The following is a 57,408-nucleotide window of genomic DNA, read 5'->3' on the forward strand; positions in this document are numbered from 1 at the left end:
CTGGTCGCGGTCGTCGGTGACCTGGTCGACGGCTCGGTCGCCGAGCTGGGCGAGGCCGCCGAGCCGCTGCGTGACCTGCGTTCCCGCTACGGCAGTTTCTTCGTCACCGGCAACCACGAGTACTACTCCGGGGTCGAGGAATGGGTGGCCGAGGTCGACCGGCTCGGCCTGCGGGTGCTCCAGAACGAGCGACAGGAGATCCAGGCCCGGGGCGGGGTGCTCGACCTGGCCGGGATCAACGACGTCACCGCCGACGGCACCGGCGTCGCCGGCCCTGCCGACTTCACCGCCGCGCTCGGCGGCCGGGACCTCAACCGCCCGGTGGTGCTGCTCGCCCACCAGCCGATCGCCGTGCACGAGGCGGCGAAGTTCGGCGTCGACCTGCAACTGTCCGGGCACACCCACGGCGGTCAGCTCGCCCCGTTCAACCTGGCCGTCAAGCTCCAACAGCCGGTGGTCTCCGGGCTCGGTGAAATCGACGGCACCAAGGTCTACGTCACCAACGGGGCCGGTTTCTGGGGTCCCCCGGTCCGGGTCGGCGCACCACCGCAGGTGACCCTGGTCGAACTGCGCGCCCCGTGACCTGCCCGGATGGACGGAAAGCCCGGCTCATACCGCGTCCGGCCGCAGTAGTCCAGCACCGGATTGCCCTCCTCACGCGTACGCGTGGCGGCAGGCGGGTAGTGGACCGGCCGTGACAGGATGCGGCGTGCCTCCGTTCAGCGCCGCTCCCCCTGGTGGCGTCCCGCCGTTCGTCGCGGACCTGCACATCCACTCGAAGTACTCCCGCGCGTGCAGCCGCGATCTCACCCTGCCCAACCTCGGTTGGTGGGCCCGACGCAAGGGCATCGGGGTGCTCGGCACCGGCGACTTCACCCACCCCGCCTGGTACGACCACCTGCGGGAAACCCTGCAACCGGCCGAGCCCGGCCTGTACCGGCTCGGCCCGGACGCCGAGGCGGACATCGCCCGGCGGCTGCCACCCCGGCTGGCCGACGCGGCGGAGGCCGACCCGGTCCGGTTCATGCTGAGCGTGGAGATCTCCACCATCTACAAGCGGGACGACCGGACCCGCAAGGTGCACCACCTGATCTACCTGCCCGACCTGGACGCGGTGGCCCGGTTCAACACGGCGCTGGGCCGGATCGGCAACCTCGGCTCGGACGGCCGGCCGATCCTCGGCCTGGACTCCCGGGACCTGCTGGAGATCACCCTCGACGCCAGTGAAGACGGCTACCTGGTGCCGGCGCACATCTGGACGCCGTGGTTCTCGGCGCTCGGCTCGAAGTCCGGCTTCGACGCGATCGCCGACTGCTACGCCGACCTGGCCGAGCACGTCTTCGCGGTGGAGACCGGGCTCTCCTCCGACCCGGCGATGAACTGGCGGGTCGGCAGCCTGGACCGTTACCGGCTGGTCTCCAACTCCGACGCGCACTCCCCGCCGGCCCTGGCCCGGGAGGCCACCGTCTTCTCGTCGGCCCGTGACTACTTCGCCATCCGGGACGCGCTGCGGACCGGTGACGGGCTGGCCGGGACGATCGAGTTCTTCCCCGAGGAGGGCAAGTACCACGCCGACGGGCACCGGCTCTGCGGCGTCAACTGGTCGCCGGAGCGGACCCGGGCGGCCGGCGGGCGCTGCCCGGAGTGCGGCAAGCCGCTGACCGTGGGGGTGCTCAGCCGGATCGAGGAGCTGGCCGACCGGCCGGACGGGCACCGCCCCGAGCACGCCCGCGAGGTGACCCACCTGGTGCCGCTGGCCGAGATCCTCGGTGAGCTCAACAAGGTGGGGCCCCGGTCCAAGAAGGTCGAGGGGAAGCTCAACGAGCTGGTCGCCGCGCTCGGCCCGGAGTTGGAGATCCTCACCCGTACCCCGGTCGACGAGATCGGCCGGGTCGGCGGGGAGTTGCTCGCCGAGGGCATCGGCCGGTTGCGCCGGGGCGACGTGCGCCGGGTCCCCGGCTACGACGGCGAGTACGGCGTGATCACCCTCTTCGACCCGGCCGAGTTGGGCGGGGCCGCCGGCTCGGGGCAGGAGACGCTGTTCGACGTACCGGTGCCGGCGCAGCGCAGGCCGACGGAGCCGGCGGCGAAACCGAAGGCCAAGCGGCCGACGGCGGCGAAGGCCGAGCCGAAGCCGAAGCCCGCGCCGACCCCGCCGCCACCGATCGCCTCGACACCGTCGCCGCACGAGCCGTTCGAGCCGATGCTCGCCGGGATGGAGGAGGTCGGCACCGGCCTGCTCGACCGGTTGGACGCGATGCAGCGGGTGGCCGCCTCCGCGCCCGGTGGCCCGCTGCTGATCGTGGCCGGGCCGGGCACCGGCAAGACCCGCACGCTGACCCACCGGATCGCCTACCTCTGCGCCGAGCTGAACGTCTTCCCCGAACAATGCCTGGCGATCACGTTCACCCGGCGGGCCGCCGAGGAGCTGCGGCACCGGCTCGACGGGCTGCTCGGCCCGGTCGCCGAGGACGTCACCGTCGGCACCTTCCACTCGCTCGGGCTGGCCATCCTGCGGGACAACGCCGCCGCGGCCGGCCTGCCGGAGGGGTTCCGGATCGCCGACGACGCCGAGCGGTCGGCGGCGCGGGCGGAGGCTGGCGACGACCCGGCCCGTTACACGGCGTTGCTGCGCAAGCAGGACCTGGTCGACCTGGACGAGTTGCTGACCCTGCCGGTCGCACTGCTCAAGGGCGACAAGAAACTGGTCCGGGACTACCGGGAACGCTGGCGGTGGATCTTCGTCGACGAGTACCAGGACGTCGACCCCGTCCAGTACGACCTGCTGCGCCTGCTCAGCCCCGCCGACGGCAACATCTGCGCGATCGGCGACCCGGACCAGGCGATCTACTCGTTCCGGGGTGCCGACGTCGGCTACTTCCTGCGGTTCTCCGAGGACTTCACCGACGCCCGGCTGGTCCGGCTCAACCGCAACTACCGCTCGTCCGCGCCGATCCTCGCCGCCGCCGTCCAGGCCATCGCCCCGTCGTCGCTGGTCCGGGGCCGCCGGCTCGACCCGGCCCGGCTCGACCCGGAGGCCCCGCTGGTCGGCCGCTACCCGGCGGCGTCCGTCGCCGACGAGGCCGATTTCGTGGCACGCACCGTCGACGACCTGGTCGGCGGCCTCTCCCACCGGTCGTTGGACTCGGGGCGCATCGACGGCCGGTCCACCACCCTGTCCTTCTCCGACATCGCGGTGCTCTACCGCACCGACGCGCAGGCCGCCCCGATCGTGGACGCGCTGGCCAGGGCCAACATCCCGGTGCAGAAGCGGTCCCACGACCGGCTCCGGGACCGGCCCGGTGTCCTCGCGATCGCCCGGGAACTGCGGCACGCCGACGGTCTCGCCGGTGGGCTGCCCGCCCGGGTCCGGCTCGCCGGTCAGGTGCTCGCCGAACGGTTCGCCGCCCCCACCCTGGACGCCGCCGGCACCGTCCGCCCCGAGGACGTCCGGACCGCCGTCGACCTGCTCACCCCGCTGGCCCGACGCTGCGGCGACGACCTGGAACTCTTCCTCTCCCAGCTCGCCACCGGAGCCGAGGTGGACGCGCTGGACCCGCGCGCCGAAGCCGTCACCCTGCTCACCCTGCACGCCGCGAAGGGGCTGGAGTTCCCGGTGGTCTTCCTGGTCGGCGTGGAGGACGGTCTGCTGCCGTTGCGCTGGCCCGGCTCGGCACCGGACGACGACGCGATCGCCGAGGAACGTCGGCTGTTCTTCGTCGGGTTGACCCGCGCCCAGGACCGGCTCTACGTCAGCCACGCCGCCCGCCGGGTGCGCCACGGCACCGAACGCGACTGCCGACCGTCGCCGTTCCTGGACGTCGTCGACCCGGGGCTGTTCGAACGGTTCGGCGAGGCCGAGCCACGCCGACCCAAGGACCGGCAGCTCCGCCTGATCTGACTGTCCGTCGACCGACCTACGGGGTCGCCGCAGCGGTATCCGCCCGCGCTGATACCGCTTGATGCGTGACGTTGCTGCCCGCCCTCCCCGGCCCGCCCGACGGGCCGGTCAGGCAAGGAGGACGGCCAACCAGGCACCGCTGAGCAGGGCCGGGCCGAACGGCAGGGCGGTGTCCCGGCGTACCCGGCGGGTGGCCAGCAGTGCCAGCACCAGCAGCCCCTGGAGCAGGTGCGGCAGGAGCAGGCCGAGCCAGAGGGTGGGCCAGCCCAGCCAGGCCAGCGGCAGCCCGAGCACCGCCGCCAGCTTCACGTCACCGAAGCCGAGCCGGGAGCGGGGCAGCAGCGCCAGCACGACGTACAGGAGAAAGGAGAGGGCGGCCCCGGCGAGCGCGAGCGCCAGACGACCGGGCGTGCCGGCGACGACGGCCGCGACGGTCAACGCGGTGCCGCCGCCGAGCGCGGCCGCGCCGACCAGCGGGTCGGGCAGGCGGAGGCTGGTCAGGTCCGCCACCGCCAGCACCAGACCCACGGCCGCGACCAGCAGGAACGCCGGCAGTGCCGGCTCCGGCCACCGTGCGGCGGCCAACCCACCGAACACCACCGCCCCCACCACCGCGATCCCCACCGGCGCCGGAGCCGAGGCCACGGCCGGCGGGGTGTGGGGTGGGAAGGAGCGGGCGATCCGGGGTGCGGCGAGGCCGGACAGGACGCCGAGCATCGCGGCTACGGTCACCGGGCCGACGGGCACGGCCCTCGACGTTACCGCCGGGACGGTACGGCGGCTGCCCCGTCACCGGCCGGCCGGCGGGCCCGCTCGGTGGTCACCACCAGCGCCACGCCGGCCACGATCACCGCACCGCCGAGCAGCACCTGACCGGTGATCGGCTCGGCCACCAGCAACGCGCCGAGCGCCACCGCCACCACCGGGTTCACGTAGGCGTAGGTGGAGACCAGCGAGATGGGCGCATGGGCCAGCAACCAGACGTACGCGGTGAAGGCGACCAACGACCCGGCCACCAGCAGGTACGCCAGGGCGAACCAGGAACGGGTCGTCACCTGCGCCGGGGAGAACCCGCGCAGTTCACCCCGGGTCACGGACAGCACGACGAGCGCCACCGCCCCGGCGACCATCTCGTAGACGGTGGCGACGAACGGGTCAGCGGGCATCCGCAACCGGTTGGACAGGAACGACCCCACCGACCAGCAGGTGGCCGCCGCGACCACTGTCAACGCACCGACCAGCGGCACCGTCCCCGTCCCGCCCCGGGGGAGCACCAGCAGCACCAGCCCGAGAAAGCCCACCGTCACCCCGGCGAACGTCCACCCCGGCGGGCGGTCCCCGGTGACCGTACGCAGCAGCACCACCAGCAGCGGGACGGTGGCCACCAACAGCGCGGCGATGCCCGACGGCACCGCCACGCCGGCCGGGCCGGACTCGGCGAGCACCACCAGGCCGTTGCCGCCGGCCAGCAGCAGCACCCCGACCAGCGCGGCCGAGCCGAGTTGCCGCCGGTCGACCCGCAACGCACCCGCGCCCCGCCGCAGCCGCAGGACCACCGCCAGCACCAACGCGGCACCACCGAAGCGGGCGGCAGCAGAACCGAGCGGCGGCATCGACTCCACCACGACCCGGATACCGAGGTAGGTGGAACCCCACAGCACGTAGACCAGGATGAGTGCGGTCCAGATCAGCGCTGGTCGGGCGGGTGTCGCGGCCGAGGAAGGTGAGGTCATCGCGGGACCACGCTACGGTGACCACGTCGGTGGCGTCCTTCCGGACGACCGGCATCTCGGCACGCGGGAGGACGGGCATGGCGAACTACGGACCACCGGGCGGTTCCCCGGACCCGTGGGGTGGGCGACGCCCGGACGACCGTTGGGGCCAGCCCGCCCCGGACCAGCCCCACCCCGCGACCGTGCCGACCCAGCCGACGGGTGGACAGCAGCCCCACCATCCGGCGTACGACCAGTTCCAGTCGGAGCCGTACGGGCCGGCGGGGCAGTTTCCGGCGGGCGGACCGGTGGCCTACCCGGGCAACCCCGGATCGGGGCGCGGCCGGGGTCCGCTGATCGCGGTGCTGGTTGTGCTCGCCGTGCTGACCGTCAGCGGTGGCACCCTGTGGTACCTGCTGAGCGACGACGAGCCGACGAACACCGGTGCGGCGCTGCCGACGGCACCGGCGGTGCCGGACGCGGCCACTGCCGAACCGGGAGGGTCGACCACCGCCACCCCCGCACCCGCCGCCTCGGCCGACCCGCGCTTCGTCAAGGCGGGGCAGTGCGTCCGCAACGAGGGTCCGGCCGGCGGCAAGCCCAAGCTGCTGATCACCGAGTGCGCCCCGAGAACATACGAGGTCTTACGTCGTTTCGACGGGGCGACCAGTGGTGAAAGGGACGCCGAGGCGAAGTGCGGCAAGGTGGAGGGCTACACCAACTGGTACTTCTTCGACAGCGAGCTGGACACCCTCGACTTCGTCCTCTGCCTGAAGCAGCGCTGAGCCCACCCCTGGGGGAGAGATTGTCAACCTTCGGCCCACCCGACTCCGGCCGCCCCGACGAGGAACAACGTCCCTCGAACAGCGACCCGGAGCCACCCACCGCGCCCCTCGCGCACCCCGACCCCGAACCAGCGACGAAGCCCATCGTCCGCGCCGAGCCGGAGCCACCCACCGTGGGAATTCCGTCGGAGACGGAACCACCGACGGCACCGATCCCGGGCGGATCGGACGAGCAGCCGACGGCACCCCTCACCCGCAACCAGGACGAGCAGCCGACGGCACCGATCTCCCCGGCAGTTCCACACGCCGCCGAGGAACCGGTGACCGCCGTCAACTCGCCGGCTGCCCCGCATCCGGCTGACGAGACGCCGACCGCGCCGATCTCCGCGCCTGCCCCGGGCGCTACCGAGGAACCGGTGACCGCACCCCTGCGGGGTGACGCGGACGACCAACCGACCGCCCCGCTCTCCACCGGGCCGACCGGACCCGATGCCGGCCCGGACGAGTCGCCGACCGCGCCGATCCGCCCGGAAGACGTCGAGCCACCGACCGCACCGATCCGCCGGGAGGACGTCGAGCCACCGACCGTGCCGGTGTCACGGGAGGCGGGCGAGCCGGCCACGGCACCCGTTCCGAGTGCGGAAGAGCCGCCCACCGCACCAATGGCCGCGTCCCCGCCGGAGCCGCCGACGGCACCGATCTCGGCCACCACGCCCGAACCACCGACCGCACCGATCTCGGCCACCACGCCCGAACCGCCGACGGCACCCTTCGCCGCCGAACCGCCGACCACACCGATCACGGCCACCACGCCGGAACCCCCGACGGCACCCTTCGCCGCCGAACCCCCGACCGCCCCGATCTCCACGCCACCTGAGCCGCCGACCACCCGGCTGCCGGTGTCGGGAGCCGGGCAGCCGGCCACCACGCCAATGCCCGCAGCGGGCGGCGGGTACTCGCCGACCTCCCAGATGCCGGCAGCGGGCGGGTACTCGCCGACCTCCCAGATGCCGGCAGCGGGGGCTGACTACCCGACGCCGTCTTCCGGAGCGGGCTACCCACCTCCGTCCTCGGGGGCGGGTTATCCTCCGCCGGACACCTATCTCCCGCCGACCGGCACGCCGGTGCCGTCCTCGGGGGCCGGCTACCCGCCGCCGGGGCCCTTCCCGCCCGCCGGGCCGACCGCCGCACCGGCGGCCGGCGCGTTCAGCGCACCGGCATCACCACCACCGGCCAGCTACCCGGCCCAGTCCCCACCGCCCCCGGCACCCAGCTACCCGGGGCCGGCCGCACCGTCATCCGGCTTCCCTGGCGCAGCCGCACCATCGTCCGGCTTCCCAGGGGCAGCCGCACCATCGTCCGGCTTCCCAGGGGCAGCCGCACCATCGTCCGGCTTCCCAGGGGCAGCCGCACCATCGTCCGGCTTCCCGGGCGCAGCCGCACCGTCATCCGGCTTCCCAGGGGCAGCCGCACCGCCGTCCGGCTTCCCGGGGCAGCCCACGCCACCGGGATATCCGGGGCAGGGTTTCCCACCTCCGGCGGCACCGCCGGCAAAGGGCCGGGGCGGTCGGATCGCGCTCATCATCGGGCTGGTGGTGGTCCTGCTGCTGTGCCCGTGCCTCGTGGGGGGCGGCTGGTTCCTCCTGGCGTCGCGGGACGGCGACGATCCGGCTCCGAGGGCGGTCGCGTCCGCCTCGCCGACGGAGAACGGGCCGACCGGGAACGCACCGACGGAGCCGACCGTCGAACCGACCACGGACGAGCCGACCCCGACGCCGACCCGGGCGGAGCAGATCGTCCGGGGCGACTGCGTGGTCAACGACGGTACGGCCAGTGACGCCGACCTGCGCAAGGTGCCGTGCGGTCCGAACACCTACGAGGTGCTGCTGCGGATTCCAGCGTCCACCAACGGGGACCGGTGTAAGTCGCTGGCCCCGGAGTCGAACGCCAACTATGTGCACGACAACTCGGTGGACCTCTTCGACTACGTGCTCTGCCTGCGCAAACGCAGCTGAACAGGGAAATATGGGGCTGTCTAGCATCAACGCTAGACAGCCCCATATTCGTGTCGAGAGGGTCGCCGGCACCCCCGTCGCCTCCACCACGGGACCTGCCCGGGCCCGGTGGGCGACACGCCGGTAGCCCCGTCTACGCATCTCTAGTCCGCAGGCTAGACCGCCCGATACTGTGCGATGCGTGGATCCGGTCCGCAACCCGTACGCCCCGGGCGCCGGTCAGCGCCCGCCCGAGCTCGCCGGGCGGGGGCGGGAGCTGGACGTCTTCGACGTGGTGCTGGAACGGATCGCCCGGGGACGCCCCGAGCGCAGCCTGATGCTCACCGGCCTGCGCGGCGTCGGCAAGACCGTCCTGCTCAACACCCTGCGCTCCCAGGCGATCAACCAGCTCTGGGGCACCGGCAAGATCGAGGCCCGACCGGAGCAGTCGCTGCGTCGACCGATCGCCGCCGCGCTGCACATGGCGGTCCGCGAACTCGCCCCCCGGCACCGGGCACCGGAGCGGATCGACGCCTTCCTCGGCGTACTCAAGGCGTTTGCGCAGCGCAGCGCACCGACCACCGGGCGGGCCGGTGCGGCCCCCCGGCTGCGTGACCGGTGGCAGCCCGGCATCGACGTGCCGGCCAGCAGCGGCCGGGCCGACTCCGGGGACATCGAGATCGACCTGGTGGAGTTGCTCACCGACGCGGCGGCGGTCGCCGGGGACGTGGGCACCGGTATCGCCGTCTTCATCGACGAGATGCAGGATCTCGGTGCGGAGGACGTGTCGGCGCTCTGTGCGGCCTGCCACGAGTTGTCCCAGCTCGGCGCACCCTTGATCGTGGTCGGCGCGGGCCTGCCGCACCTGCCGGCGGTGCTCAGCGCCGCCAAGTCGTACTCGGAGCGGCTCTTCCGTTACCTGCGGATCGACCGGCTGGACCGGATCGCCGCCGACCAGGCACTGTGCGCGCCGGCCGGGCGGGAACAGGTGGAGTACGAGCAGAAGGCCCTCGACCTGCTCTACGAGTCGTCCGGCGGCTACCCGTACTTCGTCCAGGCGTACGGGAAGGCGACCTGGGACCATGCGCCCCGTTCCCCGATCACCGACGCGGACGTCCGGGTCGCCGCCCCGGAGGCGGAGGCGGAGCTGGCGGTCGGTTTCTTCGGTTCCCGGTTCGAGCGGGCCACCCCTGCCGAGCGCGAGTACATGCGGGCGATGGCGACCCTGTCCCAGGTGGCGGGCGAGGCCGACGGCGGTGGTCGGGACGACATGGACGCCGCCGTGCCGACCGCCGAGATCGCCCGTGCGCTGGGGCGCAAGCCGGCGAGTCTCTCCCCGGCCAGGGACGCGCTGATCAAGAAGGGTCTGATCTATTCGGGGGAACGCGGCACGGTCGCCTTCACCGTCCCGCACTTCGGCCGCTACCTGCGTACCCAGCCGACCTGATCGGCACCGGCCACGGGGCGACCGGACCCGCCGGACGGCCGGCACCGGCCACGGGGGTCGGGGGTCAGACCCGGGACCAGGGGGGTGGGAAGACCACCTCGCCGCGCGGGGGTGGTGGCGCGTCGCTGGTCTCCGGCGGCAGCACCAGCGCCTGCCACGGCTCTCCCAGCCCCGACCAGGGGCTGACCAGCCCCATCCGGTCGGCCCGGGTGAAGCCGAACCGCCGGTAGTACGCCGGGTCGCCGAGGACCACCACCAGCCGCTCGCCCAGCTCGGTGGCGGCCTCCAGCGCGGCCTGCACCACCGCCGTGCCGTGCCCGACCCGTTGCCGGTGCGGGGCCACCGCCACCGGCCCGAGCACCAGCGCCGGGGCGCGTTCCCGGTCGGCCTCGACCCGGACCCGGGTGAGCAGCGCGTACCCGACCACCTCGCCGCCGTACTCGGCGACCATCGCCAGCTCCGGCAGCCACGCCGCACTGCCGCGCAGCTCGTCGACGAGCGCGACCTCACCGGGGGTGGTGCGGTCGGGGCGGGCGAAGGCGGCAGCCAGCACCCGACGGATCGGGCCGGCGTCGGCCGGGCCCTCAGGACGCAACCGCAGGGTCGTCACCGGCGCGACGTTACCGGTCGTGGCAGGTCCATCAGCGACGGTCGCCCGGTTCGGCGTGGCGTGTCATCGGTGCGGTACGGCCCGGAACAGCGGCGCGACCCGCTTCGGGCGACGGCACGCAGAGCGCTCCGGATCGGCCGTTGCCCGGATAGCAGGGGTCCAAACGGGGTATGACTGAGCAATGAAACCCGTGCGCTCCCTCGCCCGTGTCATGTTGAGCGGCATCTTCGTGGTCAGCGGCGCCCGCAACTTCCAAAACCCCCAGCGGCTCGTGCCGGCTGCCCGGCCGGTCACCGACCGGGTCGCTCCGCTGATCCAGCGGGCCGCGCCGCAGCTCCCCACGGACCCCGAGACGCTGATCCGCGCCAACGCCGCCGTGCAGCTCGCCGCCGGCCTGATGCTGGCCACCGGGAAGTTCACCCGGCCGGCCGCACTGGTCCTGGCCGGCACGCTGGTGCCCACCACCGCCGCCGGTCACCCGTTCTGGGACAACGACGATCCGACGACGCGGAACAACAACCAGGTGCACTTCCTGAAGAACCTCGGGCTCTTCGGTGGTCTGCTGCTCGCCGCAGCCGACACCGAGGGCAAGCCGGGCCTACGCTGGCGGGCCGGTCACCGCATCGGCCACTCTCGACGGTCGGTCGGTCGCGCGGTGCGCACCGCCCGGCGGGAGGCCCGGATCGCCGTCCGGTCGGCCGCCGCCGCCCGCCGGCTTCCCGGCTGACCTGCATCGATTCGGCCACCACCCCCCGTAAGGCCGCGAATTACCTGAACCACCCGACACCCGTTAACGCGGTGGAAATGTCAAAAACTGGTGTGGGATCGGACACGGTCGGATAACGCGGGAGGCAGCAACGTGAGGCGCCGTTCTAGGCTCCCTACCGGACCTGGACGGGTAGGACGACCTTGGTATGGGGGTGGCCACGCCATGCCGACGACCGTCGGTAGACGGGCGGACCGCCTCGCCCCAGTCCGTCGCGCAACGCGTGGGATCGATCGTAGGACAGTCGTACGGGTCGGCATCGTGGCCGCCGTCGCCTATGCCGCATGGCTCGCCATCGGTGCTTTCGGGCGGCCGTACAACTTCTTCGACATGAAGATCTACCACGGCGCGGTGGTGTGGTGGGCGAGCGGGCACGAGTTGTACGAGTTCATCGCGCCCACCACCACGCTGGGTTTCACCTACCCGCCCTTCGCCGCGCTGGCCATGCTGCCGATGGCGATGCTGCCGATCGAGGCGGCCGGCTGGATCAACGCGGCCGGCAGCATCGCCGCGCTGGCGGTGATCCTCGCCGCGCTGCTGCGCCCGATCGTCGACCGGCTCGGCTGGCCGCTCTGGTACTCCGTGGCCATCGCCACCCCGATGGCCACCGCCCTCGAACCGGTCCGGGAGACCCTGGGGTACGGGCAGGTCAACCTGCTCCTTTTCGCGTTGATCATGGCGGACCTGGTGGGTCTACGCTGGCGTTCCCGGCGGGGCACCCACGGACGCGGCACCGACGGCCCGTTCCTGCGGCTGCTCTACAGCGGGTCCTGGGCGGGCATGGGCATCGGCCTGGCCACCGCCGTCAAGCTCACCCCGGCGCTGTTCATCGTCTACCTGCTGGTCACCCGGCAGTGGCGGGTCGCCGCCACCGCCGTCGGCACCATCATCGGCGTCACCCTGGGCAGCTTCGCGCTGGTCGGCACCGAGTCGCGGGCCTACTTCGGCGGGGTGCTGTGGCAGACCGAGCGGGTCGGGGCCGCCGACATGACGCCCAACCAGTCGCTGGCCGGCCTGCTGGCCCGGCTCTACGACTCGATCGAGACGCCCGGTCTGCTCTGGTTGGCGTTCTCGGTGCTGATCCTGGCCGTCGGGTTGTCCCGGGCCGCCAACGCCCGCGCCGACGGCGACGAGCTGACCGCGTTCACCCTGGTCGGGCTGACCGCCAACGTGATCAGCCCGATCTCCTGGTCGCACCACCTGGTCTGGGTCATCCCGGCGGTCGTCGTGCTCGCCGACGCCGCCGTACGCCGCCGTGAGGCGAGTCGGGGGCTGTCGGTGCGTACCGGCCCGCAGTCGTTCGGCGGGCCACCCGGGGTGAGTGGGCTGCGCCCGCCGATCTGGTACCCGACGCTGACCGGGTTGCGGCACGGGGTCGCGGCGCTCGGGTTGTACCTGCTCTTCGTGATCTCGCCGATCTGGCCGTACGAGCACAAGCTGCCCGAGGTGTCCCACTACCAGAACGGCCTGTTCGGCGCGCTCATGGAGAACTCGCTCGCGTTGGCGCTGATCGTGCTGGTCGCCGCCCTGCCGTGGCGGCCCGGTGCCGAGCCCGCCTTCTATCCCGACCGGTCGGCCCGTGTCACCACGGCCGGTCGCCGCTGACCCCGCCCGGCCCGCGCCACCACGGTCGGCCGACCCCGGCCGGCCCGGTGGGGCACGACGCCACGGTCAGGGGCAGTTGACCCACTCCTCGGTGCCGTCGGCGAAGACCTGCCGTTTCCAGATCGGCAGCCGCGCCTTCACCTCGTCGACCAGCCGGGCGCAGGCCGCGAAGGCCGCCGCCCGGTGTGCCGTGCTGACCGCCGCCACCAGCGCCACGTCCCCGATGTCGAGCCGACCGATGCGGTGCGACACGGCCACCGCGTAGACGTCGGGGTCGGCGGCGATCTCGGCGGCCACCGCGCGCAGCGTCTCGACGGCGCTCGGGTGGCCCTCGTATTCCAGCAGGGTGACCGGTCGGCCGTGGTCGTGGTCGCGGACCACGCCCTGGAAGGAGACGACCGCGCCGGCCCGGCGGTCGGCGACCGCCGCCTCGTGCGCGGCCAGGTCCAGCGGCTGGTCGGTGACCGCGAGCAGGGCCGTGGTGGGGTCGGCCGTCACCACGTGCGCTCCCCGGGCAGCAACGGCAGCGGTACGACGGGCACCCGGGCCCCGACCTCGCCGGAGGTGCCCGGCCGGATCACCGCGAACCCGTCCGCGCCGGCCAGCCCCCGCAGCATCGCCGAGCCGACGTGCCGGACCGGGTGGGCGGTGCCGGCGGCCCGGTCCAGCCGGACCAGGGCCAGGTGGGTGTAGTCGCCCCGGCCGGGCACCGGCCCGGCGAGGGTGGCGTACGGCAGTGCCGGCAGCACCCGGCCCTGGAGCCCGGCGAGCAGCGGCGCGACCAGCGACACCAGGGCGACGATCGCGGACTGCGGATTGCCGGGCAACCCGGCCACGAAACGGACCCGTCCGTCGTCGTCGACCAGCCGGGCCAGCAGCATCGGGAAGCCGGGCCGGACGGCGACGGTGTTGACCACGTGGTCGGCGCCGAGCGCCTCCAACGTGGGGTGCAGGTGGTCGACCGGGCCGTGCATGGTGCCGCCGGTGGTGCAGACCAGGTCGGCCACGGCCAGCGCCCCGCGCAGGGCGGCCACGTGGGCGGGCAGGGTGTCCGCCACCGGGCCGACCACGTCGGAGGGCCGCACCTGGCAGCCGTAGCGGCGCAACCAGGACGGCACGGCGGGACCGAGCGCGTCGCGGACCCGGCCCGACCCGGGCGGACCGGCGGTGAGCAGTTCGTCGCCGAAGACCAGCAGCGCGGCCCGGGGCTGACGGCGGACCCGGAGCTGGTCGTGCCCGCAGGAGGCGGCCAGCCCGATCAGCGCGGGGTCGACCGGGGTGCCGGCCGGCAGCAGCTCCTCACCGGCCACCGCCTCCTCGCCCGGCTCCCGCCACTCCGGGTTCGGGCGCGGCGTGCCGGTCACCCGCCCGTCCGGGGTACGACCCGAGTCCTCGATGCGCAGGATGGCGGTCGTGCCGGCGGGGACCATCGCGCCGGTGGCGATCTCGACGGTGGTGCCGTCGGCGGTCAACCCGGCCGGGGTGTGCCCGGCGAGTACCCGCCCCACGACGTCCCACGGGCCGGTGCCGCGCACCGCCCAGCCGTCGACGCTGGAGGTGGGGAAGGCCGGCAGGTCGGTCCGGGTGGTCAACGGTTCGGCCAGGGTGTGCCCGTCGGCGTCGGCCAGCGCCCGGTTGACGGCGGGCAGGGCGGCGGCCAGGCCGACCGCGTAGACCCGGGAGCGGGCCTCCTCCCATCCGGCCGGCGGCGGCGCGGCGACCTGGGCCGCGGTGGCGGCGGTTTCCGTGCTCACCGGGGGCCTCCGTTCGGACGGGACGCGGGGCTCCGCGTTCACCCCCGCGAGCCTATCGCCGCCGGGGCGGCCGTGCGGTCAGTGGTCGCCGCCGCGCAACTGGTCGACCGCGTGGGCGAGGATCGGCCCCAGCACGGCCAGACCGTCCTTCGCACCGCCCCGCGAGCCGGGCAGGTTGACCACCAGCATCCGGCCCAGCACCCCGGCCAACCCCCGGGACAGCGCCGAGGTGGGCACCCGGTCCCGGCTGTGTGCGCGGATCGCCTCGGCGATGCCGGGGATCTCGTGGTCGAGCAGCGCCCGGGTCACCTCCGGGGTCCGGTCGGTGGGGGTGATGCCGGTGCCGCCGCTGGTCAGCACGACGTCGATCCCGTCGGTGTGGGCGGCACGCAGTGCCTCGCCGACCGGTTCGCCGTCGGGCACCACCACCGGTTCGTCGACCTGGCAGCCCAGCTCGCGCAGGCCGGTGACGAGCAGCGGGCCGCTGGTGTCGGCGTACACCCCGGCGGCGGCCCGGTTGGACGCCACGATCACCCGGGCCCGGATCACGGCCGGTCCTGGGGGCGGACCCACTCGCCGGTCTTGCCGCCGGTCTTGCGCAGCACCCGGACGGCGTCCACGGTGGCGGCCGGGTCGACCGCCTTGACCATGTCGATCAGGGCCAGCCCGGCGACGGCGACCGCGGTCAGCGCCTCCATCTCCACCCCGGTCCGGTCGGCGGTGCGGGCGGTGGCGGTGATCTCGACGGTGTCGTCGGTGAGGCGCAGGTCGACGTCGACGCCGTGCAGGGCGATCGGGTGGCAGAGCGGGATCAGGTCGGGGGTGCGTTTGGCGCCCATGATGCCGGCGAGCCGGCCGACGGCCAGCGCGTCACCCTTGGGCAGCCCGTCGCGCCGCAGCAGGTCCACCACCTCGGCGGTGGTGTGCAGCCGGCCGGCGGCCACGGCGACCCGGCCGGACACCGGCTTGGCGGAGACGTCGACCATGCGGGCCGCGCCCGCGGCGTCGACGTGGCTGAGCTGCGCGGGATCGGTCACGTCCGCGAGCCTAGCGGGCGGGTCCGACCGGGGGGTACGTCCCATTCACCCCGGGCGGTGGGGATCAAGCGGGTCGACGCCGTACGGGATGATTCGTGATCGATAGTTCACCGTCGATTTCATCGGTCGCCACTAATACGTTCTCGGGTCGGCGGGAGAGCGGGAAACGTCATCGCACGAGAGATCGGACACCCCGTCGTCACGGGCGAGAAACCCAACGTCGCGTCGCGACCGCGAATCGCCACCGGGCCACTTCGTCGGCACTGGCACCAGCGCGCCCACACGACTACGCTGCGTTCCGCAATCGGGTGATCCGTCGCACTCACCCGCCGGTCACCGCACAGTTGCTCCAACCAGCGACCCTCACCCGATGTCGCAAACCCCGCCGCTGCACCATTATCTAGCGTTAACGAGAACGGTCAGGAGCACTCAGCACTCCGTTTCCCCTTGGAAACGGAAAGTCACCAACCTGCACTCAATTCTCACCTATCGCTCATAGTTACATTTATACCTCCAAAATCGTCCTAACCGCCCTTAGGCTGTCCCCTGTCAGATCCCGACCGGAAGGTCGGACACGGCGACCAGGGGAGGCGAAAGCGATGTCCGCACACGAGTGGCTCTGAACGATTGTGGTGGTGGCGTGACCCCACGTAGCCTTGGCCTCTGCTCAGCGACACGGAGTGGTTGTCGAGGACACGATGGCACGACCGGACGAAGGCAAGACGGAGGCCGAGCGGCAGCTGACGCTGCACGTCGGCCTCGTCTGCGTGGTGGCCACCGCAGCAGCGGCCGTCGCCCTGTACCAACTGGTCCACCTGGACCTCACCGGCGGCGACCTCACCAGATCCGTCGCCCTGGCTTTCATGGCCGCACTCGGCGTCCGGATCAACTGGCGAATTCGAATTTGGGCAACGGTCCACGCAATATCCTGGAGCGAGACCGCGATCGTCCTCGGCCTGGCCGTCGCCCCCGCACCCCTGGTCGTGCTGACCACCGGCACGGGCGTCGCGATCGCCCTGCTCTCCATGAAGCCCTCACCCCTCAAGACCGCCTTCGGCATCGCCAAGAGCATGCTGCTGGCGGCCGGCGGTGGCATCGCCCTGCACACCCTCGGCTGGTCACCACAGGACACCGACCTCCGACACGTCATCGGCATGATCGGGCTCGCCTACCTCGTCGCGGTCGTCCTCGACGAACTGCTCACCCTGCCGGTCATCGCGATGGCCACCGGCACCGCGCTGCGCAGACTGTTCTGGGACGACCTCGGGCTCCGCCTGACCAGCGTGCTGGCCCGGTTCGTCCTCATCGCCGTCACCCTGGCCATCCTCCAGGCCGACCCCCGGCTCCTGCTGGCCGTGCCGCCCCTGGTGCTCAGCCTCCACCTGCTCTACTCCAACCAGGTCAAGTCCCGCACCGAGCAGCAGGCCTGGCAGCGCCTCGCCCGCACCACCGACGCGCTCAACGTGGTCGACCTGGACAAGGTCCTCACCACCGCCGTCACCCAGGCCGCCGAACTCTTCTCCGCCGACGAGGTCGAGATCGAGCTGCGCGACGCCGGCCGCACCGTACGAGGAGCCAGCGGCACCATCACCTACGACGGCCCCGCCGGCACCCCCAGCGACATCGAGGGCACCGTCCTGCCCGCCCGGCTCGAAGGCCACGACCGGACGGCCGACGTCGGGATGCTCCGACTCCGGTTCCGTGGCCCGGTACGCCTCAACGAACGCGAGCAGTACACCCTGCGCACCTTCGCCTCCGCCCTGTGCACCGCCGTCCGCAACGCCCAGGCGTACGCCGAACTGGCCCGGGTCGCCGCCGAACACGCCCACGCCGCCAGCCACGACGCGCTCACCGGCCTGGCCAACCGCCGGCAACTGCTCGACCGGGGCACCGAGCAGCTCGGCACCCGGCACGCCGAGGGGGTGACCGCCCTCGTCCTGATCGACCTCAACCACTTCAAGGAGGTCAACGACACCCTCGGCCACGCCGCCGGTGACCAGGTGCTGATGCAGGTCGCCGACCGGCTGCGCGCCGCCGCCCGCGACGAGGACCTGGTCGCCCGCCTCGGCGGGGACGAGTTCGCCGTGCTGATGCGCAACCTGCCCGCCCCCGCCGTCGCCGCCCACCGGGCCGAGACCCTGCTCGGTGCCCTGCACGAACCGCTCGACGTGGACGGCATGCGGATCAGCGTGGAGGCCAGCGGCGGCATCGCGGCGGCCCCCGCCACCGGCGGCATGCCGGAGCTGCTGCGCCGCGCCGACGTCGCCATGTACCAGGCCAAACGGGCCGGCCAGCGGATCGCCACGTACGCCCCGACCCGGGACACCGCCGACCTGCGCCGGCTCACCCTCGGCGGTGAACTGCCCCGCGCGGTGGCCGACCACGAGTTCACCGTCAACTTCCAACCGCTCGTCGACCTCGGCACCGGCGAGGTGACCGGGGCCGAGGCCCTCGCCCGCTGGCACCACCCCCGGCACGGGGTGATCGACCCGCTGCGCTTCATCGAGGCGGTGGAACGCTCCGGCATGCTCCCCGCGTTCGCCGAGGCCATCCTCGACCAGGCACTCGTCGCCGCCGTCACCTGGCGGACGGCCGGCTTCGACCTCCCGGTCTCGGTCAACGTCTCCCCCCGCAGCCTGCTCGACGCCCGATTCCCCAGCGCGGTGCTGGCCCGCCTCCAGGCCCACGACTTCCCCCCCGACCGGTTGGTCCTGGAGCTGACCGAGACGCTCACCCTCAGCCAACTCGACGTGGTCGACCGGGTGCTGAGCCGGCTGCGCGACTCCGGCATCCGGCTCGCCCTGGACGACTTCGGCACCGGTTACTCCTCCCTCTCCCTGCTCTCCCGCATCCCGGTCCACGAGCTGAAGATCGACCGCAGCTTCGTCACCGCGATGGAGAGTTCCGCGGAGGCGGCGGCCGTCATCCGCTCCACCCTCGACCTCGGCCGCAGCCTCGACCTCGCGGTCGTCGCCGAGGGCGTGGAGAGCGAACCGCAACGCCGCGCCCTGTGGTCACTCGGCTGCGCCGCCGGCCAGGGGCACCTGTTCGCCCGCCCACTGCCGGCCGGCGCGCTCCTCGCCGCCCTCCAACGCGGCTCCGGCGGCCGGCCCGGCACCCTCGCCACCCCGCTGCACGACACCGGCGCGGTCATCCGCCTCAGCACCCCCGGCCGCCGCCAGCCCGCCCGGAACCGCGCGACCGGTCTGCCACACTTGCCGGCGTGACCGTCGCCGACCGAGCCGCCCGCCGCTGGCGGACCGTCGACACCGCAGCCGGCGGACTCGCCCTCGACCTCGGCCTCTACACCGTCTCCGCAGCCTTTGCCGCCGTCACCGCCGCCACCTCCACCCTGCCGCCGCACCGGGGCTGGGGGAGCGTCGCCGCCGTCGGCTACCTCGCCGCGACCCTCCTGGTCGCCGCCCAGTTCCTGCTGCGACGCCACCGCCCCGGGCTGGCCGGCACCACCGCCCGCGCGATCGTCACCGGCCTCGCCTGGGTCGGCACCGCCCTGCTCCCGCTGCTCGTGCAGGCCGGGCAGCGGGCCGCCGGGCGGACCGACCGGGCCCAGGAGGAGGTGGTGGTCGTCGAGCAGGCCGGCATCCGGCTCGCCGAGCACGGCACCCCCTACCTCGGGCCGGACGCCATCGCCGCGTTGCCCGCCGACGAACGGCTGCTCGGCTACACCCCGTACCAGCCGGGGATGGCGTTGTTCGGGCTGCCCCGGGCCGCCGCCGACGCCTGGTGGACCGACTCCCGCGTCTGGTTCGCGCTGGTCACCGCCGCAGCACTGGTGCTCGCCGTGGTCGCCCTGCGACGGACCGCCAGCCCCGGCGGAGGCCGGGCCGACGAGGGATGGGTCGGGGCGGCGGCGGTGCTGCGCGGCGTGCAGGCGGCGACCGTCCTGCCGATCTGCGCGCTCACCCTGGCCACCGGCGGCGACGACCTGCCCGTACTCGCGCTCTGCCTGCTGGCCCTGGCCCTCGCCGCCGCCGGACGGCCCGGCGGGGCCGGGGTGGCGGTCGGGCTGGCCGGCGCGTTGAAACTCTTCGCCTGGCCGGTCGCGCTGGCCCTGATCTTCTGGGGGACCACCCGGCGGGCCGGGCTGCGGGTCGCCGTCGGTGCGCTCGGCCTACCCGCCCTCGCCCTGCTCCCCGCCCTGCTGGTCGACCGGGACGCGCTGGTGGAGAACGTGTTCCGCTTCCCGCTGGGCCACGGCCAGGTCACCAGCCCCGCCCAGTCCCCCTTCCCTGGCCACCTGATCGCCACCGCCCTGCCCGGTGGTCGGCTCGTCGCCGCCGCGCTGCTCGTCGCCGCCGGTGCCGCCATCGCCGTCCGGCTCGTCCGCCGCCCACCGCGCAGCGCCGCCACCACCACGCTGATCTGCGGGTACGGCCTGCTCGCCGCCATCCTGCTGATGCCCACCACCCGCTTCGGCTACCTGCTCTACCCCATCGCCCTGCTGAGCTGGGCACCCGCCCTGACCACCCACCGGACCCCGGTTCCGCCGAGTCCCCGGCACGCCCCGCCCGCAGGGCGTAAACCTGAGCACATGAGCAGCTACCACGATCGGGACGACGCCGGTCGCCAACTCGCCGCACGACTCACCGCGCTGGCCGGTCGACCCGACGTCGTCGTGCTGGGCCTGGTCCGCGGCGGGGTGCCGGTCGCCAGGGTGGTCGCCGACCGGCTCGGCGTACCGCTCGACGTGCTGGTGGTCCGCAAGCTCGGCCTGCCCTGGGCCCCCGAGGTGGCCTTCGGCGCGCTCGGCCCCGGTGGCGTGCGGGTCCTCAACGACCAGGTCGCCGCCCAACTCGATCCGACCGACAGCGCCGACGTGCAACGCCGTGAGCAGGCCGAACTCGACCGTCGGGAGGCCCGCTACCGGTCCGGTCGCCCACCACTGGACCTGACCGGACGCACCGCCCTGATCGTCGACGACGGGCTGGCCACCGGTGCGACCGCCCGCGCCGCCGTACAGGTCGCCCGGCGACTCGGTGCCCACCGGGTCGTCGTCGCCGTGCCGGTCGGCGCGCAGCAGGCGTACGAGATGCTCACCGCCGAGGCGGACGAGGTGGTCTGCGCCCGGCGTCCCGCCGACTTCGGCGCGGTCAGCGCCTACTACGACGACTTCCACGAGGTCGACGACGACGAGGTGACCGGGGCGCTGATCGCCACCGCCTGAATACTGCGCCGACCGGGTACCGTCGAGCGATGCAGCTCACCTGTCCCAAGTGTCGCGGAGAAATGCGCCAGTACGAGCGCAGCGGAGTCGTCATCGACCAGTGCGGCGAGTGCCGGGGGATCTTCCTGGACCGTGGCGAACTCGAAAAGCTGTTCGAGGCCGAGGCGAACTGGAACCAGCAGCGCGGTGCGCCCGCGCCCGGTCAGCCGGGGCCCGTCCCCGGTCAGCAGCACGTCCAGACGCCCGGCGGATACCCACCGCCGCCTCCGCCGCCACCCGCCCCGAGCCACCAGCCGGGTTACGGCGCCATGCCGCCGCCCCCGCCCCCGCCGGGTTACCCGCCGCAGCCCGCGTACGGCACCCACGGTGGTTACGGTCACCCGCAGCAGCACCACGGCTACCACGGCCACTACAAGCGCAAGAAGCACAAGGGTTTCCTCGACGAGATGTTCGGCTGAGCGATCCCGTCGACGACCGGGCCGGGCCCTCCCGTGCCCGGCCCGGTCCCGCCGGGCGGCACTGCCGGGTGGCCACGGTAGGTGGCCCGTCAACCGCCGTGCCGGGGCACGCCGCTCGTGCGACGCTGCACGGCATGACGTTCGTCCGGCAGCACACCGCGTTGGCGCAGGTCTACGACGGGATCACCCGGGTGGTCACCGGCCTCGACGACGCGGCGCTGCAACGACCCACCCGGTGTCGCGGCTGGGTCGTCGCCGACCTGCTCTTCCACCTGCTCGGCGACGCCCAACGGGCGCTGGTCACCCTGGCCAGCCCCGCCGACGGGCCGGCCGACACCGACGACGTCAGCTACTGGCGGTCCTTCCCGGCGGGTGACGACCCCGACGCCGCAGCCCGGCACGCGTGGTGGGTCCGCCGCTCGGCGGCCGCCTTCGACCGGCCCACCGGCGTGGTCCGAATCTGGGCGGACACCGCACCGGCTGCCGTCCGCGCGGCGGGTGCCGCCGACCCGCAGGGGCACGTCACCACCCAGGGGCACGTGCTGCGGGTGCCCGACTTCCTGGCCACGCTGACCACCGAGGCCGTCGTACACCACCTCGATCTGGTGCACCACCTGCCCGAGGGGCCGCCGCCCGGTCCGCTGGCCGTCGAGGTCGCGGTCGCCACCATGGACGGCCTGCTCAGCGACGACGCCGTCCGGCCCGCCGACTGGGACGATCTGACCTACCTGGGCAAGGCCACCGGTCGGGAGCCGTTGACCGACCGGGACCGGGTGGCGCTGGGCGAGGCCGCCGGCTGGTTCCCGCTGCTCGGCTGATCTCGACGGGCACGGAACTAATGTGCTATCGCTGACGGACGATCATCTGTGCGGCAATCTCCGCCTTCCGGGCCAGCGCCGGCTCGGCATTGAGGTAGAGAAGGGCGGCTATCCTCTCAGCCGGCCCACAGGTGGTTCCGACTGTGCAGATGCTCTTGTGCGGACGCACCGACAGACCACTGATGCCGCTACTTTCGAGGAAAGAAACGAATGCGGTCAAGACATGGCGTCTCCCGACCACTCTGAACTGAGCAAAGGTTCGACCGCTCGGGGCTGCCCTCTTGTAGATCCCCAGCGAGCCGTCACCATCGACGACACCACGCCAGAAGTCGCGCGAGACGACCAACCGCTCGTCGATGGAATCATCGTATCTGCCCAATTCGATGAGCCGGTCCGCCAAGCTCCGCGACCGCACCGAGAACTGACACGAGCCCTGGGTCGGATTTGTTTGGGAGATGCTGTTACCGCAGCCCAGATAATCCCGCAGCGCGACCAACTGGCCTCGGTCCCGCTCAGCCAGCCCTATCGATATCTGCGGCAGGTGACCTGGCCGGTAACTGACACACCCGTCAGCGAACAGGAACCCGATCCAGTAGCAGGCATCAGGCGTCAGGCTGTCGAAGGCATCGTGCCGCAAACCCTCCGAGACTGATGGGATATTGATTCCTCGGCGGGAGACCAGGCCGCGAACAGACGGAACCGTGACGCTGAACTCGGTGGCGATCTGCCCGAGGCTAACTCCGTCGAGAAATCGATTTATCACTTCCCCCCGCTGCGCATCCGTCAGCTTGCCGGTCCGACGCGCAGGTACGCCACAACGACGGAGCACCCCTCGGATCGCCTGCCTTGTCACCCCGTAACGCAGGGCGATACTCGTGATGCTCTCCCCGCTCTCCGCACGTACGACCACGTCTCGTCGCCGCTCAGCGGCGAGTTGCGTCCCGACCTCGGTCATCCGATGGCCATATCGACGAATCGAGAGAGATGAAGCTGGGCCGCGACCGTTATACTGTCGGTCGGACCATTCCTGTGCTTGGCGATTATGAAATCCGCCTCTCCGGCACGCGGCGACTCCTTGTCGTAGTAGTCGTCGCGGTGCAACAGGATGACGACGTCAGCATCTTGTTCGATCGAGCCAGATTCGCGCAAATCGGACAATTGGGGTCGCTTGTCGGTGCGTTGCTCGGGGCCACGGTTGAGCTGGCTGACCGCGATCACCGGGCACTCGACCTCCTTGGCCAGCAGCTTGAGGCCACGGGACAGGTCCGCGACCTCCTGCTGACGGCTCTCGGTGCGCTTCGGTGAGGTCATCAGCTGGAGATAGTCGACGACGATCATTTTGAGATCGTGCTTCTGCTTGAGCCGCCGCGCCTTCGCCCGGATCTCCATCAGGTTCATGCTCGGCGTGTCGTCCACGAACAGCGGCGCCTCGCTGATCTCACCCATGCAGCGGGCCAGCTTGGTCCAGTCGTCGTCGGAGAGCTGCCCGCTGCGCAGCACGTGCAGCGGGACCCGTGCCTCGGCCGAGAGCAGCCGCATGACGATCTCGACCTTGCTCATTTCCAGCGAGAAGATGGCGGCGGCCTGGTTGGCCCGGATCGCCGCGTTGCGGGCGAAGTCCATGCTGGCCGTGCTGTTGTGGGTGGGGATCATCGACCGGCCGGCCAGGTAGAGATGGTCCGGGTTGTCGACGGTCACGCACCGCACCGGCACGCTGGCCACCGGCCGCACGTCCACCACGTACCGGACACCCGGGTCGGTGCGTGGGCGGACGGCCTCGGCGGACGCCCTGGGCTCGCGGCGGAAGACGGCGTCCTGGGTGGCGAAGGCGACCGTGTACGTCGTCCCGGTCCGACCGGGTGCCGGCCGCTCGGTGACCGTGCAGCGGTACCCGAGACCCACCACGAGTTCCCGTACGTCACCGGTCAGCCGACGTGAGGTCGAGGTGTACCGGAGGTCGCCGGTCGGGGTGAGGGTGCCGGCGGTGTCCATCAACCCGGCGAGCAGCGCCCGACGTTGCGCCTCGGAGCCGCGCAGGTAGTCCCGGGGGATGTGCTTGTCCGCGAGGACGCCGATCTCCCGCAGCGTCGCCAGGAAGGACCCGGCGAGATGACCCGGGTCGGCCCGGCCGTCGCCGAGCCAGCCACCCAGGCCGTACGGGGGGATGGGCACCGCCCGCTCGGGCAGTTGCAGGGGGGCGCAGGTGGCGACGGCGTGGCGGGGGCTTCCCTCCGGGCCGGTACGCAGCGTCGCCGCGATCTGCGCCGTGGTGAGTACGCCGTCGCCGGCCTCGGCGGGGCCCTGAGCTGCGGCTGCCGGTATGCCGCCCGCCGGCGCGAGGGCCCACCTCCGGGTGCTGGTCTGCCACAGGTGCTCGGCGTCGGCGACGATCACGCTGCCGTCGGAGAACTCGACCTCGTAGCAGGGACGCCCGCGCATCACGGCGAACGCGGCGGTGACCGTGGTCGGCGTACCGTCGGCGGCGAGCAACCGGTCGCCGACCTCGACCTCACCCATCGTGGTCCAGCCGTCGGGGGTGGGCAGCGGCGTGTCCAGGGCGAGCGCCTTGCCGAGACCGGGCCGGCCGGCCACGATGATGAGCTGCCCCGGGTGCAGGCCGTTGAGCAGCCGGTCCAGGTCGGTGAAGCCGGTCGGCACCCCGGTCATCACGCCGCCCTGCGCGCCGACCGCCTCGATCTCGTCGAGGGTGGGCTGGAGCATGTCGGCGAGGATCGCGAAGTCCTCGCTCACCCGCCGTTCGGTGATCTCGTAGACCGCCTGCTGGGCCAGGTCGACGACGTCGTCGACGTCGCGGCTGCCACCGGCGGCGGTGCCGTAGCCGAGCTGCACGATCCGGGTGCCCGCCTCGACGAGGCGGCGCAGCACCGCGCGTTCGCCGACGATCCGGGCGTAGTAGGAGGCGTTCGCCGCCGTCGGGACGGCCGCCATGCAGGTGTGCAGGTAGGGGGCGCCACCGACCCGGGCGAGGTCCCCCGAGTCGGCGAGGGCCGCCGCGACGGTGATGCCGTCGGCCGGCTCACCGCGCCCGTAGATGTCGAGGATCGCGTCGAAGATGGTGGCGTGGACGGGCCGGTAGAAGTCGGTCGACTTGAGGATCTCGACGACGTCGGCGATCGCGTCCTTGGAGAGCAGCATGCCGCCGAGGACGCACTGCTCGGCGGCCACGTCCTGGGGTGGGGTCTTGTCGAACTGGCCGTCGCGGGGCGGCGGGGCGGACGACTGCCCCGCTGCCCGGGGCTCCGCCCGCATGTCGTCGGTGACCGACACGGTTCCCCCTCCACAGCGTCGAGCTGGCCCCAGCGGTACGCCGGTGGTGTGCCACCTGCCGGTCGGGTCGATCGGGGGGCCATCGCGCGACCGGTCGGTGCCCCACGATACGGACCCCGAGGTCAGACCCTCAACCGGCGCGGTGGATGAGCCTCGGGACAACCTGTGGACGCGAGTGGACAACCATGTGCGCAGCGTGTGCACAGCCTGTGGAAAACTGTGGAGGAAATCCGGGCCCAACGGCTCTGACCTGCTGTTTCTTTGTCCCCACCCTGTGGACGAATAATTTCTGGTAAGGCTCTTGGGTCGGTCTTCCCGTACTATCTCTGCGAAACGGCTACACCTGGACAGCGGATTGCACTTTCGGTTGAGAAGGGTCACGCTCCGGCCGTGAGTTACCGGGACTGGGAGCGCGGGGAGGGCAACCCGCGCGAGCGTCAGCCGATCGCCCCGTGGGACGACCTCGGCGACCCGGTCCTGTCAGCTTCACACTCCTCGACGGACCGCTACCGCACGCCGAGCCGCCGCCGGGCGGTCGAGCGTGGCCAGGAGGAGCCCGTCGACGCCTACCTGCCCCGGTGGGCGGTCGAGTCGGGGATCGCCCACGCCGACGGCCGTGGCCGGCACGCCGCCCCGGACGACGAGGACGACGACGCCCCTCCGGTCTCCGGGGTGGGTCGTCGTGCCGCCAGACGGCGGCGGGAGAGCGAACGGCGGGAAACCCGCGCCATCGCCGCGGCCCCCGAGTCCGACCACACCCGGGAGTGGACTTTCGACCGCCCACAGGATCAGGGGTACGTCGGCAGCCGGCGGGCGGACACCGATGAGGGTGCGCCGGTCTCCGGGGCCGCCCCGACGGCCCGCCCTCGGCGGTCGCCGTCCCGCCGGCCCGAGGTGATCTGGTCCGGCGGTGACGACTCCGACCTGCCGGTGGAGGCCGTACCCGAGCAACCGCCCCGGCGACGGCGGCGCAACACCGACGATTCGTGGGCCCGGCCGTTGACCGACCCGGGAAGCCGTCCGGCGAGCGACCCGTGGAGCCGTTCCGCCGAGCCGGAGCCGGAGTACCGGCCTGCGGTGGACCCGTGGGACGCGTCCGGCGTGCACAGCTGGCAGAGTCCGGTGGCCGACGACCGCTGGGAGCGTCCCGGCGGGGCGTCGCGGTGGGAGCAGAGCGACGACACCGGCCAGTGGGACCGGTTCACCGACACCGCGCAGTGGGACCGGACGGACATCGGCCGGTGGGGGTCGGTGACCGCGGATCGTGACGAGGTCGGCCGCCGGGACACGGGCGGTGTCGGCCGGTGGGGGTCGGTGACCGCGGATCGTGACGAGGTCGACCGCCGGGACACGGGCGGGATCGGCCGCCGGGACACGAGCGGGATCCGCCGCCGGGACACCGGCGGTGACGACCGGTGGGGCCGGGACGACGCCGACCGGTGGGACACCGACGGTGTCGGCCGCCGGGCCCGGGACGACGTCGACCGGTGGGAACGGTCGGTGCCTCCCCGGTCCTCGCAGCCGGTGACGGGTGGCGAGGGCTGGCCGTGGGGTGAGCAGCCGGAGGGGTTCTGGTCGGGCACCCGGCTGGCCGGCGACGATCCCCGGTGGATGGACCCACCGACCTCGGCACCCCGCTCTCCGGTGGTGGGTTACACGGCACCGAGGCCCCGGCCGGTGCCCCGGCGTCGGGCCGAGCCGGCGTCGGGCCGGTCGGTGGCGACGGCCGCACTGCGGGACCGGATCGGATCGGTGGGTGCCGGTTCGTGGAACCGCCGCCTGGAGGACGACCTGCTCGACCCGGACCCGGGTGGCCCGCTGCGCCCGCTGGTCTACACCGCCGCCTGCTACCTGGTGCCGGCGGTGCTGGTGTTTCTGTGGCTGTTGACCCTGGACGGTCAGCCGCCGGCCGGCTGTGTCACGGACATCAGCGGCGGCGGGTGTGAACCGCCCCGGGCGCACGCCTTCGGTTCCCTGGTCGCGGGGGCACCCCGGTTCGGGCTGTCGCTGCTGAGCAGTCTGGTGGTGGCGGTCCTGCTGCGCCGGGTGGGGACGACCTGGCGGCCGGCGACGGTGGCGTTGGCGGCGGCGGTGGTGGGTGGTGGCCTGTCCACCGTGTTGATCAGCGCGATCACCGGTCAGCCGATCGGCTGACCTGCGCGGCGTTCCCGGCGTCGGTGGCGCCGCGCGGTGCCGCCGAGCCTGGCTCCGGGTGATGTGCGGTCGACGGTTGCCGGGGTGATGGGACGCCGCCGCAGAGCCCCGGGCCGTCGGTGGACATGACTTGGCCCGCACCGGGTGCCGGTGCGGGCCATGTCGGGTGATGCTGTGCGGTGAGGTCAGCCCTGGACGACGTTGAGGTCGAACTTGGCGGACACCTCGGGGTGCAGCTTGACCCGCACCGGGTAGGCGCCGGTCGACTTGATGTGACCGGGCATCTCCAGCCGACGACGGTCGAGGACCGGGCCGCCGGCCGCCTTGACGGCGTCGACGACCTCGGCCGGGGTGACCGAGCCGAAGAGCCGGCCACCGTCGCCGGCGCGGACCTTCAGGTTGACCTTCAGGCCCTCAAGCTGGTCCTTGACCTCGGTGGCGTGGCCCAGGTCGCGGATCTCCCGGGCCGAGCGGGCCCGCTTGATGACCGTGACCTGCTTCTCCGCACCCTTGGTCCAGCTGATCGCGAAGCCCTGCGGCAGCAGGTAGTTACGGCCGTAGCCGTTCTTGACCTCGACGATGTCGCCGGGGGCACCGAGACCGGAAACTTCCTGGGTCAGGATGATCTTCATGTCGGTGCCTCCTCTCAGCGGGCCGTGGCGGTGTACGGCAGGAGCGCCATCTCACGGGCGTTCTTGACCGCACGGGCGATCTGCCGCTGCTGCTGGGAGGTGACCCCGGTCACCCGCCGAGCGCGGATCTTGCCGCGGTCGGAGATGAACTTACGCAGCAGCGCGGTGTCCTTGTAATCGATATAGGTGATCCCGTCCTTGTCGAGCGGGTTCACCTTCTTCTTCGGCTTGCGAAGTGCCGCAGCCTTGGCCATTGCACGTGCTCCTGGTTTACGATCGCGGGCGCTCGGCGCCATTAGAACGGTGGCTCCTCATCAAAATTGGCGCCCGAACCACCGCGCGAGGAGGGAGCCGGAGCAGCAGAGGCCCAGGGGTCGTCGAAGTTGCCTCCGCCGCCGCCCTGATTGCCACCGCCACCGGAACCGAAGCCACCGCCGCCACCACCGGAACGCGACATCTTCTGCACCTTCGCCGTGGCGTAGCGCAGCGACGGGCCGATCTCGTCGACCTCGAGCTCGATGACGGTGCGCTTCTCACCCTCGCGGGTCTCGTACGACCGCTGACGCAGCCGACCCGAGACGATCACGCGGGCGCCCCGCTGGAGCGACTCGGCGACGTGTTCCGCCGCCTGCCGCCACACGGTGCAGGCCAGGAAGAGCGGCTCGCCGTCCTTCCATTCGTTGGTGGTCTTGTCCATGAACCGGGGCGTCGAAGCGACCCGGAACTTGGCGACCGCCGCACCCGACGGGGTGAACCGCAACTCGGGGTCATCGGTCAGATTGCCGATGACCGTGATGGTGGTGTCTCCTGCCATGACCAACTCCTCGCGCACTCATCGTTGCGTCGTACAGACTCGCAGAGCCGTACGACAGCACCGACGAGGCTGATCCGGGCGAACCGGGGTTGAATGCTTAGCGCATCTCCGGCCGGATGACCTTGGTGCGCAGCACGGACTCGTTGAGCCGCAGCTGGCGGTCGAGTTCGGCCACCGCCTCCGGCGTCGCCTGAAGGTCGATGACGGCGTAGATGCCCTCGGCCTTCTTGTTGATCTCGTACGCGAGGCGCCGGCGGCCCCACACGTCGGTCTTCTCGACCGAGCCACCCGCGGTCCGGATCACGTTCAGGTACGTGTCGAGCGAGGGTGCGACGGTGCGTTCCTCGAGGCTGGAGTCGAGGATCACCATTACTTCGTAATGACGCAAGACGTGCTCACCTCCTGTGGGCTAGGCGGCCACGGTCCTTCCGTGGCAGGAGGTCGTGCGTCGTGCCCGTCCCGGAGCGGGGGAACCCGACCGGACGCGGACAACCGGACCAGAATACCCGGCCCCGACGATCATGCCCGGGCAGGTCGACCCGACGGGGTGACCCGGCCGGGCAGGAAGGGCGACAGGGGCCCACCGCGACACCCGAAGGCCGGCGGTGGACCCCTGTCCACGGGGCCGCGGGGCGTCCCGTCCGCATTCCTTGGGTGGGACCTGGGGAGGAACGACCACACCGATGAGGTTGGATCGAGGACACCCCGCGGAGCTTCATCCTGTTGTTATCTGACGGTACAACGGCAATCGTCACGTGATAGCCGAATTGCAACTATTCGTCCCACTGCCCTATCTCGGTCAACGATCGCCGCGGTCACCGGGTGACGCCACGCACCCTGCGGCGCGACGCACCGGGGCGGCGGGACGGGGCGGCGGGACGGCGCGACTTGCCCGCGACCGTCACCACCCGGCGTCGGGGACGGGACGTAGGCTCGCCTGCATGCGTATCGGAGCCCACGTCGACCAGGCCGACCCGCTGGCGGAGGCGGCCACCCGTACCGCCGAGGCGGTGCAGTTCTTCCTCTCCGACCCGCAGGGCTGGAAGGCCCCGAAACCCCGGGAGGACGCCGACCGGCTGCGCGCCGCCGACGTGGACCTCTGGGTGCACGCCCCGTACGTCATCAACGTGGCCACCCTCAACAACCGCATCCGCATCCCCAGCCGCAAGCTCCTGCTGGCCCACGCCACTGCGGCGGCGCAGCTCGACGCCCGGGGGTTGATCGTGCACGGCGGCCACGTCAACGCCGGTGACGACCTCGCCGTCGGCTTCGACAACTGGCGCAAGACCTTCGCGTACGCGGCCGACTCCGGTGGCTTCCCCGTGCCGGTCCTGATCGAGAACACCGCCGGCGGCGACAACGCCTGCGCCAGGCGGCTCGACGCGCTGGCCCGGCTCTGGGACGCCCTCGGTGACTACGAGGTGGGCTTCTGCCTCGACACCTGCCACGCGTACGCCGGTGGCGAGGAGCTGCTCGACCTGGTCGACCGGGTGAAGGCGATCACCGGCCGGATCGACCTGGTGCACGCGAACAACTCCAAGGGCGGATTCAACTCCGGGCAGGACCGGCACGACAACCTCGACGGCGGCACCATCGACCCGGAGCTGCTGGTGGCGGTGATCCGGGCGGCGGACGCCCCGGTCATCGTGGAGACCCCCGGCGGGGCGACCGGTCAGGGTGCCGACATCGCCTTCCTCCGTGGGCAGCTCGGCACGGGGGCCTGAGCGCCGATGACCACCAACGCGACGGGCGGCAGCCCACCCCCACGGCAGACCGGCGGCACGGACCCCACCCCCGGGTCGCCGCAGGACCGGCCGGCACCCGACGCGCGGGACAGTTCGGAGCCGGGCAGGAACGACCCGCCCCCGGCCACCGGACCCGACCCGCAGCCGGCCGGACCGGGCGCAGAGCCGGCTGGGTCGGACGCAGAGCCAGCCGGATCGGGCGGCGAGCCAGGCGGATCCGGCGGCGAGCCAGGCGGATCGGGCGGCGAGCCAGGCGGATCGGGCGGCGAGCCAGGCGGGTGGGGCGGTGAGCCGGGCGGACCCGACTTGCAGGCCGACGGAGCCGGCGTGGAGCCCGCCGAGGGCGGCCCGGTGACCGACGAGAGCCGGGCCGAGGGTGGGATGGCCGGCGGCGGGAAGGCCGGGGCCGACCCCGGGCCGACCGGGGCGAAGGCCCAGCCGGCCGGGACGACCACGGAGAAGGCCGCAGCGCCGACCACGGTGGCGACCGACCGGGCCGGCACGCCGACCGCAGTGGCAGCCGACCAGGGCACGACGATCGCGGTGGCAGCCGACCAGGCCGGCACGACGATCGACCCGGCTGCGAAGCCCAGGACCTGGAAAGACCGGCTCAGGAGAAGCAGGGCCGGGAAAGACGAGGCCGGGAAGAGCCGGGGTGACGGGCCGGCCGGGGGCGAAGCGGAGCAGCAGGAGCCGGCGGCCGAGGCCGATCCGTGGACCTCGTTCGCGCCCGCGCCCGAACCGGTGCCCGGCCGCCCCGTCCGGGCGGCCCACGCCACCGGCCGGTTCCTGGTGCACGAGTGGACGCTCGCCGTCCTCGGCTCGCTCACGCTGGCCGTGGGGATGACCTGGCCGACCCTGCGCTACCCGCTCTACACGCTCCCCCAGGACTACTGGGACCCGAGCCTCCAGGCCTGGCAGATGGCCTGGTCCGGGCATGCCCTGCGGACCGACCCGGGGCAGCTGTTCCAGTCCAACACGTTCTTCCCGGAGCCGTGGAGCTTCGCCTTCTCCGACATGCTGCTCGGGTACGCCCCGGTCGGTCTGCTCGGCACCGGCCCGGACGCCGCCGTGCTCCGCTACAACATCATGTTCGTGCTGGCGCACGCGATGGCCACCTTCGGGGCGTACGTGCTGGCCCGGCAGTTGGGCGCGGGACGGATCGGGTCGGCGGTCGCCGGGGTCAGCTACACGTACGCGCCGTGGCTGCTCGCCCAGGCCGGTCACCTGCACATCGTCTCCAACGGCGGTATCCCGTTGGCGCTGGCCATGCTGGCCCGGGGCCACGGCTGGTCGCTGCGGCACGGCTACCGCCCCGAACGCCGCCGGCTCGGCTGGGCGTACGCCGGGTGGGCGGTCGCGGCCTGGCAGCTCAGCCTGGGCTTCGGCATCGGCCTGGTCTTCGCGTACGTCCTCGCGGTCATCCTGCTGGTCTCGGCGGTGGTGTGGTTCTGGCGGCGGCGGCAGGGGCGGCGGCCCTTCGGGCGGCGGCTGTTCGTGGCCGACCTGGTCGGTGGGCTCCTCTTCGCCGCCGTCGGCGCGCTGCTGGCGGTGCCGTACTTCAAGGTCGCCGAGCTGCACCCCAACGCGGAACGGACGATCGGCGACATCGGTGTCTACTCACCACCGGCGAGCGGCTTCTTCACCGCACCCGGCGAGTCGTGGATCTGGGGTGGGCTGCACGAGGGGGCGCGGGCGGCGCTGCCCTGGCATCCGGAGATGACCCTGCTGCCGGGCTTCGTGCTGTACGCGCTGGCGGCCGGCGGGCTGTTCTTCTCGGTGTGGCGGCTGCGGCACCGGCTGTTCATGCTGGCCGGGGTGCTGGTCACCATGGTGCTGGCGATGGGCACCCGGTTCTTCGACGGCACCTTCACCTATGCGCCGCTCTTCGACCACCTGCCGGGCTTCAACGGTCTGCGTACGCCAGGTCGGATGATGCTCTGGACGACGCTGCTGCTCGGCCTGCTGGCCGCCGGTGCGGTGAGTGCCTTCGCCCAGCGGGTCCGCGAGCTGAGCACCGAGCGGGTGTCCTCCCGGCCGTCGCCGTGGCTGCGCGTGGCCACCCTGCTGCCGCTGCTGCTGGTGGTCGTGGAGGGGTTGAACACCACACCGCACCCGGTGGTGCCGGAGCAGCCGGCGGCGATGCGCACGGTGGACGGTCCGCTGCTGGTGCTGCCCAGCAGCCAGAACCAGGACCAGCCGGTGATGCTCTGGTCGACCAGCCGCTTCCAGCAGGTGGTCAACGGCGGCAGCGGCTTCACCCCGAAGCAGCTCGACGACGTCCGTCGGGTGACGGCGGCCTTCCCCGACCAGACCAGCGTCGACTACCTGCGCACCCTCGGCGTACGCAATGTGGTGGTGCTGCGGGACCAGATCGTCGGTACGCCGTGGGAGGTGACCGTGGACGCGCCGGTCGAGCAGTTGGGCATCACCCGCCAACAGGTCGGCAATGCCGTGGTGTTCCGTCTCTGAGGTCGGGTTGCGGTGGGGGTCTGCGGGGGAGCCCAGCCGGCTCCGGGCGGTCAGGCTTGATCCATGCGCCGGCCGGGCTCCCCCGCAAACCTGACGGGCGCACGGCCGTCTTGGACTTGCGCGTCTGGGTGGGGGTTGGGGTGCGTGGTGTCAGGCGGGGGTGGGGGCTGGTTCGGGTTCGGGGGCGGGGGTTTTGCGACGGAGTTTGGTCAGCCAGGGGGCGTCGGGGGCGCCGTCGAGCACGCCGCCGTCCGGGTCGTCGAGGTAGGTCTGGCGGACCGCGTCGCGCTCCGGGTGCAGGATGTCCTTGACGATCAGGACGCAGAGCACCACCACCGTGCCGAGCCGCAGCGACGAGGCCAGCACGAAGACCCCCTCGGGGAAGACCGGGCGGCTGGTGGCCGAGCCGAGCAGCTCGCCGTAGAAGGCGACGAAGTAGCACACCTCGGCGAACTGCCAGGCGAGGAAGGCCCCCCAGCGGGGCCGGGCGAGCACCGCCAGCGGCAGCAGCCAGAGCACGAACTGCTGCGACCAGACCTTGCTGAAGATCAGGAAGGCGGCCACCACCAGGAACGCGAGCTGGGCCAGCCGGGGGCGGCGGGGTGCCCGCAGGGTCAGTACGGCCACGCCGATGCAGGCCAGCCCGAACAGGGCGTACGACAGGTTGTTGAGGGTCGGGATGTTGCCGTTCAGCCACTGGAACGGGCCCTGGTCGCCGGGGGCGCCGGTGTTCACCTTGCCGTCGAGGTACCGCCCGATGTACCACAGCGTGCCCCAGTCGATGGGCCGGGTGGTGTTCAGGTCGAAGAACCGCCCCCAGTTGTCCGGGTAGCGGATCGCCGTCGGCAGGTTCACCGCGACCAGCGCGGCCAGGCCGGTGGCGACGGCGGTGAACGCGGCCCGCAGCCGATTCGCGCGCAGGCCGAGGATCAGGATCGGTCCGAGCAGGAACAGCGGCCACATCTTCGCCGCACCGCCCAGGCCGAGCAGGATGCCGGCCAGTACGGGTTGTCGTTTCGCCCAGGCGGCCAACCCGAGGGCGGCCAACCCGATGGCAAGGAAGTCCCAGTTGACGGTGGCGGTGAGGAACAGCGCCGGGGCCAACGCGAAGAGTGCCGCGTCCCAGGGTCGTCGGCGGCGCAGGGCGAGGATCACCGCGGCGGTGGCGACGGCGAGCGCGCTGAGGGCCAACGCGTTGGCGTTGTAGAACCACCGGCCCTGGTTGATCGTCGGGTCGTCGACGCCGACGGCGTGCACCGGCAGGCCGAGCGCGCCCATCATGTAGCCGGTGAGCACCGGGTATTCCACCGGGTGGTCCCGGTAGGGGACCTTGCCCTCGTGCAGGCCCTCGGCGTAATAGAGGGCCAGCACGTCGGTGTAGCACATCCGGGTGTACTGGATGTTGTTCTGCCAGGCACCGTTCTGGCAGGGCGCCTTCTGCACCCAGTGCAGGGCCAGGGTCAGGCAGGCCAGGGCCAGCACGATCCGGGCCGCCGTCCAGAACCGGCTCTCCCGGCCGGCGGGCCGGTCGACAGCGACGGCATGGTCGCCGAGCGGCCCGCCGATCGCCTCCGAAACGCCTCGGACGAAGCCGTCCGATCGGGACGGGTGGTCGCTGCTCCCGGCGTCGTCGATGCCGGCCGTCGGCTGGGTGCTCATGAGAATGCATCCTGCCCTATGAATGGCTCCCGGACGAGCAGCATGTTCCGCCGGCGGCCCGCTTCACCCCGCGCGGACCGCCCCGGTGGGGGCCTGCCGAAAGACGCCGCTGCCGGCGATCCGCAGGTCTGCGGGTCGCCGGCAGCGGCATAGACGCTCGTCGGTGTACTGGTCAGCTCACTCCCGGGTACGCGGGGTCGGCAGCAGTCCGCCGCCGTTCCCGCCGTTCTGGCCGGGAAGGTTCTGGTTGGGTGGGGTCGGCGGACCGCCGCCCTGGTTCCCTCCCTGATTACCGCCCTGGTTCCCACCTTGGTTCCCGCCCTGGTTGTTGCCGCCCGGGTTGTTGCCGTTCTGGTTACCGCCGCCGAGGAGGCACTGCAGGTCGGTCGGGGCGCAGTTCTGGCCGTTCTGGTTCGGCGGCGGCGGCGGGGGCGGCGGCGGGGTGCCGTTGCCGGACTCCGGGTCGCCGACCTTCGCCGCCGGCGGGAAGTCCAGCTTCTCCTCGCCCTTGAGCGCGCCGTTCATCACCCGTTCCCAGATCTCGCCGGGCATGGAGGAACCGGTCATGTTGGCGCCGTTGTTCAGCTTGATCGCTTCCCGCTTGCCCTTGTTGCCCACCCAGACGGCGGTGGCGAGCTGCGGGGTGTACCCGACGGTCCAGGCGTCACCGTTCTGGTTGGTGCCCTCCTTGAGCTCCCAGGTGCCGGTCTTGGCGGTCGCCTTCCGGCCGTCGGCCAGGGTGTGGCTGATCCGGCCCGGGTAGGCCTCCAGCACGTCGGTCACGTCGGCGACCACGTCCGGGTTGATCCGCTTCTGCGGCTTGAGCTGCTCGCCGCCGAGCTTCTCCCACTTGCCGGTCTCCTTGTTCTGCTTCTCGGCGGAGATCAGGAAGTGGGCCTTGTTGTAGATGCCCTTGTTGGCGAAGGTGGCGAGGCCGTTGGCGTGGTCGAGCACGGTGATCGGGTACTGGCCGTAGGCGACCACGTGGTAGAAGGGGTCGGGCGCCAGGTCGCTGGCCTTCTCCTTGGTCAGGTCGTGCCCCTTGGGCGGGCTCACGTTGGTCTGCCACATCATGCTGACGCCGGCCTTTGCCGCCATGTCGACGATCTTGTCGGGGCCGATGTCGAGGCTGACGTGGTAGAACGGCACGTTCAACGACTGCAGCGTGGACTCCCGCAACGTGCAGGAGTCCCCACACTTGGGGTTGTCGTTGCCGGCGTTGCTGACCCGGAACTTGTCGCCCTCCGGGGTGAACGCCCGGCCCTTCCAACGCGACTCGACGGACTTGCCGGCCTCCAGCGCCGCCGCCAGCGTGTAGATCTTGAAGCTGGAGCCGGGCGAGTGCCCACCGGTGATGTTGCCGTTGGTGTCGGTGTTGGTGCCGGCGTAGTCGGTACCGGTGCCGTCGTCCCCGCCGTAGTAGCCGAGCACCCGGCCGTTGCGCGGGTCGATGGAGACCACGGCGGCCATCAGGTTCTTGCGGGAGCCATCCAGCTCGGAGCCCTTGGTGCTGCGCTGGGCGGCACCGGTGACGGCCTTCTGCACCTTGTTGTCGATGGTGGTCCTGATCCGGTAACCACCCTCGCGGAGCATCGCCGAACAGCGCGGCTTACGCTCGGTCACTTCCGCGTCGTTGTCGGTGCAGAGCTTCTTCTCCCGCATCTCCGCCGACACGTAGTTGATGACGTTGCCGATCGGGGTGTTGACCCCGAACTTGACGCCCGACCGGGATTCCTTGGGGGTCTGCAACGTCTTCGTCGGGTACTCCGTCGGATGCGCCGGCCGGCCGGGGGCGTCGACCCAGCGCATCTCGATCATGTTCTTGATGACGTAGTCCCAGCGGTCCTTGGCGTCGGCGGGGTTGAGCGCCGGGTCGAAACCCTTGTGGGTGGCGCTCGGCTCCGGCTGCTTGATCAGGGCGGCCAGCACGGCGGCCTCGGCCACGTCGACCTTGGAGACCGGCTTGCCGAAGTACGTCTGCGCCGCCGCCTCGATGCCGTACGCGTTGCGGCCGAAGTAGATGGTGTTGAGGTAGTGCTCCATGATCTGTTCCTTGGTGAACTGATCGTTGAGCTTGGAGGCGACGATCGCCTCCTTCACCTTTCGCGCGTACGAGTCGTCCTGGAGGTTCTCGTAGGCGTTGCGGGCGTACTGCTGGGTGATCGTCGAGGCGCCCTGCTTGTCGCCGTTGGAGAGGTTGTTCCAGGCGGCGCGGGCGATGCCCTTGTAGTCGACACCGGCGTGCTCGTAGAAGTTCTTGTCCTCCGCCGCCGCCACCGCGTCGCGCATGTGCTGCGGGATCTGGTTGATCGAGACGAAGGTGCGGTTCTGCTCGCCCACCTTGGCGATGACCGTCTTGTTGTCGCTGGCGTAGATGGTCGTGGCGAGCGGCAGCTTGATCTGGTTGGGCAGCACCACGGTGGTGGAGTAGTAGGTGAAGCCGACCACGCCGAGGCCGGCGAGCATGATGAAGACCGCGAAGCCGGCGATCAGCAGGTTGATCCGCTTGCGCCGCTTGGCCTTCGCCATCGCGTCCGGGTCACCCGGGCCGCGTCCACGCCCACCGCCGGCACCACCGCCGTAGCCGCGACCCGGCCCGTTCGGGCCGCCCGGCCCACCCGGCCCGCCGCCGCCGACCGGCGCGACGCCGGCCCGCGCCACCGAGGCGCGACCCGCGGAGCCGACCGAGGCCGCGCCGACGCTGGCCCGGCCGGCGGAAGCCGTCCCGACGCTGGCCCGCCCGGCCGGTCCGCCCGCCGGGGAGACCGGCACCGAGGCCCGACCCCCGCCACCCCATCCCGGCGAGGCCGGGGAGACCGGCACGGAGGCCCGACCCGGCCCGGCCGGTGAGACCGGCACCGAGGCCCGGCCCGGGGTCGCCCGGCCGACCGGGGCCGCGCCACCTGTCGCGCGCGGCGGGGGCACCGCCGCCGAGGCCCGCCCGGTGGGCGCGGCACCGCCGACCGAGGCCCGGCCCGCCGGGGCGGCACCCCGGTCGTCACCGCCCCATCGGGGGTACGCGTCGTCCGCCCCCGGTCCGGGGCCGCCGTTCGAACCCGGTACCTGGGCCCGCGCGCGCGGGGAACTGGGATCGCCGTACGAGTTCATTCCTCACACCCTGCCGGTCGCGGTGGGACGCGGGGGCGCCACCACCGGGTTGCCGTGAGCTGACACACGCGCCATGTGGCCGGCGATGAGCCGGGTGCGCGCTGCAATTTCCACATCATTCGGGCCAATCGGGCCGATGGGCCGCCGGTCGCGGTGTCTGTGTCGTACGACACCCGAGTCGACCGGATCAGCCAGGTTCACCGTTGCGCCTCTCGCCTTCGCTCCTGCCGGGCGGCGGCGGCGGACTCCGCAGCGCCCTGTTCCGGACCGCCGTCGGCCAGCCCGTCCCTGCCGAGCAGGAACTGCTCGACGAGGTGGTTCCAGTCACAGCCGAGGCACACCTCCACCACGAAGACCTGAAACTCACGCAGTGTCATCGCCAGCGCGGGCAACTCGGCCAGCGTGCGGGCCTGGCCGGCGGACTGCTTGAGCTCGTCCCCGTAAATGTAGTGGACGTGGGTGAGGTTCTCGCTCCGACAGATCGGGCACCGCTGTTCGGTCGGTTCCCCGTGGAACCGGGCCGCGTTCTTCAGGTAGGGCGAGGCGTCGCACACGTCGTACGTGCCGATCCGCCCGGCGAGCACGTCACGCAGCACTGCTCGCTTCTGCAGCGAGTAGTCGACCACCTGACGAGACGTGCGCATGCGGGAAAGGGTACGCGTTCCGATCGGGTGGGGCGACCACCGTCACGATCCGTGCACGGGCTGGCGCAGAACGGGGGTTTGCCCTGACAGCGGGGGAGGTACTAACGTGCGATGTATCGGTCCGATACATCGAGGCGGTTAACCGGCCGCTCCGAGGGTAAGGAAAGGGTGGCCCGTGCTCGAGCTCGCCATCCTCGGCCTCCTGCAGGAGGCCCCGATGCACGGCTACGAACTCCGCAAGGAGCTCACCGCCAAGCTCGGCGCCATCCGGGCGGCGATCAGCTACGGCTCGCTCTACCCGACCCTGCGCAGGTTGCAGGCGGCGGGTTGGATCACCGAGGCCGCCGACGCACCGGCCACCGCCGAGGAGGTTCCCGCACTGACCAGCCGACGAGGTCGGGTGGTCTACAAGATCACTGCGGAGGGCAAGGAACGCTTCGCCCAACTGATCGCGCAGGCCGGGCCCGAGACGTACGACGACACGGGCTTCGGTGTGCACTTCGCGTTCTTCGCCCGCACCGACCAGGCGACCCGGCTGCGCATCCTGGAGGGTCGCCGCCGCACGATCGAGGAACGTCGCGAGGGACTTCGGGACGTGCTGGGCCGGGCGGCCGAGCGTCTCGACGCGTACACCCTGGAACTGCAACGCCACGGCCTCGACGCCTGCGAGCGCGAGGTCCGCTGGCTGGAGGAGCTCATCGCCAACGAGCGCTCCGGCCGTGCCCCGACAGTCCCGCGACCCGGGACGGCCGGCGGTCCACGAGACAACAACAGCCCGCCTCCGCCTGGAGAGTCCAGGAATGAGCGGCCGTCATGAAGAAGGAGGCAGACGCTATGGGCTCCGTCCGCGTCGCCATCGTCGGTGTGGGTAACTGCGCCTCGTCCCTCGTGCAGGGCGTGGAGTACTACCGCAACGCCGACCCGAACGACCGCGTCCCGGGTCTCATGCACGTCACCTTCGGCGACTACCACGTATCGGACGTGGACTTTGTCGCGGCGTTCGACGTGGACGCCAAGAAGGTCGGCATGGACCTCGCGGAGGCGATCGTCGCCAGCGAGAACAACACCATCAAGCTCTGCGACGTGCCGCCCACCGGCGTCAGCGTCCAGCGCGGCCCGACCTTCGACGGCCTGGGCCAGTACTACCGCGAGATCATCGAGGAGTCCGACGCCGCGCCGGTCGACGTGACCAAGGCGCTGCGCGACGCCCAGGTCGACGTGGTCGTCTGCTACCTGCCGGTCGGCTCCGAGCAGGCCGCCAAGTTCTACGCCCAGGCCGCGATCGACGCCGGCTGCGCCTTCGTCAACGCGCTGCCGGTCTTCATCGCCTCCGACCCGGAGTGGGCGCAGAAGTTCACCGACGCCGGCCTGCCGATCGTCGGTGACGACATCAAGAGCCAGGTCGGCGCCACCATCGTGCACCGCGCGCTGGCGAAGCTGTTCGAGGACCGGGGCGTCGAGCTGCTGCGCACCTACCAGCTCAACTTCGGCGGCAACATGGACTTCATGAACATGCTGGAGCGCACCCGGCTGGTCTCGAAGAAGATCTCGAAGACCCAGTCGGTCACGTCCCAGATCCCGCACGAGATGGTCAAGAGCGACGTGCACATCGGCCCGTCGGACCACGTGCCGTGGCTGGACGACCGCAAGTGGGCGTACATCCGCCTGGAGGGCCGTTCCTTCGGTGACACCCCGCTCAACGCCGAGCTGAAGCTCGAGGTGTGGGACTCGCCGAACTCGGCCGGTGTCATCATCGACGCCGTCCGGGCCGCCAAGATCGCCCTGGACCGCAAGGTCGGTGGCCCGATCCTCTCGGCCTCCTCCTACTTCATGAAGTCCCCGCCGGAGCAGTACGCCGACCACGACGCGCACGCCGCCGTCGAGTCCTTCATCAAGGGCGACATCGAGCGCTGACGCGCCTACCACCAGCACCACCGAGGGCCGGGTCCGTACGGACCCGGCCCTCGCGTGTTCAGCCCGCCATCTCCAGGTACGGCGACAGCCGCAACGTCAACTCCTCGACCGAGTCGACCTCACCACTGGTCAACGCGTCGGTCAACGCCATCCGGTCCTTGGCCGGCATGGTGAGGCGCAGGCCGGAACGAGTCAGCAGGATGCGCATCGCCGCCCAGGCGAGCCCGGCGTTCCACAGGTCGAGGGGACGCCAGACCGTCAACCCGTGCAGCAGTGCCGCCGCCCGGTCCAGCGCGGTCGGGTAGGCGGCCTGTCCGACCAACCGCGCGTGCGGTCGGGCCGCCGCCGCCACGAGTATCCCGGCGTCCCGCACCTGGCTCCGGGGGCCGGTGTGCTCGGCGAGCAGGGTCAGCAGGTCCTCGGCGTCCGGCCAGGGGTGGGTCATCTGTCCCCCAGCATCTCGAAGAACTCCGCGTCCTCCTCGAACACCCGGCGGGCGGCCTGACGGGTCCATTCGTCCCGGTCGTGCCGGTCCAGGTAGGCCTGCACCGCCACCTCGACCGTCTTGTGCATCGACCGGTGCTCCGCCTCGGCGAGTTCCTTGAGTCGCTGCTCGACCTCGGGCTTCAGGTTCAGGGTGAAGGCCATACCAGAGTTGTATAACTCGTCGGTCGGCTGGTCAACCACGCTCGACGCCACGTCTCCTCCTCGCTGGGTCGCCGTCCGCGACGATGGTGGCGAGGACCGCTCGGATCAGGGCGGACGGACTGTGCGATCACCCCTCGGGCAGCCAGGCGCGGCGCAGCGCCACCCCCGCCTCCAACTCCAGCAGGGTCACCTTGCGGGGCAGGCCGCCGCCGAAGCCGACCAGCTTGCCGCCCGCGCCGACGATCCGGTGGCAGGGCACGATCACCGGGACCGGGTTGCGGTTACAGGCCACCCCGACCGCACGTGCCGCGCCGGGGTCGCCGACCAGCCGGGCCACCTCGCCGTAGGTGAGCGTCTCCCCGTACGGGATCCGGGTCATCTCCCGCCAGACGGCGCGCTCGAACTCGGACCCGCGCGGCACCGTCACCGGCACGGTGAACCCGGTCAGCTCACCGGCGAAGTACGCCAGCAGTTCGGCCACCGCCCGACCGGCCGACCCGTCGGCGGGCTCGTCGTCGGCCGAGGCGACCCGGCCGAAGTGCGTGCCGCAGACCGCCGTCCCGTCGGTGGCGACGGAGAATTCCCCGATCGGCGAGTCCAGCACGGTCCAACGCATGCGGCCATTCTTCACGCACCGCCGGGACACCGGGCGGTGCCCCTAGCTCCCGTACGAGATGCTCCATTCCTTGCCGTCGAAAACGGCCTTCGCGCTGGTCATGCCGGCGGGATAGGACACCTGTGCCGGTGTGGTGAGTTCGGAGACGTCCATCACCTCGCTGCTCTCGAAGCTCCCGAAGGCGACCCAGTAGGTGGGTTTCGGGTCGAACTCGACGCTGGCGTTGGTCAGGGTCGGCACGACGAACGTGCCGGCCCCTGACATGCCGATCCCTACACTTCCCTGGTCCTGGTCCCCCGGCCCCGGGACAGTATTGTCCTCCTTGATTATCAGGCTTCCGTTCTTTCCGGAGGAACTGGTTGGCCCGAATTCGAAACCGCCTTTGACGTAGGAGAGGGTGACCAGGTTGTTCTGGGTCAGGTCGGCCGACAGGGTCTGGCCCGCCACGAACTGCGTTCCGGGGACGAGAGCCCCGACCTGACCCCAGACGAAGTTGTAGTCGATGTTCCACTGGTATTCGACGGTGGTCGACGGGTGGCACATCTTCGACATCCAGGCGAGCGTGACCGCGTCGCTCGGGAGGACTGGCATCTCCTGGAAGAGGATGGCGTTCATGCCATCGAGCGCCGAATTGTTCAGGATCGTAATGCTGTACCCGACTGCACCCGGCGGGGCTGAGCTGGCCCGAGAGACGCCCTCGCGCGCCCCGGCCGCTGCCCGGCCGGCAGGACCCGCACCAAGCAGCGCGGCACCGAGTCCTGCGCCCAGCGCGACAAACCCGTCCCGTCGACTGATTCTGAATTCCTTCATGAACCCTCCTCGCTCGCAAAGAACGCCCCTGCTGGCGCCCCCTGAAGAGGAGAGGTACGCGTCAAGGCTCGATTTATCCGAAGCTTCATCTCGGATCAGCAATTTGGCGTTGTCAATATGTTAGATAGGAGTTACCGCAAGCGCAAGGGATTCCCCCTCATGCGGAACGGGCAACTCCCAGCTGCCGATAATTGCGCGGGAAAGTAGTTCGATATACGCACTGTGCAGCGGAAGACGCTTCAGGTGCGGTGCGGCCGCAACGGACCGCCGCCCCGATCCAGGGACGGGTGCCCGACGCCCCCCGTCGGTCCCGAGCGGGAGCAGGCGGGAGCGGTCGGCAGGCGACGGCGACAAAAGTGCGTCGGACGGGGCAAGGTTTCCCCGCTGCCGAGCGTCTTCGGTACGGAGGTGAACGGTGACCGAAGGCACCGACGGGGAGTTCACCGCGTTCGTCAACGAACGGGGGGACGCGCTGCTGCGCGTCGCGTACGCGCTGGCGGGCAGCCAGCACGCCGCCGAGGACCTGCTGCAGAACGCGCTGGCCAAGGCGTACGCCCGGTGGCCCCGGATCCGGGGTGACGCCGAGCCGTACGTGCGCCGCATTCTCTACCACGACCAGGTCTCCGGCTGGCGACGGCTGGCCCGGCGCCGTGAGGTCCCGGTGGCGGTGCTGCCGGAACGACCCGGCGAGCGCAACAGCAGCCACGACAGCGAGCTGCGGATGCTGCTGCGCGACGCGCTCCGGACGCTGCCGCCCCGGCAACGGGCGGTGTTGACGCTGCGCTACCTGGAGGACCTCAGTGTCGAGCAGACCGCCGCGATCCTCGGCTGCCGGGCCGGCACGGTGGCCAGCCAGGCCTCCCGCGCGCTGGCCCGGCTGCGGGAACTGGTGCCGTCCTTCGACGATCTCATCGGCAGCCCGGAGGTGAAGCGATGAGCCGACGGGCGGAGGACGCGCTGCGGGCCGCCGTACACGATCTCGCCGACGAGGCGCGGCCGTCGCCCCGGCTGGCCCTGGCGGCGCTGGCCCGGGGCCGTCGGCTGCGTACCCGACGCCGGGTCGCGGTGGTCGGCGCGGCGGTGGTGGTGGCGGTGGCCCTGGTGGTGCCGTTCGTGCTGATCCGGCCGGAGCACCCGGTCCGACCGGTGCGGCCCACGCCGAGCCCCACCTCCGGTACGACGCTGCTGCCCACCCCCGGTGCCGACTGGCCGACCCGGCCGTTGGCGCTACCCGGTGGCTGGGTGGTCACCGGCGGCGTGACCGGCGGCACCGGGTACGTGCTGGACCGCACCCGGTCCCGTTACGTCCGTGCCGGCGGATATGCCGCGGTGTGGCCGGCCCCCACCGGCACGGTCACCGCCGTGCGGGACGAGCAGCGCCCCGGCCAGCTCGGTCTCGCCGACGCGGCCACCGGGAAGCTGCGCTGGCAGCGGGTCCGGGGTGCGCTGGACGTCCAGTGGTCGCCGGACGGCCGCCGGTTGGCGGTGACCGTCCGGCGGGGCGGGGTGCACCACCTCGGCGTGCTGGAGGTCGGCGGGCGGTACCGGGAGTACCGGATCGACCCGGTCAGGTACCGCTGCACCGACTACTGTGCCTTCACCTGGACCCGCGACGGCCGGGAGGTGGCGTTGCCGCTGACCGACAGCTTCGCGCCACAGTCCGAGAGCAGCCGCCATCCACGCTGGGGGGTGCAGTTCTTCTCCGCCGACGACGGGCGGCCGACCCGGTTCGTCAAGATCCCCGGCGACCCTGCCGGCCCGTGGTCCTGGTCGCCCGACGGGAACCGGGTGGTGGTCCAGGGGCAGCGGGAGCCGTTGCTGGTCGACGCGGTCACCGGTGCGGTGCTCGGCCCGCTGCCGGTGGCCGAGGTCGCCTGGGTCGACGACGACCGGCTGCTCTACCGGCGGCCGGGTGGCTACCGGGACGTCGTGCTCGCCGACCCCGCCGGCCATGAGCTGCAACGGTTGCCGCTGCCGAGGGAGTTGGCCGAACGGACGGTGTCCATCGCTCCCAAATGATCACGCGGAACGTTGCGTCGGGTCGCTACCGTGCAGGTCGTGGCCACGGGGACGCTCATCTTTCTGATCATCGGTGGGGCGGGCGTCGGCGTGCTGGCGCTCGCCCTGCTCGGCGGCGAAATCCTGCATTTTGGTCATCCCGACGTCGACGGTCCGGTCTCCGTCGAGGCCGTCGCCGGTTTCCTCGGCGCGTTCGGCTTCGGCGCGGCCATCGTCAACGAGCTGCTCGGTGGGCGTACCCCGGGGATGATCGCGGCGGCGGTCGGTGGCGGCGCGCTCGCCGCGGTGCCCACCGCGTGGCTGGCGGGTCGGCTGAGCCGGGCGGCGCGCGACATGCGCACCGACGCCACCCCCACCCGGGACGACCTGGTCGGCGCGCTCGGCCTGGTGGTCACCCCGATCCCGGCCGGCGGCTACGGCGAGGTGCGGGTACGCGTCGCCGGCCAACCGGTGAAACTCAACGCCCGCGCCGACGAGCCCATCCCGCTCGGTGCGCAGATCTTCGTGGTGCAGACGCTGAGCGAGACCAGCGTGCACGTCGAGACCTACTGACCCCTCTTCTCGCAGAGACGGAACCCCCATGCCTCTCCTCATCGCCATCGGCGGCGCGGTCGTCCTCGCCCTCGTCCTCGTGTTGTTCGTGCTCTCCCGGATCAAGGTCGCCGGCCCGAACGAGGCGTTCATCGTCACCGGCCGCAAGGGTCGGACCACGCAGACCGCCGACGGCGGCCGGTCCACCGACAACTCCGGCCAGAAGGTCGTCCTCGGCGCGTCGGTCTTCGTCCTGCCGGTGGTGCAGAAGCTCCAGTCGCTCGACCTGTCCAGCCGCCGCATCGACGTCGGCATCCGGGGCGCGGTCAGCAAGCAGGGCATCCGGGCCGACCTGCACGGTGTCGCCATCGTCAAGGTCGGCGGCACCGAGGACGCGATCCGCGCCGCCGCCCAGCGGTTCCTGCACCAGCAGGACGAGATCGACAACTTCACCCGGGAGGTGCTGGCCGGCGCGCTGCGCTCGATCGTCGGCCGGCTCACCGTCGAGGAGGTCATCCGGGACCGGGCGGCGTTCGCCAACGCGGTCGCCGAGGAGGCCGAGCACTCGATGACCAACCAGGGGCTGGTGCTGGACACCTTCCAGCTCCAGGACATCCTCGCCGAGGGGTCGTACCTGCAGGACCTCGGTCGGCCGGAGGCGGCCCGGGTACTCAAGGACGCGGCCATCGCCGAGGCCCGCGCCCGGCAGCAGGCCGAGCAGGAACGGCTGCTGGCCGAGGAGGCGATCGCCGAGGCGAACCGGAACCTGTCGCTGAAGCAGGCCGGCATCCAGGCCGAGATCGACGCGGCGAAGGCGAAGTCGGCGGCCGCCGGGCCGCTCGCCCAGGCCGAGCGGGACCAGGCGATCCTCTCCGAGCAGCAGAAGGTGGCCGAGCGCAACGCCGAGCTGAAGCAGCGTCAGCTCGACACCGAGGTGCGCAAGCCGGCCGACGCGGCCCGGTACAAGGTGGAGCAGGAGGCCGAGGCGGCCCGTAACGCGGCGGTGCTGAACGCCGACGCGCAGCGGCAGGCCACCATCGCCGCCGCCCAGGCCGCCGCCGAGCAGGCCCGGCTCACCGGTGAGGGCGAGCGGGCCCGCCGGGCGGCGCTGGCCGAGGCGAACGCGATCGAAGGTGCCAAGGAGGGTGAGGCCGAGCAGCGGCGGCGGTCCGCGATCGCCGAGGCGGTCGAGCGGGAGGGCCAGGCCGAGGCCACGGCCATCCTGGCCCGCGGTCAGGCCGAGGCCGACGCGATGGCCCGTAAGGCCGAGGCGTTCGCCGCGTACGGTGAGGCCGCCGTGCTCGACCTGCTGGTCAAGATGCTGCCGCAGGTGGTCGAGGCGGCCAGCGCCCCGATCGGCGCGATCGACAAGCTGACGGTGATCTCGACCGACGGGGCGTCGTCGTTGACCAAGTCGGTGGCCGGCAACGTGGCCCAGGGCCTCCAGCTCGGCTCCGACCTCACCGGCATCGACCTGTCGGCCCTGCTCGCCAAGCTCGGCGCGGCGTCGGCCGGGTCCCCGGCCAACGGCAAGCCGCCGGTCGAGGGCAGCGCGGTCGAGACCCGCTGACCGTACGCGCGACGAGGGGCCGTCCGGCACGCCGGGCGGCCCCTCGCGTCGTTCAGGTCAGCTCAGCGCAGGCCCTGCTCGTGGGCCCAGCGCAGCAGCTCCGCCTCGGCCTCGTCACGGTCGAGCGGGCCGCGTTCCAGGCGCAGCTCCTTGAGGTGCTGCCAGGCCCGGCCGACCAGCGGACCGGGCGGCACGCCGAGCAGCTCCATGATCGCGTTGCCGTCGAGGTCGGGCCGGACCCGGGCCAGGTCCTCCTCGGCGGCGATCCGGGTGATCCGCTCCTCCAACGCGTCGTAGTCGGCGGCCAACTGGGCGGCCTTGCGCCGGTTACGGGTGGTGCAGTCCGAGCGGGTCAGCTTGTGCAGCCGGTCCACCAGGTCACCGGCGTCGGTGACGTACCGGCGCACGGCCGAGTCGGTCCACTCGCCCCGGCCGTACCCGTAGAACCGCAGGTGCAGGCCGACCAGCTTGGTGACCTGGGAGGTGACGTCCTTCGGGTAGCGCAGGGCCTTCATCCGCGCCTTGGTCAGCCGGGCACCGACCACCTCGTGGTGGTGGAAGCTGACCCGCCCGTCCCCACCGACCGCCTTGGTGGCCGGCTTGCCCACGTCGTGCATGAGCGCGGCCATCCGGAGCACGAAGTCACAGCCGTCCGTCTCGTAGGACACCGCGTTGCTCACCACGGTCAACGTGTGCTCGTAGACGTCCTTGTGCTGGGCGTGCTCATCGATGGTCAGCTTGAGGCCGGTCAGCTCGGGCAGGAACCGGTCGGCCAGCCCGGTGTCGACCAGCAGCCGCAGCCCGGTGATCGGGTCGGTGCCGCACAGCAGCTTGGTGAACTCGTCGCGGATCCGCTCGGCGGTGATCCGGTCCAGGTCGGCGGCCATCGAGGTCATCGCCGTCCGCACGTCGGGGTGGACGGCGAAGCAGAGCTGGGCGGCGAACCGGGCGGCCCGCAGCATCCGCAACGGGTCGTCGCCGAACGACTCGGCCGGCGTGCCCGGGGTACGGATGATCTTCGCGGCCAGGTCGTCCAGCCCGCCGTACGGGTCGGTGAACCGGTGGTCGGGGAGGCTGACCGCCATCGCGTTGACGGTGAAGTCGCGCCGCCGCAGGTCGTCGGTGAGGTTGGTGCCGTACTCCACCACCGGGTTGCGGCTGACCTGGTCGTACGCCTCAGCACGGAAGGTGGTGACCTCCAGCCGGAGGCCGTCGCGCTGGCAGCCGATGGTGCCGAACTCCCGACCGGTCTCCCAGATCGACTCGGCCCAGCCCTTGATGATCCGCAACGTCTGGTCGGGGTGGGCGTCGGTGCAGAAGTCCAGGTCGTCGCCGAGCCGCCCGAGCAGCGCGTCGCGCACCGAACCACCCACCAGGTGCAGCTCGTGCCCGGCGCGGGCGAACCGGCGGCCCAGCTCGTCGGCGACCGGTGAGACGCGGAGCAGCTCGGCGACGGCGTTGCGCTGCGCGGTGGTCAGCTCACGGCGTTCGGCGGCGTGGGGTGTGGAGGCTTCGGACATGGGATCGCCAGCCTATCGGGCGGGGACGGGAACCGATCCGCCGGGCGCGGATGTCGGGTCCGGGTTGACTATGGTCATGGCGTGCGGACCGGTACCGGCTCCGACGGATCCCCGGGAGGCTGGAATGAGCGGCGGGCTCTACCGCAGCGCGAACGCCGCGCAGGGTGACGACGGGCTCCGGCCGTACGACGGGGCGACCTTCATCTCCGCCGAGCCGCTGAACCAGCCGGGGGTGGAGGCGACCGCGCCACCGCAGGAGGTGGTCGCGGAGACCAGCGCCGCGGCGAACAGCGCGGTGATGGCGGTCGGCAGCCTGGTCAGCCGGGGCACCGGCTTCATCCGCAACCTGATGATCGGTGCCGCGCTGGGCAGCGCCGTCGGCGACGCGTTCACCACCGCCCAGTTCCTGCCCAACCAGGTGTACGAGTTCCTGCTCGGCGGCGTGCTGACCAGCGTGCTGATCCCGGTGCTGGTACGTCGGCGCAAGGCCGACCCGGACCGGGGTGAGGCGTACGCCCAGCGGCTGCTGACCCTCGCGGTGCTGGCCCTCGCGGTCACGGTCGTGCTGGCCCTGCTGCTGGCCTCGACCCTGACCACGCTCTACGCCGGCGGCAAGAACGCGGCGTACACCGGCCTGGTCACGAACCTGTCGTACCTGATGCTGCCGATGCTGTTCTTCACCGGCGTCAGCGCGTTGATCGCGGCGGTGCTGAACACCCGGGGGCACTTCGCCGCGCCGATGTGGGCGCCGATCCTCAACAACCTGGTCGTCATCGGCACCTTCGGCCTCTACATCGTGGTGTACGACGCGCAGGCGCTGGGCCCGGAGGACATCGGCTGGGACCGGATCCTGCTGGTCGGCGGGGGCACCCTGCTCGGCGTGGCGGTGCAGGCGACCGGGCTGCTGCCGGCGCTGCGCAAGGTGGGTTTCCGGTGGAAGCTGCGGTTCGACTTCCGGGAGTTGGGCCTGCGTGAGCTGGCCCGGCTCGGTGGCTGGATGTTCTGCTACGTCGCGGTCAACCAGCTCGGCCTTTTCGTGGTGGTCAACCTGCTCACCCGGGCCGCCGGTGGCGACGACAGCAACGCCGGCCTGCTGATCTACAACAACGTCTTCCTGTTGCTGATGATGGCGCACGGCATCATCGCCGTCTCGATCATCACGGCGCTGATGCCCCGGATGAGCGCCGCCGCCGCCGAGGGCCGGTTCGCCGACGTCACCGCCGATCTGTCCCGGGGCACCCGGATGGTGACGGCGGTGCTCGCCCCGATCGCGGTCTGTTACGCGGTGCTGGCCGGCCCGGTCTCCGTGGTGGTCTTCCGGTACGGCGCGTTCACCGGTGACAACGCGCTTGCCACCTCGCTGGTGCTGCTGGTCGCCGCGCTGGGCCTGGTGCCGTTCGCGATCAGCCAGCTGTTCACCTTCGCCTTCTACGCGTTGCCGGACACCCGCACCCCGGCGCTGGTCAACATCCCGGTGGTGATTCTGCGGGTGGCCGTGCAGATCGGGGTCTTCGTCACCTTCTCGGCCACCTTCGCGGCGGCCGGCATGATGCTCGGCAACGCCGTCTCGTACGTGGCGGCGGCGGTGCTGTCGGCGATGCTGCTGCGGCCCCGGGTGGGCCGGATCGGGCTGGGCCGGATCATGCGGACCGTGGGCAAGGTGCTGGTGGCGGCGCTCGGCGCGGCGCTGGTCGGCCTGCTGGTGGTCAACCTGCTCCCCGGTGACCCGGGCAACCTGAGCTGGACGGCGGCGGCGGTGCGGCTGGTCCTCGGCGGGGTGGTGATCGGCGGGACGTACCTGGGCCTGGCGATGGTGCTGCGGATCGGTGAGATCACCGAGGTGGTCGGGATGGTGCGCCGCCGGCTCGGCCGCTGATCCGCTGCCCGTGCCGGGGCCGGGCGGACAGGGGACACGCAGGGTGAACGAGGATCACCAGCCTGGGGACACGCCTGTGGATAACTTGGTTAGTCCCCGCTCAGTCACCGTAAGGGCCTGTGGATAACCAACCGTACGGCTGAGCATGTGCGGCCGTTCGGGGGGAACCTGACGTACTGCCACCGGGTTGTCACCGGTGGGCCGGCCCGGGGGTCGGTGGCTTGCGGCCAGCGTCTAGATTGGCCAGTACATGTGCCAGCAACGCGGGCGAGAGTGGCGGTAACCGGACTAATCCCCTCATATGCGACAGCCCGTTGAGCGCGGCGGGAAGATGACATGTCGGGATGGCGGGCGGTCCGGGTAAGGTCGCTGTCGACGGACACGGCAGGTGGCCGACTCCCGCGTCGACGCCGCCGGCCGCTCCATCGACGGCGGATCGGGAAGCCACATGCCCAGCAGTTCGGGTCCATCGATCGACACGATCACCGAGGGAGGACGGGTGACCCAGGTCGGCGAGGGTCAGGAGGCGGAGGAAACCGCTCCTCCGGTCATGACCTTCGGTGCTCCCACAGCCGGTGAGATCCTCGCCGAGCGGTACGAGTTGGTCGAGCACATCAACAACGACAGCGCCGGGCGCCTGGTCTGGCGGGGCGTCGACGTCATCCTGCGCCGCCCCGTGGCCGTGGTGCTCCGCTACCCGGGAGGCGACTCCGCCACCGAGATGCTCCAGGCCGCCGTGGCGGCCAGCCGGGTCATCCACCCCAACCTGGTCGGCGTCTACGACGCCATCGACGAGGACGTCCGGGCCTACGTCGTCCGGGAGTGGGTCGACGGTCGGTCCCTGCGTGAGCTGGTCGCCGACGGTCCGTTGGATCCGGCCCGAGCCACCGCCATCGGCAACGCGGTCGCCAGCGCCATGGCCGCCGTGCACGCCACCGGGATGGTCCACGGCAACGTGCACCCCGGCACCGTGATGATCAGCGACGACGGCCGGGTGGTGCTGGCCGACGCCCGCACCGACGGCGACGACAGCCAGGAAGCCGACATCCGCGCGGTGGGCGGCATCCTCTACTTCGCCCTCACCGGGCACTGGCCGCACGCCGAGGCGCCGCTGCGCGGTGCGACCGCCGGCCACGGCCGCGCCGCCATCCCGGACGCCGTCCGCGACGCCAGCGGCGCCATCGCCGCACCCCGGCAGGTCCGGGCCGGAGTGCCGGCGTACCTCGACGACCTGACCATGGACCTGCTCGACGCCGAGATCGCCCCGCCGTCGTCGGACGTGCTCTCGGCCGAGCTGGGCCGGCTCGACATCCCCGCCGAGGACCACTTCCTCGACCAGACCGGCACCATCCGGTTCACCGCCGACGGCGTCGAGGACCGCTCGCCGCTCGCCGCCGCAGGGGGTCGGAAGGTCGCCATCGGCATCGCCGGTCTGCTGGCGGTCGCCCTGATCGGCCTGCTCATCGGCATCAACACGCTGGGTGGCGACGACGACCCGCAGACCGAGCCGGTGGCCCGCCCCTCCGCCAGCACCCCGGCCGGCGACGCCACCCCGGCCCCCGCCGTGCGCAAGCTAAACATCCAGGACATCCGGATCATCGACCCGGACAGCCGGCAACGCAACGAGCTGGGCGACGCCGAAAAGATGCTGGACGGCGACGAGGACAAGGGTTGGGAGACCGACACCTACTACTCGGCCAACTTCAGCAACTACAAGAAGGGCATGGGGGTCTGGATCGACCTCGGCGCCCCGCACACCGTCAAGTCGCTCACGGCCACCCTGTCGGACTCCGGCGTCTCCGCGGCCCTGTTCACCGGCACCGGCGACTTCCCGTCCAGCTCGCAGGGCGACAAGGACCTGGTCAAGGGGTTCAAGACGCGGATCGGGCAGCCGTTCGAGCAGCACGACGGCACCAAGATGGCCTTCGACGGCTTCGACCCCGAGCAGAAATACCAGTACCTGCTCTTCTGGATCACCGAGCTGCCCTCCACCGAGCGGGGCTTCAAGCTGGGCGTCCAGGAGATCTCGGTCCAGGGATCGTGACCTGCCGGCCGCGACCCCGTCACCGCCTCCGCCGGGCGTGGTGATGGTCGGTCGCGGCGGGCACCCACCCGACCCGGCGACCGGCGGGCCGACGGCGACCGGGGCACCGCAGCCCGAGGCCACCGACCTGGACCTGCTGCGTGCCCACGTCGCCGGTGACCGGGACGCCTTCACCGAACTCTTCCACCGGCACCGCGACCGGCTCTGGGCGGTGGCCCTGCGGACCACGGGTGACCGGGAGGAGGCGGCCGACGCACTCCAGGACGCACTGCTGTCCGCCCACCGCGCCGCCGGCCGGTTCCGGGGCGACTCCGCCGTCACCACCTGGCTGCACCGGATCGTGGTCAACGCCTGTCTGGACCGGCTCCGTCGCCGGCAGGCCCACCCCACCGTCCCGCTGCCCGACGGCAACCACACCGACGACGCCCGGGGCACCGGCGGCGTCGAGCCGGCGGCACCCGCCACCGACCACGACACCGCCCTGGTGGTACGCCAGGCGCTGGCCGGGTTGCCGGTCGAGCAGCGGGCCGCGCTGATCCTGGTGGACGTGCAGGGCTACCCGGTGGCCGAAGTCGCCCTGATCCTCGGGGTGGCCGAGGGCACGGTCAAGAGTCGCTGCGCCCGGGGCCGGGCCCGGCTCGCCCGGGTGCTCGGGCACCTGCGCTCAGGTGGGGACGAACCGTCGCCCTACCCGGCCGCCAGCTCAGCGACCACGCGGGGCGGGCACCTCCGGACGGGTCGGGACGTTTCCGACGTCACACCGGGGAACCGGCAGCCGACCGACGGCGTCCGATCGGGGTCGGGGCAGGCCCGGCGGGGCGCCATCCAGGAGGAGACGTGACGGGCCGGGAGTTCAGGGAGGTCGACCACGACCTGCTCGCCGACTATCTGGGCGGGGCACTGGACGGCACCCCGGAGCAGACCGTCGTCGCCCGACTCGTCGCCGAGGACCCGGCCTGGTCCGACGCGCACGACGTGCTGGCCCCCGCCCTGACCCGGGTGCACGACGAGCTGACGGGTTGGGGTGCCGCCGTACCGGAGATGCCCCTGGCCGTGGTGGAGCGGCTCACCGCCGTGCTCGCCGGTGCCGGCCCGGCCACCCCACCCACCAACGACACCGCCACACCCGACCGCGCCGACCCGCAGGTCGGCCCGGTGCCCACGCAACCGGGCGGGTCGCGTACCCCCGGCGGTCGGGCCGGAGCCGGACGCACCGATGCGTCGGGTCCCGGTCGGCGACGGCGCTGGGCGCGGCTCGCCGGGCCGGTCAGCCTCGCCGCGGTGTCGTTGGCCGCAGTGGGGTTCGGCGTGGCCCACCTGCTCGACGGCGCGGCCTCCCGGGACTCCCCCGCCACGACGATGGCCGGGCCGGCGCAGGACGGCGCGGAAAACGCGGGCCGGGGGTTCCGGTTCACCGGTGAGACCCAGCGCAGCGGCATCGACTGGTCCCCGGCGACGCTGCGCGGCACCACGGCCGCCCCACTGCCCCGCCCCGTCACCCCGCCGGGTCTCCAGTCCGCGGAGGGGCCCGAGGTCACCACCCAGATCGACCCCACCACGCCGGAGAGCAAGCGTCTCACCGCACCCGGTGGGCTCGACCGGCTGACCGGGCGGGCGGCGCTCGACGCCTGTCTCGCCGACATCGCCGCCGAGCACAACCGTGGGCCGGTCGCCGTCGAGCTGGTCGACTACGCCACGTTCAACGGTCTGCCTGCGGTGGTGGTCCGCTTCACCGATCCCGGCGGTGCACGGTGGGCGTGGGCGAGCGGTGCGGAGTGCGGTGTGCCGGGGTCCGGCGCGGACACCCGCTACCAGGCGCAGGTAGGGTGAGGACCCGGTCACCCCTCGTCCCGCATCGCGTGACGTGACCCACCGGACGACCGGTCCGGGAATCCCCGGTTCGTACGATGACGTTCTGCAAGTCAGCCGCCGACGTCGTTGAACCGTCGGCGCTCGGATCGACGTCGGTGCGCCGCCGATGTCGTACACACACATCGGGAGACGGCAGTGGACGAGGTCCGCAACCTGATCATCATCGGCTCCGGGCCGGCCGGCTACACGGCGGCGGTCTACGCCGCGCGCGCCAACCTGAAGCCACTCGTGATCGAGGGTGTGCAGTCCGGTGGTGCGTTGATGACCACGACCGAGGTGGAGAACTTCCCCGGTTTCGCCGACGGCATCCTCGGCCCCGAGCTGATGGACAACATGCGCAAGCAGGCCGAACGGTTCGGTGCGGAGTTCCTGACCGACGACGTCACCCGGGTCGAGCTGAAGGACACCGGCGACACCGGTTCCGACGCGGTGAGCACCGTGTGGGTCGGGCAGACCGCCTACCGGGCCAAGGCCGTCATCCTCTCCACCGGCTCGGCCTGGCGTCCGTTGGGCGTGCCGGGCGAGCAGGAATACCTGGGGCACGGCGTGTCGTCCTGCGCCACCTGTGACGGGTTCTTCTTCCGCAACCAGCACATCGTGGTGGTCGGCGGCGGTGACTCCGCGATGGAGGAGGCCAGCTTCCTCACCCGGTTCGCCGAGTCGGTCACCATCATCCACCGGCGCGACTCGTTCCGGGCCAGCAAGATCATGGCCGACCGCGCGCTGGGCAACGACAAGATCAGGGTGGAGTGGAACAGCACCGTCGAGGAGGTGCTCGGCGACGACGGCAAGGTGACCGGCGTCCGGGTCCGCAACGTGCACACCGGCGACGTCAAGGTGCTCGACGTGACCGGCGTCTTCGTGGCGATCGGCCACGACCCGCGCAGCGAACTCTTCCGCGACCAGGTCGAGCTGGACGACGAGGGTTACGTGAAGGTGCAGGCCCCGAGCACCCGCACCAGCGTGCCGGGTGTCTTCGCCGCCGGTGACGTGGTCGACCACACCTACCGGCAGGCGATCACCGCCGCCGGCACGGGCTGCGCCGCCGCCCTCGACGCCGAGCGGTTCATCGCCACCCTGAGCTGAACGACAGCAACACCAACAATCTGAGGAGGAGGGTCATAGTGGGAGCAACGAAGGTCGTCACCGACGCCAGCTTCACCGCCGACGTGCTGAAGTCCGACAAGCCGGTCCTGGTGGACTTCTGGGCCGAGTGGTGCGGCCCGTGCCGCAAGGTCTCGCCGCTGCTGGAGGAGATCGCGGGCGAGATGGCCGGTCAGGTCACCATCGTCAAGCTCAACATCGACGAGAACCCGGAGACGGCCCGCGCCTACCGGATCATGTCGGTGCCGACCCTCACCATCTTCAAGAACGGCGAGCCGGTGCAGTCGATCGCGGGGGCCAAGCCGAAGGGCGAACTGGTCCGGCTGATCGAGTCGGCGCTGTAACACCTGCGCACCACCGGAACCCCGTACCCCCACCGGGTGCGGGGTTCCGGTCGTCCCGGCCACCTGACCTGCGCGAACCGCCGGCCGGACCAGACCGGTCACGGTACGCTCCGTAAGCGCTGGTCCTCCGGACGCACAGCGTGGCCGTCTGCGAAGGTGCCCGGCAGCCAACCTCTGAGGGGGTCCTGCGTGCGTCCGATCCGATCCGGTGACCGTGGACCGGCAGTGACCGAGATCCGTGCCGTCCTGACCGGCCTGGACCTCCTCGCCGCCACACCCGGTGACGAGTTCGACGTCGCCACCGAACGTGCCGTCCGGGCCTTCCAGCAGTCCCGCGGGCTCAGCGCCGACGGCCGGGTCGGCGCGGAGACCTGGCGGGCCCTGGACGCGGCCCGCTGGCGACTCGGGGCCCGCACCCTCTACCACGCGGTGCCCGAACCCCTCACCGGCGACGACGTCCGCTCCCTGCAGGAACGACTGCTGGAGATGGGGTACGACGTCGGGGGCGCCGACGCCGTCTACGGCGTACGCACCTCCCGGGCGGTGGCCCAGTTCCAACGTGAGGTCGGGTTGAAGCCCGACGGCTCCTGCGGCCCGTACACGATGGGTGCGCTGCGGCGGCTCGGCCGCAAGGTGGTCGGCGGACGCCCCCAGTGGCTGCGGGAGTCCGACGCCATCCGGCAGTCCGGCCCGACGCTGGTCGGGCGGACCGTGGTCATCGACCCGGGGCACGGCGGCACCGACCCGGGCGTGGTGGTGCCCGACGGTTCGCTGCGCTGGACCGAGGCGGACCTGGTGCACGACCTGGCCAGCCGGCTGGAGGGGCGGCTCGCCGCAGCCGGGGTACGGGTGCAGCTGACCCGTGGCCCCGCCCCCCGCGACTGCCTGCCGGACGTCGACCGGGCGGAACTGGCCAACTCCCTCGGTGCCGACGTGTTCATCTCGCTGCACACCGACGGTCACGCCGACCCGGCCGCCGACGGGGTCGCCACCTACCACTACGGCACCGACAACGGCGTCACCTCGGCCACCGGGGAACGACTCGCCGGGCTGGTGCAGCGGGAGATCGTGGCGCGGACCGGGCTGCGGGACTGCCGTACCCACGCCAAGGCGTGGGACCTGCTGCGACTGACCAGGATGCCGGCCGTCCGGGTCGAGGTCGGCTACCTGACCTCGCCGCAGGACCGGTCCCGGCTGGTCGACCCCCGGTTCCGGGACCGGGTCGTCGAGGCGATCGTGGCCGCCGTACAACGGATGTTCTTCCCGGTCGAACGGGACGTGCCGACCGGCTCGATCGACGTCAGCGCCCTGCGGGCGGCGGTGACGGCCGGCGCGGTCCGCGACTGACCCGGGCGCGGCCCGCGTCGGCGGCCCGCTCAGCCGGCGCTGGACCGGGTCGCCGGGGCGGGACGCACCGGCCGCAGCAGGCTCTCCGGGCTCATCGAGCCGAGCAGCTTCTCCAACGCGTACTCGACGTCGGACTTCCAGCTCAGCGCGGTGCGCAGCTCCAGGCGCAGGCGCGGGTAGCGGGGGTGCGGACGGACCGTCTTGAAGCCCACCGAGAGGAAGAAGTCGGTCGGGGCGACGCAGGCCCGCACGGTGTCCTCCGGCTCGTCACCGAACTTCGCGTCACCGAACGCCTCGATCGCCTTGATGCCCCGCTTGGTCAGGTCCCGGGCGACACCCTGCACCAGCATCCGGCCCAGCCCACCGCCCGCGAACGCGGGCACCACACTGGCGGTCATCAGCAACGCGGCGTCCGCCGACACCGGCGAGGTCGGGAAGGCCATCGAGCGGGGCACGTAGGCCGGCGGTGCGTACAACACGAAACCGGCGGGCATCCCGTCGACGTACGCCAGCTTGCCGCAGGAACCCCACTCCAGCAGCGTCTGGGAGACCCACGCCTCCTTCTCCAGCCCCGGGTCACCGTTGGCGCAGGCCCGCTCGGCGGA

The 57,408-nt window shown here is 72.1% G+C and carries 49 protein-coding genes and 1 pseudogene (2 of these 50 only partly in view); 28 read left to right on the top strand and 22 right to left on the bottom strand.

Annotated elements, in window-relative coordinates; translation table 11 throughout:
• Positions 1 to 582, top strand: the end of a protein-coding gene (locus tag JQN83_RS01070) for a metallophosphoesterase (protein ID WP_208565129.1). The gene continues 666 nt to the left of window position 1, outside the view; the window shows 582 of its 1,248 coding nt (coding positions 667-1,248); the start codon falls outside the window, past its left edge; its stop codon occupies positions 580 to 582.
• A 127-nt stretch (positions 583 to 709) separates the two neighbouring features.
• A complete protein-coding gene (locus tag JQN83_RS01075) occupies positions 710 to 3,901 on the top strand; it encodes a UvrD-helicase domain-containing protein (protein WP_208565130.1) in 3,192 nt (1,063 codons plus the stop codon).
• A 108-nt stretch (positions 3,902 to 4,009) separates the two neighbouring features.
• Here the strand turns inward: JQN83_RS01075 and JQN83_RS01080 are convergent, their stop codons facing one another.
• Both JQN83_RS01080 and JQN83_RS01085 read right to left on the bottom strand, forming a co-directional pair.
• The gene (locus JQN83_RS01080) at positions 4,010 to 4,618 is read right to left on the bottom strand and encodes a prepilin peptidase (RefSeq protein WP_208565131.1); all 609 of its coding nucleotides are present in this window, start codon (positions 4,616 to 4,618) and stop codon (positions 4,010 to 4,012) included.
• Between the two features lie 41 nt (positions 4,619 to 4,659).
• Positions 4,660 to 5,634 carry an EamA family transporter gene (locus tag JQN83_RS01085; RefSeq protein WP_208565132.1) on the bottom strand — a complete coding sequence of 325 codons (975 nt, stop codon included), beginning with the start codon at positions 5,632 to 5,634 and terminating at the stop codon, positions 4,660 to 4,662.
• Between the two features lie 287 nt (positions 5,635 to 5,921).
• Here JQN83_RS01085 and JQN83_RS01090 point away from each other — a divergent pair, with 287 nt between their 5' ends.
• The 3 genes from JQN83_RS01090 to JQN83_RS01100 all read left to right on the top strand — a co-directional run bounded on the left by JQN83_RS01090 (position 5,922) and on the right by JQN83_RS01100 (position 9,839).
• Entirely contained in the window at positions 5,922 to 6,398 is a 477-nt protein-coding gene (locus JQN83_RS01090) for an LppU/SCO3897 family protein (RefSeq protein ID WP_307799009.1), read from the top strand.
• Between the two features lie 1,592 nt (positions 6,399 to 7,990).
• Positions 7,991 to 8,413 carry an LppU/SCO3897 family protein gene (locus tag JQN83_RS01095; protein WP_307798943.1) on the top strand — a complete coding sequence of 141 codons (423 nt, stop codon included), beginning with the start codon at positions 7,991 to 7,993 and terminating at the stop codon, positions 8,411 to 8,413.
• 181 nt (positions 8,414 to 8,594) lie between these two features.
• Positions 8,595 to 9,839, top strand: a complete 1,245-nt coding sequence (locus JQN83_RS01100; RefSeq protein ID WP_208565134.1) for an ATP-binding protein — start codon at positions 8,595 to 8,597, stop codon at positions 9,837 to 9,839.
• Between the two features lie 64 nt (positions 9,840 to 9,903).
• Here the strand turns inward: JQN83_RS01100 and JQN83_RS01105 are convergent, their stop codons facing one another.
• Positions 9,904 to 10,449 (bottom strand): GNAT family N-acetyltransferase, encoded by a 546-nt coding sequence (locus JQN83_RS01105; protein WP_208565135.1) that lies wholly within the window; start codon positions 10,447 to 10,449, stop codon positions 9,904 to 9,906.
• Between the two features lie 181 nt (positions 10,450 to 10,630).
• Between JQN83_RS01105 and JQN83_RS01110 the strand changes: the two genes are divergently transcribed.
• Entirely contained in the window at positions 10,631 to 11,176 is a 546-nt protein-coding gene (locus JQN83_RS01110; protein ID WP_208565136.1) for a DoxX family protein, read from the top strand.
• Between the two features lie 204 nt (positions 11,177 to 11,380).
• Complete coding sequence (locus tag JQN83_RS01115) at positions 11,381 to 12,820, top strand: glycosyltransferase 87 family protein (protein WP_208565137.1); 1,440 nt, start codon at positions 11,381 to 11,383, stop codon at positions 12,818 to 12,820.
• Between the two features lie 66 nt (positions 12,821 to 12,886).
• Here the strand turns inward: JQN83_RS01115 and JQN83_RS01120 are convergent, their stop codons facing one another.
• From JQN83_RS01120 to moaC, 4 genes are all read right to left on the bottom strand, one after another.
• Positions 12,887 to 13,318 (bottom strand): molybdenum cofactor biosynthesis protein MoaE, encoded by a 432-nt coding sequence (locus tag JQN83_RS01120; RefSeq protein ID WP_208565793.1) that lies wholly within the window; start codon positions 13,316 to 13,318, stop codon positions 12,887 to 12,889.
• Positions 13,315 to 14,574 carry a molybdopterin molybdotransferase MoeA gene (locus JQN83_RS01125; RefSeq protein WP_208565138.1) on the bottom strand — a complete coding sequence of 420 codons (1,260 nt, stop codon included), beginning with the start codon at positions 14,572 to 14,574 and terminating at the stop codon, positions 13,315 to 13,317. Before JQN83_RS01125 ends, JQN83_RS01120 begins: the two co-directional genes overlap by 4 nt.
• Positions 14,575 to 14,652: 78 nt before the next feature.
• Positions 14,653 to 15,123: a MogA/MoaB family molybdenum cofactor biosynthesis protein gene (locus JQN83_RS01130; RefSeq protein ID WP_208565139.1), complete on the bottom strand. Its 471-nt coding sequence runs from the start codon at positions 15,121 to 15,123 to the stop codon at positions 14,653 to 14,655.
• Positions 15,120 to 15,611 (bottom strand): cyclic pyranopterin monophosphate synthase MoaC, encoded by a 492-nt coding sequence (gene moaC / locus JQN83_RS01135; RefSeq protein WP_208565140.1) that lies wholly within the window; start codon positions 15,609 to 15,611, stop codon positions 15,120 to 15,122. The genes JQN83_RS01130 and moaC overlap by 4 nt, the downstream gene beginning before the upstream one ends.
• Before the next feature lie 698 nt (positions 15,612 to 16,309).
• Between moaC and JQN83_RS01140 the strand changes: the two genes are divergently transcribed.
• From JQN83_RS01140 to JQN83_RS01160, 5 genes and pseudogenes are all read left to right on the top strand, one after another.
• The gene (locus tag JQN83_RS01140) at positions 16,310 to 18,838 is read left to right on the top strand and encodes a putative bifunctional diguanylate cyclase/phosphodiesterase (protein ID WP_208565141.1); all 2,529 of its coding nucleotides are present in this window, start codon (positions 16,310 to 16,312) and stop codon (positions 18,836 to 18,838) included.
• Positions 18,835 to 20,094 (top strand): annotated as a pseudogene (locus tag JQN83_RS01145) (glycosyltransferase 87 family protein); the annotation flags it as partial. The gene JQN83_RS01140 and the pseudogene JQN83_RS01145, both read left to right, overlap by 4 nt.
• Before the next feature lie 69 nt (positions 20,095 to 20,163).
• Positions 20,164 to 20,796: a phosphoribosyltransferase gene (locus JQN83_RS01150; protein ID WP_208565794.1), complete on the top strand. Its 633-nt coding sequence runs from the start codon at positions 20,164 to 20,166 to the stop codon at positions 20,794 to 20,796.
• A 29-nt stretch (positions 20,797 to 20,825) separates the two neighbouring features.
• Positions 20,826 to 21,254: a TFIIB-type zinc ribbon-containing protein gene (locus tag JQN83_RS01155; RefSeq protein ID WP_208565142.1), complete on the top strand. Its 429-nt coding sequence runs from the start codon at positions 20,826 to 20,828 to the stop codon at positions 21,252 to 21,254.
• 134 nt (positions 21,255 to 21,388) lie between these two features.
• Positions 21,389 to 22,072 (top strand): maleylpyruvate isomerase N-terminal domain-containing protein, encoded by a 684-nt coding sequence (locus JQN83_RS01160; RefSeq protein WP_208565143.1) that lies wholly within the window; start codon positions 21,389 to 21,391, stop codon positions 22,070 to 22,072.
• Positions 22,073 to 22,097: 25 nt separating this feature from the next.
• Here the strand turns inward: JQN83_RS01160 and JQN83_RS01165 are convergent, their stop codons facing one another.
• Positions 22,098 to 23,027: a helix-turn-helix domain-containing protein gene (locus JQN83_RS01165; protein WP_208565144.1), complete on the bottom strand. Its 930-nt coding sequence runs from the start codon at positions 23,025 to 23,027 to the stop codon at positions 22,098 to 22,100.
• Complete coding sequence (dnaB, locus tag JQN83_RS01170) at positions 23,024 to 25,360, bottom strand: replicative DNA helicase (RefSeq protein ID WP_208565145.1); 2,337 nt, start codon at positions 25,358 to 25,360, stop codon at positions 23,024 to 23,026. The genes JQN83_RS01165 and dnaB overlap by 4 nt, the downstream gene beginning before the upstream one ends.
• 390 nt (positions 25,361 to 25,750) lie before the next feature.
• On the opposite strand from dnaB, the gene JQN83_RS01175 reads away from it, so the two are divergent.
• On the top strand, positions 25,751 to 27,514 hold the full coding sequence (locus tag JQN83_RS01175) for a hypothetical protein (protein WP_208565146.1): 1,764 nt from the start codon (positions 25,751 to 25,753) through the stop codon (positions 27,512 to 27,514).
• Between the two features lie 185 nt (positions 27,515 to 27,699).
• On the opposite strand, the gene rplI is transcribed toward JQN83_RS01175, so the two are convergent.
• The 4 genes from rplI to rpsF all read right to left on the bottom strand — a co-directional run bounded on the left by rplI (position 27,700) and on the right by rpsF (position 29,348).
• Positions 27,700 to 28,146 (bottom strand): 50S ribosomal protein L9, encoded by a 447-nt coding sequence (rplI, locus tag JQN83_RS01180; protein WP_208565147.1) that lies wholly within the window; start codon positions 28,144 to 28,146, stop codon positions 27,700 to 27,702.
• A gap of 14 nt (positions 28,147 to 28,160) precedes the next feature.
• Complete coding sequence (gene rpsR, locus JQN83_RS01185) at positions 28,161 to 28,400, bottom strand: 30S ribosomal protein S18 (RefSeq protein ID WP_007073789.1); 240 nt, start codon at positions 28,398 to 28,400, stop codon at positions 28,161 to 28,163.
• A 41-nt stretch (positions 28,401 to 28,441) separates the two neighbouring features.
• A complete protein-coding gene (locus JQN83_RS01190) occupies positions 28,442 to 28,978 on the bottom strand; it encodes a single-stranded DNA-binding protein (protein ID WP_208565148.1) in 537 nt (178 codons plus the stop codon).
• 79 nt (positions 28,979 to 29,057) lie between these two features.
• Positions 29,058 to 29,348 carry a 30S ribosomal protein S6 gene (gene rpsF / locus JQN83_RS01195; protein ID WP_067301247.1) on the bottom strand — a complete coding sequence of 97 codons (291 nt, stop codon included), beginning with the start codon at positions 29,346 to 29,348 and terminating at the stop codon, positions 29,058 to 29,060.
• Between the two features lie 553 nt (positions 29,349 to 29,901).
• On the opposite strand from rpsF, the gene JQN83_RS01200 reads away from it, so the two are divergent.
• Positions 29,902 to 30,684: a deoxyribonuclease IV gene (locus JQN83_RS01200; protein WP_208565149.1), complete on the top strand. Its 783-nt coding sequence runs from the start codon at positions 29,902 to 29,904 to the stop codon at positions 30,682 to 30,684.
• A 402-nt stretch (positions 30,685 to 31,086) separates the two neighbouring features.
• The gene (locus tag JQN83_RS01205; protein ID WP_244251644.1) at positions 31,087 to 33,177 is read left to right on the top strand and encodes a putative glycosyltransferase family protein; all 2,091 of its coding nucleotides are present in this window, start codon (positions 31,087 to 31,089) and stop codon (positions 33,175 to 33,177) included.
• Between the two features lie 150 nt (positions 33,178 to 33,327).
• On the opposite strand, the gene JQN83_RS01210 is transcribed toward JQN83_RS01205, so the two are convergent.
• From JQN83_RS01210 to JQN83_RS01220, 3 genes are all read right to left on the bottom strand, one after another.
• Positions 33,328 to 34,836 carry a glycosyltransferase family 87 protein gene (locus JQN83_RS01210; RefSeq protein WP_208565150.1) on the bottom strand — a complete coding sequence of 503 codons (1,509 nt, stop codon included), beginning with the start codon at positions 34,834 to 34,836 and terminating at the stop codon, positions 33,328 to 33,330.
• A gap of 177 nt (positions 34,837 to 35,013) precedes the next feature.
• A complete protein-coding gene (locus JQN83_RS01215; RefSeq protein ID WP_208565151.1) occupies positions 35,014 to 37,944 on the bottom strand; it encodes a transglycosylase domain-containing protein in 2,931 nt (976 codons plus the stop codon).
• 197 nt (positions 37,945 to 38,141) lie between these two features.
• The gene (locus JQN83_RS01220) at positions 38,142 to 38,588 is read right to left on the bottom strand and encodes a DUF5318 domain-containing protein (protein ID WP_208565152.1); all 447 of its coding nucleotides are present in this window, start codon (positions 38,586 to 38,588) and stop codon (positions 38,142 to 38,144) included.
• Between the two features lie 175 nt (positions 38,589 to 38,763).
• Between JQN83_RS01220 and JQN83_RS01225 the strand changes: the two genes are divergently transcribed.
• Both JQN83_RS01225 and JQN83_RS01230 read left to right on the top strand, forming a co-directional pair.
• Entirely contained in the window at positions 38,764 to 39,405 is a 642-nt protein-coding gene (locus tag JQN83_RS01225; protein WP_208565153.1) for a PadR family transcriptional regulator, read from the top strand.
• A 17-nt stretch (positions 39,406 to 39,422) separates the two neighbouring features.
• On the top strand, positions 39,423 to 40,502 hold the full coding sequence (locus JQN83_RS01230) for an inositol-3-phosphate synthase (RefSeq protein ID WP_208565154.1): 1,080 nt from the start codon (positions 39,423 to 39,425) through the stop codon (positions 40,500 to 40,502).
• Positions 40,503 to 40,560: 58 nt separating this feature from the next.
• On the opposite strand, the gene JQN83_RS01235 is transcribed toward JQN83_RS01230, so the two are convergent.
• The 4 genes from JQN83_RS01235 to JQN83_RS01250 all read right to left on the bottom strand — a co-directional run bounded on the left by JQN83_RS01235 (position 40,561) and on the right by JQN83_RS01250 (position 42,576).
• A complete protein-coding gene (locus JQN83_RS01235) occupies positions 40,561 to 40,947 on the bottom strand; it encodes a hypothetical protein (protein ID WP_208565155.1) in 387 nt (128 codons plus the stop codon).
• Entirely contained in the window at positions 40,944 to 41,150 is a 207-nt protein-coding gene (locus JQN83_RS01240; RefSeq protein ID WP_067310753.1) for a ribbon-helix-helix protein, CopG family, read from the bottom strand. Before JQN83_RS01240 ends, JQN83_RS01235 begins: the two co-directional genes overlap by 4 nt.
• Before the next feature lie 127 nt (positions 41,151 to 41,277).
• Positions 41,278 to 41,766 (bottom strand): methylated-DNA--[protein]-cysteine S-methyltransferase, encoded by a 489-nt coding sequence (locus JQN83_RS01245; protein ID WP_208565156.1) that lies wholly within the window; start codon positions 41,764 to 41,766, stop codon positions 41,278 to 41,280.
• A 42-nt stretch (positions 41,767 to 41,808) separates the two neighbouring features.
• The gene (locus JQN83_RS01250; RefSeq protein ID WP_208565157.1) at positions 41,809 to 42,576 is read right to left on the bottom strand and encodes a RhiA family protein; all 768 of its coding nucleotides are present in this window, start codon (positions 42,574 to 42,576) and stop codon (positions 41,809 to 41,811) included.
• Positions 42,577 to 42,991: 415 nt separating this feature from the next.
• Here JQN83_RS01250 and JQN83_RS01255 point away from each other — a divergent pair, with 415 nt between their 5' ends.
• From JQN83_RS01255 to JQN83_RS01270, 4 genes are read left to right on the top strand one after another with little or no spacing between them, the layout of a single operon-like run.
• Complete coding sequence (locus JQN83_RS01255) at positions 42,992 to 43,513, top strand: SigE family RNA polymerase sigma factor (RefSeq protein ID WP_204925506.1); 522 nt, start codon at positions 42,992 to 42,994, stop codon at positions 43,511 to 43,513.
• A complete protein-coding gene (locus tag JQN83_RS01260; RefSeq protein WP_208565158.1) occupies positions 43,510 to 44,595 on the top strand; it encodes a TolB-like translocation protein in 1,086 nt (361 codons plus the stop codon). Before JQN83_RS01255 ends, JQN83_RS01260 begins: the two co-directional genes overlap by 4 nt.
• Positions 44,596 to 44,625: 30 nt before the next feature.
• On the top strand, positions 44,626 to 45,147 hold the full coding sequence (locus JQN83_RS01265; protein ID WP_307798944.1) for an NfeD C-terminal domain-containing protein: 522 nt from the start codon (positions 44,626 to 44,628) through the stop codon (positions 45,145 to 45,147).
• Between the two features lie 28 nt (positions 45,148 to 45,175).
• Positions 45,176 to 46,696, top strand: a complete 1,521-nt coding sequence (locus tag JQN83_RS01270; protein ID WP_208565160.1) for a flotillin family protein — start codon at positions 45,176 to 45,178, stop codon at positions 46,694 to 46,696.
• A gap of 62 nt (positions 46,697 to 46,758) precedes the next feature.
• On the opposite strand, the gene JQN83_RS01275 is transcribed toward JQN83_RS01270, so the two are convergent.
• On the bottom strand, positions 46,759 to 48,216 hold the full coding sequence (locus JQN83_RS01275; protein ID WP_208565161.1) for a CCA tRNA nucleotidyltransferase: 1,458 nt from the start codon (positions 48,214 to 48,216) through the stop codon (positions 46,759 to 46,761).
• 124 nt (positions 48,217 to 48,340) lie between these two features.
• Between JQN83_RS01275 and murJ the strand changes: the two genes are divergently transcribed.
• The 7 genes from murJ (at position 48,341) to JQN83_RS01310 (ending at position 56,803) form a co-directional block, all read left to right on the top strand.
• Positions 48,341 to 50,092 (top strand): murein biosynthesis integral membrane protein MurJ, encoded by a 1,752-nt coding sequence (murJ, locus tag JQN83_RS01280; RefSeq protein ID WP_208565162.1) that lies wholly within the window; start codon positions 48,341 to 48,343, stop codon positions 50,090 to 50,092.
• 448 nt (positions 50,093 to 50,540) lie between these two features.
• A complete protein-coding gene (locus tag JQN83_RS01285) occupies positions 50,541 to 52,136 on the top strand; it encodes a protein kinase family protein (protein ID WP_208565795.1) in 1,596 nt (531 codons plus the stop codon).
• A 43-nt stretch (positions 52,137 to 52,179) separates the two neighbouring features.
• Positions 52,180 to 52,977: an RNA polymerase sigma factor SigM gene (sigM, locus tag JQN83_RS01290; protein ID WP_208565163.1), complete on the top strand. Its 798-nt coding sequence runs from the start codon at positions 52,180 to 52,182 to the stop codon at positions 52,975 to 52,977.
• On the top strand, positions 52,974 to 53,966 hold the full coding sequence (locus JQN83_RS01295; RefSeq protein WP_208565164.1) for an RsmA family anti-sigma factor: 993 nt from the start codon (positions 52,974 to 52,976) through the stop codon (positions 53,964 to 53,966). Before sigM ends, JQN83_RS01295 begins: the two co-directional genes overlap by 4 nt.
• Positions 53,967 to 54,143: 177 nt before the next feature.
• A complete protein-coding gene (gene trxB, locus JQN83_RS01300) occupies positions 54,144 to 55,094 on the top strand; it encodes a thioredoxin-disulfide reductase (RefSeq protein ID WP_208565165.1) in 951 nt (316 codons plus the stop codon).
• Positions 55,095 to 55,132: 38 nt separating this feature from the next.
• Positions 55,133 to 55,456 carry a thioredoxin gene (gene trxA / locus JQN83_RS01305; protein ID WP_067310719.1) on the top strand — a complete coding sequence of 108 codons (324 nt, stop codon included), beginning with the start codon at positions 55,133 to 55,135 and terminating at the stop codon, positions 55,454 to 55,456.
• A 189-nt stretch (positions 55,457 to 55,645) separates the two neighbouring features.
• Complete coding sequence (locus tag JQN83_RS01310) at positions 55,646 to 56,803, top strand: N-acetylmuramoyl-L-alanine amidase (protein ID WP_208565166.1); 1,158 nt, start codon at positions 55,646 to 55,648, stop codon at positions 56,801 to 56,803.
• A gap of 29 nt (positions 56,804 to 56,832) precedes the next feature.
• Here JQN83_RS01310 and JQN83_RS01315 read toward each other — a convergent pair whose 3' ends face one another.
• A protein-coding gene (locus JQN83_RS01315) for a GNAT family N-acetyltransferase (protein ID WP_208565167.1) crosses the window boundary here: on the bottom strand, positions 56,833 to 57,408 show its 3' portion. Its footprint extends 93 nt past the window's final position; the window shows 576 of its 669 coding nt (coding positions 94-669); its start codon lies off the right edge, out of view — the gene reads right to left on this strand; it ends in the stop codon at positions 56,833 to 56,835.

This window comes from Micromonospora antibiotica (genome assembly GCF_017599305.1).
Taxonomy (GTDB): domain Bacteria; phylum Actinomycetota; class Actinomycetes; order Mycobacteriales; family Micromonosporaceae; genus Micromonospora; species Micromonospora antibiotica.

Excerpts from the sequence above, each read along its gene's own strand:
- JQN83_RS01080 (WP_208565131.1), bottom strand. The coding sequence starts at position 4,618 with ATGCTCGGCGTCCTGTCCGGCCTCGCCGCACCCCGGATCGCCCGCTCC.
- JQN83_RS01085 (WP_208565132.1), bottom strand. The coding sequence starts at position 5,634 with ATGACCTCACCTTCCTCGGCCGCGACACCCGCCCGACCAGCGCTGATC.
- JQN83_RS01110 (WP_208565136.1), top strand. The coding sequence starts at position 10,631 with ATGAAACCCGTGCGCTCCCTCGCCCGTGTCATGTTGAGCGGCATCTTC.
- JQN83_RS01115 (WP_208565137.1), top strand. The coding sequence starts at position 11,381 with ATGCCGACGACCGTCGGTAGACGGGCGGACCGCCTCGCCCCAGTCCGT.
- JQN83_RS01140 (WP_208565141.1), top strand. The coding sequence starts at position 16,310 with ATGGCACGACCGGACGAAGGCAAGACGGAGGCCGAGCGGCAGCTGACG.
- JQN83_RS01150 (WP_208565794.1), top strand. The coding sequence starts at position 20,164 with ATGAGCAGCTACCACGATCGGGACGACGCCGGTCGCCAACTCGCCGCA.
- JQN83_RS01155 (WP_208565142.1), top strand. The coding sequence starts at position 20,826 with ATGCAGCTCACCTGTCCCAAGTGTCGCGGAGAAATGCGCCAGTACGAG.
- JQN83_RS01160 (WP_208565143.1), top strand. The coding sequence starts at position 21,389 with ATGACGTTCGTCCGGCAGCACACCGCGTTGGCGCAGGTCTACGACGGG.
- JQN83_RS01165 (WP_208565144.1), bottom strand. The coding sequence starts at position 23,027 with ATGACCGAGGTCGGGACGCAACTCGCCGCTGAGCGGCGACGAGACGTG.
- rplI (WP_208565147.1), bottom strand. The coding sequence starts at position 28,146 with ATGAAGATCATCCTGACCCAGGAAGTTTCCGGTCTCGGTGCCCCCGGC.
- rpsR (WP_007073789.1), bottom strand. The coding sequence starts at position 28,400 with ATGGCCAAGGCTGCGGCACTTCGCAAGCCGAAGAAGAAGGTGAACCCG.
- JQN83_RS01200 (WP_208565149.1), top strand. The coding sequence starts at position 29,902 with ATGCGTATCGGAGCCCACGTCGACCAGGCCGACCCGCTGGCGGAGGCG.
- JQN83_RS01205 (WP_244251644.1), top strand. The coding sequence starts at position 31,087 with ATGGCCGGCGGCGGGAAGGCCGGGGCCGACCCCGGGCCGACCGGGGCG.
- JQN83_RS01210 (WP_208565150.1), bottom strand. The coding sequence starts at position 34,836 with ATGAGCACCCAGCCGACGGCCGGCATCGACGACGCCGGGAGCAGCGAC.
- JQN83_RS01215 (WP_208565151.1), bottom strand. The coding sequence starts at position 37,944 with ATGAACTCGTACGGCGATCCCAGTTCCCCGCGCGCGCGGGCCCAGGTA.
- JQN83_RS01220 (WP_208565152.1), bottom strand. The coding sequence starts at position 38,588 with ATGCGCACGTCTCGTCAGGTGGTCGACTACTCGCTGCAGAAGCGAGCA.
- JQN83_RS01230 (WP_208565154.1), top strand. The coding sequence starts at position 39,423 with ATGGGCTCCGTCCGCGTCGCCATCGTCGGTGTGGGTAACTGCGCCTCG.
- JQN83_RS01235 (WP_208565155.1), bottom strand. The coding sequence starts at position 40,947 with ATGACCCACCCCTGGCCGGACGCCGAGGACCTGCTGACCCTGCTCGCC.
- JQN83_RS01240 (WP_067310753.1), bottom strand. The coding sequence starts at position 41,150 with ATGGCCTTCACCCTGAACCTGAAGCCCGAGGTCGAGCAGCGACTCAAG.
- JQN83_RS01245 (WP_208565156.1), bottom strand. The coding sequence starts at position 41,766 with ATGCGTTGGACCGTGCTGGACTCGCCGATCGGGGAATTCTCCGTCGCC.
- JQN83_RS01250 (WP_208565157.1), bottom strand. The coding sequence starts at position 42,576 with ATGAAGGAATTCAGAATCAGTCGACGGGACGGGTTTGTCGCGCTGGGC.
- JQN83_RS01260 (WP_208565158.1), top strand. The coding sequence starts at position 43,510 with ATGAGCCGACGGGCGGAGGACGCGCTGCGGGCCGCCGTACACGATCTC.
- JQN83_RS01270 (WP_208565160.1), top strand. The coding sequence starts at position 45,176 with ATGCCTCTCCTCATCGCCATCGGCGGCGCGGTCGTCCTCGCCCTCGTC.
- JQN83_RS01275 (WP_208565161.1), bottom strand. The coding sequence starts at position 48,216 with ATGTCCGAAGCCTCCACACCCCACGCCGCCGAACGCCGTGAGCTGACC.
- murJ (WP_208565162.1), top strand. The coding sequence starts at position 48,341 with ATGAGCGGCGGGCTCTACCGCAGCGCGAACGCCGCGCAGGGTGACGAC.
- JQN83_RS01285 (WP_208565795.1), top strand. The coding sequence starts at position 50,541 with ATGCCCAGCAGTTCGGGTCCATCGATCGACACGATCACCGAGGGAGGA.
- sigM (WP_208565163.1), top strand. The coding sequence starts at position 52,180 with ATGGTCGGTCGCGGCGGGCACCCACCCGACCCGGCGACCGGCGGGCCG.